The 57,230-nt window shown below is 51.7% G+C and carries 57 protein-coding genes and 2 pseudogenes; 29 read left to right on the top strand and 30 right to left on the bottom strand.

The features are described from left to right. Positions 1-44: 44 nt before the first annotated feature. On the bottom strand, positions 45-878 hold the full coding sequence (locus tag JK231_RS22125) for a sugar phosphate isomerase/epimerase family protein (protein WP_160866805.1): 834 nt from the start codon (positions 876-878) through the stop codon (positions 45-47). A 10-nt stretch (positions 879-888) separates the two neighbouring features. Further along, positions 889-2,040 carry a Gfo/Idh/MocA family oxidoreductase gene (locus JK231_RS22120; RefSeq protein ID WP_034827454.1) on the bottom strand — a complete coding sequence of 384 codons (1,152 nt, stop codon included), beginning with the start codon at positions 2,038-2,040 and terminating at the stop codon, positions 889-891. A 247-nt stretch (positions 2,041-2,287) separates the two neighbouring features. Between JK231_RS22120 and JK231_RS22115 the strand changes: the two genes are divergently transcribed. Next, positions 2,288-2,923 carry a TetR/AcrR family transcriptional regulator gene (locus tag JK231_RS22115; RefSeq protein WP_249221793.1) on the top strand — a complete coding sequence of 212 codons (636 nt, stop codon included), beginning with the start codon at positions 2,288-2,290 and terminating at the stop codon, positions 2,921-2,923. A 4-nt stretch (positions 2,924-2,927) separates the two neighbouring features. On the opposite strand, the gene JK231_RS22110 is transcribed toward JK231_RS22115, so the two are convergent. From JK231_RS22110 to JK231_RS22090, 5 genes are all read right to left on the bottom strand, one after another. Then, complete coding sequence (locus JK231_RS22110; RefSeq protein WP_211729532.1) at positions 2,928-3,698, bottom strand: 3-hydroxybutyrate dehydrogenase; 771 nt, start codon at positions 3,696-3,698, stop codon at positions 2,928-2,930. A gap of 14 nt (positions 3,699-3,712) precedes the next feature. After that, the gene (locus tag JK231_RS22105) at positions 3,713-5,104 is read right to left on the bottom strand and encodes a GntP family permease (protein ID WP_097117778.1); all 1,392 of its coding nucleotides are present in this window, start codon (positions 5,102-5,104) and stop codon (positions 3,713-3,715) included. Between the two features lie 66 nt (positions 5,105-5,170). Continuing rightward, the gene (locus JK231_RS22100; protein ID WP_211729531.1) at positions 5,171-6,355 is read right to left on the bottom strand and encodes an acetyl-CoA C-acetyltransferase; all 1,185 of its coding nucleotides are present in this window, start codon (positions 6,353-6,355) and stop codon (positions 5,171-5,173) included. Beyond that, positions 6,352-7,020, bottom strand: a complete 669-nt coding sequence (locus JK231_RS22095) for a CoA transferase subunit B (RefSeq protein ID WP_211729530.1) — start codon at positions 7,018-7,020, stop codon at positions 6,352-6,354. The genes JK231_RS22100 and JK231_RS22095 overlap by 4 nt, the downstream gene beginning before the upstream one ends. Then, positions 7,007-7,726, bottom strand: coding sequence for a CoA transferase subunit A (locus JK231_RS22090; protein ID WP_034822730.1), 720 nt, complete (start codon positions 7,724-7,726; stop codon positions 7,007-7,009). The genes JK231_RS22095 and JK231_RS22090 overlap by 14 nt, the downstream gene beginning before the upstream one ends. 146 nt (positions 7,727-7,872) lie before the next feature. Here JK231_RS22090 and JK231_RS22085 point away from each other — a divergent pair, with 146 nt between their 5' ends. The 7 genes from JK231_RS22085 to JK231_RS22055 all read left to right on the top strand — a co-directional run bounded on the left by JK231_RS22085 (position 7,873) and on the right by JK231_RS22055 (position 16,022). After that, positions 7,873-8,772, top strand: a complete 900-nt coding sequence (locus tag JK231_RS22085) for a LysR family transcriptional regulator (protein WP_097117774.1) — start codon at positions 7,873-7,875, stop codon at positions 8,770-8,772. A gap of 648 nt (positions 8,773-9,420) precedes the next feature. Next, positions 9,421-10,119, top strand: a complete 699-nt coding sequence (locus JK231_RS25570; RefSeq protein ID WP_237448762.1) for a LuxR family transcriptional regulator — start codon at positions 9,421-9,423, stop codon at positions 10,117-10,119. A gap of 18 nt (positions 10,120-10,137) precedes the next feature. After that, a complete protein-coding gene (locus tag JK231_RS22075) occupies positions 10,138-10,680 on the top strand; it encodes a fimbrial protein (protein WP_211729529.1) in 543 nt (180 codons plus the stop codon). Between the two features lie 60 nt (positions 10,681-10,740). Then, positions 10,741-11,478, top strand: a complete 738-nt coding sequence (locus JK231_RS22070) for a fimbria/pilus periplasmic chaperone (protein ID WP_211729528.1) — start codon at positions 10,741-10,743, stop codon at positions 11,476-11,478. 1 nt (position 11,479) lies between these two features. Continuing rightward, on the top strand, positions 11,480-14,014 hold the full coding sequence (locus tag JK231_RS22065) for a fimbrial outer membrane usher protein (protein WP_211729557.1): 2,535 nt from the start codon (positions 11,480-11,482) through the stop codon (positions 14,012-14,014). A gap of 36 nt (positions 14,015-14,050) precedes the next feature. After that, positions 14,051-15,337 carry a fimbrial usher protein StbD gene (gene stbD / locus JK231_RS22060; RefSeq protein WP_058961285.1) on the top strand — a complete coding sequence of 429 codons (1,287 nt, stop codon included), beginning with the start codon at positions 14,051-14,053 and terminating at the stop codon, positions 15,335-15,337. Further along, positions 15,303-16,022, top strand: a complete 720-nt coding sequence (locus tag JK231_RS22055; RefSeq protein ID WP_211729527.1) for a fimbrial assembly chaperone — start codon at positions 15,303-15,305, stop codon at positions 16,020-16,022. Before stbD ends, JK231_RS22055 begins: the two co-directional genes overlap by 35 nt. Before the next feature lie 244 nt (positions 16,023-16,266). Here JK231_RS22055 and JK231_RS22050 read toward each other — a convergent pair whose 3' ends face one another. Continuing rightward, positions 16,267-16,734 (bottom strand): DUF1203 domain-containing protein, encoded by a 468-nt coding sequence (locus JK231_RS22050; protein WP_160833233.1) that lies wholly within the window; start codon positions 16,732-16,734, stop codon positions 16,267-16,269. Positions 16,735-16,932: 198 nt separating this feature from the next. Here JK231_RS22050 and JK231_RS22045 point away from each other — a divergent pair, with 198 nt between their 5' ends. The 5 genes from JK231_RS22045 (at position 16,933) to glgX (ending at position 25,585) form a co-directional block, all read left to right on the top strand. Then, positions 16,933-17,175, top strand: coding sequence for a hypothetical protein (locus tag JK231_RS22045; RefSeq protein WP_097117768.1), 243 nt, complete (start codon positions 16,933-16,935; stop codon positions 17,173-17,175). Positions 17,176-17,509: 334 nt separating this feature from the next. Beyond that, entirely contained in the window at positions 17,510-18,949 is a 1,440-nt protein-coding gene (gene proP / locus JK231_RS22040; RefSeq protein ID WP_097117767.1) for a glycine betaine/L-proline transporter ProP, read from the top strand. Positions 18,950-19,191: 242 nt separating this feature from the next. After that, positions 19,192-20,976: a malto-oligosyltrehalose trehalohydrolase gene (gene treZ, locus JK231_RS22035; protein WP_211729526.1), complete on the top strand. Its 1,785-nt coding sequence runs from the start codon at positions 19,192-19,194 to the stop codon at positions 20,974-20,976. After that, positions 20,973-23,468: a malto-oligosyltrehalose synthase gene (gene treY, locus JK231_RS22030; RefSeq protein WP_211729525.1), complete on the top strand. Its 2,496-nt coding sequence runs from the start codon at positions 20,973-20,975 to the stop codon at positions 23,466-23,468. Before treZ ends, treY begins: the two co-directional genes overlap by 4 nt. 41 nt (positions 23,469-23,509) lie before the next feature. Next, positions 23,510-25,585, top strand: coding sequence for a glycogen debranching protein GlgX (gene glgX / locus JK231_RS22025; protein ID WP_211729524.1), 2,076 nt, complete (start codon positions 23,510-23,512; stop codon positions 25,583-25,585). A 33-nt stretch (positions 25,586-25,618) separates the two neighbouring features. Here glgX and JK231_RS22020 read toward each other — a convergent pair whose 3' ends face one another. Both JK231_RS22020 and JK231_RS22015 read right to left on the bottom strand, forming a co-directional pair. Continuing rightward, positions 25,619-25,957: a helix-turn-helix domain-containing protein gene (locus tag JK231_RS22020; RefSeq protein ID WP_034822694.1), complete on the bottom strand. Its 339-nt coding sequence runs from the start codon at positions 25,955-25,957 to the stop codon at positions 25,619-25,621. Further along, complete coding sequence (locus JK231_RS22015) at positions 25,929-26,336, bottom strand: type II toxin-antitoxin system RelE/ParE family toxin (protein WP_097117762.1); 408 nt, start codon at positions 26,334-26,336, stop codon at positions 25,929-25,931. Before JK231_RS22015 ends, JK231_RS22020 begins: the two co-directional genes overlap by 29 nt. Positions 26,337-26,626: 290 nt before the next feature. Between JK231_RS22015 and JK231_RS22010 the strand changes: the two genes are divergently transcribed. Continuing rightward, positions 26,627-28,264, top strand: coding sequence for a methyl-accepting chemotaxis protein (locus JK231_RS22010; RefSeq protein WP_211729523.1), 1,638 nt, complete (start codon positions 26,627-26,629; stop codon positions 28,262-28,264). A gap of 71 nt (positions 28,265-28,335) precedes the next feature. Then, entirely contained in the window at positions 28,336-29,538 is a 1,203-nt protein-coding gene (locus JK231_RS22005) for an MFS transporter (protein ID WP_249221792.1), read from the top strand. A gap of 70 nt (positions 29,539-29,608) precedes the next feature. Here JK231_RS22005 and JK231_RS22000 read toward each other — a convergent pair whose 3' ends face one another. The 4 genes from JK231_RS22000 to fliD all read right to left on the bottom strand — a co-directional run bounded on the left by JK231_RS22000 (position 29,609) and on the right by fliD (position 32,454). Beyond that, positions 29,609-29,944 (bottom strand): SRPBCC domain-containing protein, encoded by a 336-nt coding sequence (locus JK231_RS22000; protein WP_211729522.1) that lies wholly within the window; start codon positions 29,942-29,944, stop codon positions 29,609-29,611. Beyond that, the gene (locus tag JK231_RS21995) at positions 29,941-30,255 is read right to left on the bottom strand and encodes a metalloregulator ArsR/SmtB family transcription factor (RefSeq protein WP_034822684.1); all 315 of its coding nucleotides are present in this window, start codon (positions 30,253-30,255) and stop codon (positions 29,941-29,943) included. The genes JK231_RS22000 and JK231_RS21995 overlap by 4 nt, the downstream gene beginning before the upstream one ends. Before the next feature lie 25 nt (positions 30,256-30,280). After that, on the bottom strand, positions 30,281-30,889 hold the full coding sequence (locus JK231_RS21990; protein ID WP_211729521.1) for an ATP-dependent Clp protease proteolytic subunit: 609 nt from the start codon (positions 30,887-30,889) through the stop codon (positions 30,281-30,283). Positions 30,890-31,035: 146 nt separating this feature from the next. Beyond that, a complete protein-coding gene (gene fliD, locus JK231_RS21985) occupies positions 31,036-32,454 on the bottom strand; it encodes a flagellar filament capping protein FliD (protein ID WP_211729520.1) in 1,419 nt (472 codons plus the stop codon). Between the two features lie 340 nt (positions 32,455-32,794). Between fliD and JK231_RS21980 the strand changes: the two genes are divergently transcribed. Then, positions 32,795-33,658, top strand: coding sequence for a BglG family transcription antiterminator LicT (locus JK231_RS21980; protein ID WP_211729519.1), 864 nt, complete (start codon positions 32,795-32,797; stop codon positions 33,656-33,658). Between the two features lie 30 nt (positions 33,659-33,688). On the opposite strand, the gene ascB is transcribed toward JK231_RS21980, so the two are convergent. The 4 genes from ascB to JK231_RS21960 form a co-directional block, all read right to left on the bottom strand. After that, positions 33,689-35,083 carry a 6-phospho-beta-glucosidase gene (gene ascB / locus JK231_RS21975; RefSeq protein WP_211729518.1) on the bottom strand — a complete coding sequence of 465 codons (1,395 nt, stop codon included), beginning with the start codon at positions 35,081-35,083 and terminating at the stop codon, positions 33,689-33,691. Positions 35,084-35,098: 15 nt separating this feature from the next. Beyond that, complete coding sequence (bglF, locus tag JK231_RS21970) at positions 35,099-36,967, bottom strand: PTS beta-glucoside transporter subunit IIABC (protein WP_211729517.1); 1,869 nt, start codon at positions 36,965-36,967, stop codon at positions 35,099-35,101. Between the two features lie 205 nt (positions 36,968-37,172). Continuing rightward, complete coding sequence (locus tag JK231_RS21965) at positions 37,173-37,895, bottom strand: YoaK family protein (protein ID WP_058961215.1); 723 nt, start codon at positions 37,893-37,895, stop codon at positions 37,173-37,175. 134 nt (positions 37,896-38,029) lie between these two features. Further along, positions 38,030-38,632: a LuxR C-terminal-related transcriptional regulator gene (locus JK231_RS21960; RefSeq protein WP_211729516.1), complete on the bottom strand. Its 603-nt coding sequence runs from the start codon at positions 38,630-38,632 to the stop codon at positions 38,030-38,032. 198 nt (positions 38,633-38,830) lie between these two features. On the opposite strand from JK231_RS21960, the gene JK231_RS21955 reads away from it, so the two are divergent. After that, entirely contained in the window at positions 38,831-39,016 is a 186-nt protein-coding gene (locus tag JK231_RS21955) for a KGG domain-containing protein (protein ID WP_072016973.1), read from the top strand. A gap of 41 nt (positions 39,017-39,057) precedes the next feature. Here the strand turns inward: JK231_RS21955 and lepB are convergent, their stop codons facing one another. Beyond that, the gene (gene lepB / locus JK231_RS21950) at positions 39,058-39,993 is read right to left on the bottom strand and encodes a signal peptidase I (protein ID WP_211729515.1); all 936 of its coding nucleotides are present in this window, start codon (positions 39,991-39,993) and stop codon (positions 39,058-39,060) included. Positions 39,994-40,218: 225 nt separating this feature from the next. Between lepB and JK231_RS21945 the strand changes: the two genes are divergently transcribed. Further along, complete coding sequence (locus JK231_RS21945; RefSeq protein ID WP_034822671.1) at positions 40,219-40,470, top strand: hypothetical protein; 252 nt, start codon at positions 40,219-40,221, stop codon at positions 40,468-40,470. Between the two features lie 69 nt (positions 40,471-40,539). Here JK231_RS21945 and JK231_RS25705 read toward each other — a convergent pair whose 3' ends face one another. Continuing rightward, entirely contained in the window at positions 40,540-40,665 is a 126-nt protein-coding gene (locus tag JK231_RS25705; protein WP_255253253.1) for a hypothetical protein, read from the bottom strand. Positions 40,666-40,927: 262 nt separating this feature from the next. After that, a complete protein-coding gene (locus JK231_RS21940; RefSeq protein WP_211729514.1) occupies positions 40,928-41,128 on the bottom strand; it encodes a hypothetical protein in 201 nt (66 codons plus the stop codon). Positions 41,129-41,378: 250 nt separating this feature from the next. On the opposite strand from JK231_RS21940, the gene JK231_RS21935 reads away from it, so the two are divergent. Together JK231_RS21935 and JK231_RS21930 are read left to right on the top strand one after the other, a co-directional pair. Next, complete coding sequence (locus tag JK231_RS21935) at positions 41,379-41,576, top strand: hypothetical protein (RefSeq protein WP_034822666.1); 198 nt, start codon at positions 41,379-41,381, stop codon at positions 41,574-41,576. Further along, positions 41,577-42,365, top strand: coding sequence for a hypothetical protein (locus JK231_RS21930; protein ID WP_160833220.1), 789 nt, complete (start codon positions 41,577-41,579; stop codon positions 42,363-42,365). Here the strand turns inward: JK231_RS21930 and JK231_RS21925 are convergent. After that, positions 42,357-44,123 (bottom strand): sensor domain-containing phosphodiesterase, encoded by a 1,767-nt coding sequence (locus JK231_RS21925; protein ID WP_166936069.1) that lies wholly within the window; start codon positions 44,121-44,123, stop codon positions 42,357-42,359. The two genes, JK231_RS21930 and JK231_RS21925, sit on opposite strands and share 9 nt — an antisense overlap. Before the next feature lie 757 nt (positions 44,124-44,880). Here JK231_RS21925 and JK231_RS21920 point away from each other — a divergent pair. The 3 genes from JK231_RS21920 (at position 44,881) to msrA (ending at position 46,551) form a co-directional block, all read left to right on the top strand. Then, positions 44,881-45,126 (top strand): ParD-like family protein, encoded by a 246-nt coding sequence (locus JK231_RS21920; protein ID WP_034822655.1) that lies wholly within the window; start codon positions 44,881-44,883, stop codon positions 45,124-45,126. After that, positions 45,123-45,911, top strand: a complete 789-nt coding sequence (gene map, locus JK231_RS21915; RefSeq protein ID WP_182058365.1) for a type I methionyl aminopeptidase — start codon at positions 45,123-45,125, stop codon at positions 45,909-45,911. Before JK231_RS21920 ends, map begins: the two co-directional genes overlap by 4 nt. A gap of 103 nt (positions 45,912-46,014) precedes the next feature. Then, complete coding sequence (msrA, locus tag JK231_RS21910) at positions 46,015-46,551, top strand: peptide-methionine (S)-S-oxide reductase MsrA (protein ID WP_082678132.1); 537 nt, start codon at positions 46,015-46,017, stop codon at positions 46,549-46,551. Here the strand turns inward: msrA and JK231_RS21905 are convergent. Next, positions 46,548-47,453: a LysR family transcriptional regulator gene (locus tag JK231_RS21905; RefSeq protein WP_211729513.1), complete on the bottom strand. Its 906-nt coding sequence runs from the start codon at positions 47,451-47,453 to the stop codon at positions 46,548-46,550. The genes msrA and JK231_RS21905 overlap by 4 nt on opposite strands. A gap of 145 nt (positions 47,454-47,598) precedes the next feature. Here JK231_RS21905 and JK231_RS25565 point away from each other — a divergent pair. Further along, positions 47,599-47,694: pseudogene (locus tag JK231_RS25565) on the top strand (hypothetical protein); the annotation flags it as partial. 76 nt (positions 47,695-47,770) lie between these two features. Here the strand turns inward: JK231_RS25565 and JK231_RS21895 are convergent. Together JK231_RS21895 and JK231_RS21890 are read right to left on the bottom strand one after the other, a co-directional pair. Next, positions 47,771-48,178 (bottom strand): hypothetical protein, encoded by a 408-nt coding sequence (locus JK231_RS21895; protein WP_034822646.1) that lies wholly within the window; start codon positions 48,176-48,178, stop codon positions 47,771-47,773. 80 nt (positions 48,179-48,258) lie between these two features. Then, positions 48,259-48,867, bottom strand: coding sequence for a LysE family translocator (locus JK231_RS21890; RefSeq protein ID WP_097117748.1), 609 nt, complete (start codon positions 48,865-48,867; stop codon positions 48,259-48,261). Between the two features lie 113 nt (positions 48,868-48,980). On the opposite strand from JK231_RS21890, the gene JK231_RS21885 reads away from it, so the two are divergent. Further along, positions 48,981-49,877, top strand: a complete 897-nt coding sequence (locus tag JK231_RS21885; RefSeq protein ID WP_160833216.1) for a LysR substrate-binding domain-containing protein — start codon at positions 48,981-48,983, stop codon at positions 49,875-49,877. Positions 49,878-49,906: 29 nt separating this feature from the next. Here the strand turns inward: JK231_RS21885 and JK231_RS21880 are convergent, their stop codons facing one another. Together JK231_RS21880 and JK231_RS21875 are read right to left on the bottom strand one after the other, a co-directional pair. Further along, positions 49,907-51,472: a methyl-accepting chemotaxis protein gene (locus tag JK231_RS21880; RefSeq protein WP_211729512.1), complete on the bottom strand. Its 1,566-nt coding sequence runs from the start codon at positions 51,470-51,472 to the stop codon at positions 49,907-49,909. Between the two features lie 409 nt (positions 51,473-51,881). Continuing rightward, positions 51,882-52,388 carry a DUF892 family protein gene (locus tag JK231_RS21875; RefSeq protein WP_211729511.1) on the bottom strand — a complete coding sequence of 169 codons (507 nt, stop codon included), beginning with the start codon at positions 52,386-52,388 and terminating at the stop codon, positions 51,882-51,884. 453 nt (positions 52,389-52,841) lie between these two features. Here JK231_RS21875 and JK231_RS21870 point away from each other — a divergent pair, with 453 nt between their 5' ends. The 4 genes from JK231_RS21870 (at position 52,842) to JK231_RS21855 (ending at position 55,940) form a co-directional block, all read left to right on the top strand. Continuing rightward, a complete protein-coding gene (locus JK231_RS21870; protein ID WP_034822638.1) occupies positions 52,842-53,045 on the top strand; it encodes a general stress protein in 204 nt (67 codons plus the stop codon). A gap of 551 nt (positions 53,046-53,596) precedes the next feature. Further along, on the top strand, positions 53,597-54,172 hold the full coding sequence (locus tag JK231_RS21865) for a TetR/AcrR family transcriptional regulator (RefSeq protein ID WP_211729510.1): 576 nt from the start codon (positions 53,597-53,599) through the stop codon (positions 54,170-54,172). A 686-nt stretch (positions 54,173-54,858) separates the two neighbouring features. After that, positions 54,859-55,335: a DUF1348 family protein gene (locus JK231_RS21860; RefSeq protein WP_160833213.1), complete on the top strand. Its 477-nt coding sequence runs from the start codon at positions 54,859-54,861 to the stop codon at positions 55,333-55,335. Positions 55,336-55,547: 212 nt separating this feature from the next. Beyond that, entirely contained in the window at positions 55,548-55,940 is a 393-nt protein-coding gene (locus JK231_RS21855) for a NirD/YgiW/YdeI family stress tolerance protein (protein WP_097117742.1), read from the top strand. 436 nt (positions 55,941-56,376) lie between these two features. Here the strand turns inward: JK231_RS21855 and JK231_RS25700 are convergent, their stop codons facing one another. The 3 genes and pseudogenes from JK231_RS25700 to umuD form a co-directional block, all read right to left on the bottom strand. Beyond that, positions 56,377-56,511: a hypothetical protein gene (locus JK231_RS25700; protein WP_255253252.1), complete on the bottom strand. Its 135-nt coding sequence runs from the start codon at positions 56,509-56,511 to the stop codon at positions 56,377-56,379. 107 nt (positions 56,512-56,618) lie between these two features. After that, positions 56,619-56,699: pseudogene (locus tag JK231_RS25770) on the bottom strand (hypothetical protein); the annotation flags it as partial. Then, positions 56,699-57,121, bottom strand: a complete 423-nt coding sequence (umuD, locus tag JK231_RS21850; RefSeq protein ID WP_058961188.1) for a translesion error-prone DNA polymerase V autoproteolytic subunit — start codon at positions 57,119-57,121, stop codon at positions 56,699-56,701. The gene umuD and the pseudogene JK231_RS25770, both read right to left, overlap by 1 nt. Between the last annotated feature and the right edge of the window lie 109 nt (positions 57,122-57,230).

Below are 57,230 nucleotides of genomic sequence, written 5' to 3'. Positions count from 1 at the left end.
GTCTGTGACCGACGAAAACAGCTTTTCAGCTCTGTCAGATACGGTTAACCGTGCGCCAGATGGCGAGCCTTGCAGGTCTTAAGCACCTCATCTGGATCCTGAGTCCACCAGTTCAGGCGGGAGAAAATTTCCACTTCATGTAGTCCGCGATAACCCTGGGCTTCTACCGCTTCCCGCATCGCGCGGATATCGATAACGCCATCGCCCATCATGCCGCGATCCTCCAGCAGATCCCGCGTAGGCGTTAGCCAGTCGCAGATATGAAACGCCAGCAGCCGTTTCAGACCCGCACGGGCGATTTCCTGATAAAACTCAGCATCCCACCAGGTATGATAGACATCGACGGCAATCCCCAGTCCGTCGTCGCCCAGCTCATCGCAGAGGTCGTTAGCCTGTTTCAGCGTGTTGATGCAGGCACGATCCGCCGCGTACATGGGATGCAGCGGTTCAATCGCCAGCGGCATGCCGCCCGCGCGGGCGTACTCCAGCAGAGCGCTGAGTCCATCACGCACTTGCTGTCGCGCCCCCGGCAGATCTTTCGAACCTGGCGGCAAACCGCCGACCACCAGCACAAGGCACTCTGCGCCCAATTCCAGCGCTTCATCCACCGCTCGCTGGTTGTCGGCCAGGGTCGCCTGGCGTGCTTGCTGATCAACGCCGGGAAACATGCCGCCCCGGCAGTAGCCACTCACCCGCAGATCGTGATGACGAATCAGCCGCGCCGCTTCTGCTAAACCGATGTTTGCTACCTGATCGCGCCACGGCGAGATGCCGCGAATCTCATGGCGCGCACAACCTTCAATGATTTGGCGTAAATCCCACTGCTGGCGCACGGTCGCCGTGTTGAGCGAAAGCTGTTCGGAATGGGGACGACTCATGTTCGGCTCCTTAGCGTTCCAGCGATGGCACATCAACCCAGCGACGCTCTTTCCAGCTTTTCAATGCCAGATCGACCAGTTGCAGACCTTTGGCTCCTTCCAACAGATCCCAGCGATATTCCCCTTCGCCCCAGACGTGGCGTAAAAACAGCTCCCACTGCACTTTGAATGCATTGTCGTAGACCTGGGTATCCGGCACGCTGGCCCAGTCATCGAAGAAGTTATGGGTTTGACGGATATCCGGATTCCAGACCGGCTTTGGCGTATTGACGCTAGCCTGCGTAAAGCAATCGCTAAGGCCAGCCACCGCTGAACCGTTGACGCCATCCACCTGGAATGTCACCAGATCATCGCGGCGCACGCGCACGCACCATGAACTGTTGATCTGAACAATCGCGCCGTTGTGCAGTTCGAAGGTGGCGTACACCGCGTCATCCGCCGTGGCGTCATAAGGTTGCTGCTGTTCATCCCAGCGCTGTGGAATGTGGGTTGCGCCGATGCAGCTCAGGCTTTTGATTTCACCGAACAGGTTGTCGATGACGTAGCGCCAGTGGCAAATCATGTCGAGGATAATGCCGCCGCCATCTTCGCTGCGGTAGTTCCAGGATGGACGCTGGGCCGGTTGGCGATCGCCTTCAAATACCCAGTAGCCAAATTCACCGCGCACCGATAACACGCGACCAAAGAAGCCGGATTCATTTAGCAAACGCAGCTTTTGCAAACCCGGCAGCCACAACTTGTCCTGCACCACGCCGTGACACACGCCTTTTTCTTGTGCGAAATGGTATAGATCCAGCGCATCATCCAGCCCCATCGCTACCGGCTTTTCCGAATAAACGTGTTTCCCCTTGCTGATGGCTTTCTTCAGCAAAGCCGGACGTGCCTGGGTGGTGGCTGCATCAAAAAAGATGATGTCATGCGGATTATTCAGTGCTTCATCAATGTTGGTTCCCCAACGTTCGATACCAAATTCCCGCGCCAGCGCAGCCATTTTTTCCGCGTTGCGGCCAATCAGAATCGGATCGGGCATCAATCGGTCGCCATTGGCCAGCGCCACACCGCCCTGCTGCCGAATCTGCACAATCGAACGGATGAGATGTTGATTTTTACCCATTCGCCCGGTCACGCCGTGCATGATGATGCCCACTGGAATCTGCGCCATGTATTCACCTCAAAGTCGTTTGTGATGGAAGTAACACGTTCAACATCTATTTCAACGCTCCGCCGTTCGCTGATTCATAATCAATCAACTAACTGGTTGATGACGTCACTATAATGGGCAGAAAGAGACCTGACTTTGATCGAATTCACACAACCAACTAGTTAGTTGAAAATCTTTTGCCCTTGTTTTATGCGCAAAAAGAGGCACTATAATGCTCAGTAAAACAGTGATATGTGGGGATTCTGCTTTGGTTGATCGTGTTGCGAGTAACATTGAGGATGTCACGGATAAGCAGGTGCGGATACTGATGGCCGCGCGCGCAGAGTTCGCTGAGAAAGGATTCGACGGTGCACGCGTTGATAGCATCGCCGAACGCGCTCATGCCAATAAGCAACTGATTTACTACTACTTCACTAACAAAGACATTCTGTTTACCCGCGTGCTGGAAGAAGCCTATCGTGACATTCGCGAGCAGGAAGCAGCCTTAAAGCTCGATCACCTCCCCGCCGATCAGGCAATTTTGCAGCTGGTGGAGTTTACCTGGCACTATTACCTGAAAAACCCCGAGTTCATTCGCCTGCTCAACAGTGAAAATCAGCTCAAGGCGCGGCATCTCAAAGATTCTGACATCACCGTGCAGATTAATCAGAGCTGGAGCAGTATCACCCAGCAATTGCTGCAACGAGGACGCGCCGAAGGAAACGTGCGCGAGGATATCGATGTGATGCAACTCAACATCAATATCTCCGCGCTGGGCTTTTTCTATCTGATCAATCAGTCAACGCTGTCGATTATCTATCAGCAGGATCTCAGTGCCAAAGCGGCGCTGGATGAGCGCCTGCGCGTGATGAAAGAGTGTATTGCCGCGTGGATAAAGCCGTGATGCATTACTGCGCCAGCCAGCCGCCATCCATGTTCCAGGCCGCGCCGCGCACCTGCGCACCGCCCTCACTGCACAGAAACAGCACCAATGCTCCCAACTGCTCAGGTGTAACAAAAGCCTGAGCAGGTTGTTTTTCTGACAATAACGCCAGGCGCGCGGTTTCGGCATCCTCGCCGGCTGCAATGCGTTTATCGATCTGCTGCTGCACCAGCGGCGTTAGCACCCAGCCCGGACAGATGGCGTTGCAGGTGATCGGTGATTGCGCGTTCTCCAGCGCAATCACTTTTGTCAGCCCTACCACCCCATGCTTCGCAGCGACATAGGCGGCTTTCTCTTTCGATGCCACCAGCCCATGCACGGAGGCGATATTAATGATGCGCCCCCAGTGACGTGCCTGCATGCCGGGTAAAACGGCGCGACTGGTGTGGAACACCGAAGAGAGATTGATGGCAATAATCGCATCCCACTTCTCTACCGGGAAAGATTCCACCGGCGCGGTGTACTGAATACCGGCATTATTTACCAGAATATCTACCGCACCATAGTGTGCCTCTGCCCACTCAATCATCGCGGCGATTTGCTGTGGATCGGACATATCCGCCGCGTGATAATCCACTGTTGCCCCGGTGGCCGCGATAACCGCTTTCGCGTGTTCCACTTCGCCAAAACCGTTGAGTATTACCGTGGCGCCTGCCAGTGCCAGTTGCTCCGCGATACCTAATCCGATACCGCTGGTAGACCCGGTCACCAGTGCCACTTTTCCCGTTAATTGCATCGATTCATCCTCCTTCAGACAATGCCGGTGAGGTAAAACACCCCAATCACAAACAGCACGGCCAGACTTTTGATAATGGTGATGGCGAAGATGCCACCATACGCTTCTTTATGCGTTAACCCGGTGATCGCCAGCAAGGTGATCACCGCGCCATTGTGAGGCAGTGTGTCCATCCCGCCGCTGGCCATCGCCGCCACGCGGTGCAGCACTTCCATCGGAATCCCCGTGGCCTGCGCCGCCTGCACGAAGTGTTCTGCCATCGCTGCCAGCGCAATACTCATCCCGCCCGATGCCGAACCGGTGATCCCCGCAAGCACGGTAATACTGATCGCTTCATTGAGCAGCGGGTTGGGAATCGCCTGCAGCACGCCAGACAGCACGACAAAACCCGGCAACGCAGCGATTACCGCACCAAAACCGTACTCGGAGGCGGTATTCATCGCCGCCAGTAACGCACCGGCGACCGCCGTACGACTGCCTTCTGCCAGACGACCGCGAATGTTGCGCCAGCCAAAAATCAGCACCACCAGAATGCCACTGAGCAGCGCCGCCTGTACTGCCCAAATCGCGGTGGTTTTCTTAATATCGGTGAGGATCGGCGTGGGGTTTCCCGGTAGCGTGACGCTGCTCTGCGCGCCGTACCACGACGGGATCCACCAGGTGAAGCAGAGATTGAGCACCCCGACCAGAATCAGCGGCAGAATGGCGATCAACGGATGCGGCAAACGAACATCTTCCGCCGTTTCTGGCTCATTCTTCAGGTTAGTGCCATAGGGTTCCTGGTTGGCCTGTGCCCGACGGCGTTGCCGATCCAGCCACAGTAAGCCCACCACAATAATGAAGAGTGAACCGATCAACCCCAACCATGGCGCAGCCCAGGCGTTAGTGCCGAAGAAACTACCGGGAATGATGTTCTGGATTTGTGGCGTGCCGGGCAGTGCATCCATGGTGAAGGAGAACGCACCCAGAGCCACCGTTGCCGGAATCAAGCGCTTAGGGATATTGCTCTGACGAAACAGTTCTGCGGCAAACGGATAAACAGCAAAGGCCACTACAAATAGCGACACACCGCCGTACGTCAGCAGTGCGCACACCAGTACAATCACCGGGATGGCATGGCGACGCCCCAGCAGCGCAATGGCCGCCGTGACAATCGAGCGTGAGAAGCCGGATAGCTCAATCAACTTGCCAAAGATGGCACCCAGCAGAAACACCGGGAAGTAGAGCTTCACAAAACCTACCATCTTTTCCATAAACAGACCGCTGAACACCGGCGCGACCGCAGCCGGTTCGGTTAACAGCACCGCTAACAGCGCGGCAATCGGGGCGAACAAAATTACGCTATAGCCGCGATAGGCGGCTAACATCAGCAACCCAAGCGCAGCGAGGGCAATAACGACACTCATGTTGCTTCCTTATTATTTTGTAGGGTTGAAGGTAAAGACATTGCCAAAAATTTTAATCGGTCCGCCTCAATCCGGGCGTTCAACCGCCAGGGCGACGCCCATACCGCCGCCAACACACAGCGTTGCCAGACCGCGCTTTCGCTCACGCTGCTGCAAGGCATGAATGAGCGTCACCAGAATGCGGCAGCCGGAGGCACCAATCGGATGCCCCAGCGCAATGGCACCGCCGTTGGCATTGACCCGTTCCGGCTGCCAGTTAAGCGCTTTGCCTACCGCCAAAGCCTGCGCGGCAAAGGCTTCATTAGCTTCGATCAAATCCACTTGATCCAGCTCCCAACCAGCCTGTTTCAGGGCTTTGTTGGTGGCAGCCACCGGGCCGATACCCATCACCGCCGGATCCACACCGGCCATGCCGCTCCCGGTCAATCGCGCCAGCACCGGCAATCCCAATGCGGCGGCGCGTGATGCTGACATCAACAGCACGGCGGCCGCGCCATCATTCAGGCTGGAAGCATTACCTGCGGTCACGCTGCCGTCCTTTTTAAAGGCGGGATGCAAACGCGCCAGCCGCTCTGCTGAACTGTCCGCGCGTGGCTGTTCATCTTCACCGATCACCAATGTCTCGCCTTTAGCCTGCGCCACCGCGACAGGCGTGATTTCGGCGCGGAATGCGCCCTGTTGCTGTGCCGCCACCGCTTTCTGTTGGGATTGCAAGGCAAACGCATCCTGATCGGCACGGCTGATGTGGAATTCATCGGCCAGATTCTCGGCAGTGATCCCCATGTGGTAGTCGTTAAACGCATCCCATAGACCATCGTGGATCACGCTGTCCATCAGTTGACTGTGCCCCAAACGACAGCCGCCACGCGCCTCCGGCAGCAGATAAGGGGATTGGCTCATACTCTCCTGACCGCCCGCGATAATGATCTCGGCGGCACCGCTTTGAATGGCTTGTGCGGCCTGAATCACCGCTTTCAGCCCTGAGCCACACACCATGTTCAGCGTGCTGGCTGGCACGCTGTAAGGCACGCCCGCCGCCACGGCCGCCTGGCGCGCAGGGTTTTGCCCGCATCCGGCGGTGAGTACCTGCCCCATAATGACCTCATCGATTAGCGCGGGATCGAGCGCGGTTTGTTTCAGCAGTGTGGCAATCACCTGCTGGCCCAGTTCTGCAGCAGTAAGAGACGCCAGCGCACCGTGAAAACGGCCGATGGGCGTGCGGGTGGCTGCCACAATCACACATTCGTTCATGATGCCTCCTTTGAAAAATGCATTTCACGGACATCATCGGCGATGCGTAATTGCCCGGCCGTCTTTGCACGGATCTCATCCAGCGTGACGCCCGGCGCATACTCACGCAGCACAAAAGCGCCCTCTTCAATCTCCAGCCAGCCGAGTTCAGTAATCACTTTACGAATACAGCCGACGCCGGTAAGCGGCAAAATGCATTCGGACAGCAGTTTTGATTCGCCATGCTTTGATGCGTGCGTCATCATCACGATGATGTTTTCCGCACCCGCCACCAAATCCATCGCGCCGCCCATGCCCTTGACCATTTTTCCGGGGATCATCCACGATGCGATGTTGCCGCTAACGTCCACTTCCAGCGCGCCCAGCACGGTAAGATCAACATGGCCGCCGCGGATCATGGCGAAAGACTGTGCCGAATCGAAGATTGCCGCACCCTTTCTTGCGGTCACCGTCTGTTTGCCGGCATTGATCATGTCGGCATCCAGTTCGGCTTCGGTGGGAAACGCCCCCATGCCCAACAAACCGTTTTCCGACTGCATCATCACGTCCATGCCCTCAGGTACGTAGTTGGCCACCAGCGTCGGCATGCCAATGCCAAGATTGACGTAATCGCCATCGCGTAGCTCCTGCGCCACGCGCTGCGCCATCTGTTCACGCGTGAGCATGTGCGCCTCCTTCACTCAGGGTGCGTTTCTCAATGCGTTTCTCGAAGTTGCCCTGTATCAGGCGATCGACATAAATGCCCGGCGTATGAATAGCTGCTGGATCCAGTTCACCTGGCGCCACAATCTCTTCAACTTCAACAACGGTGACACGGGCAGCCATCGCCATCAGTGGGTTAAAATTCTGCGCAGTGTGGCGATAGATCACATTGCCGTACCAGTCCGCTTTCCAGCCTTTGACGATGGCGAAGTCACCGCGGATCGCTTGTTCCAGAATGTAGTGGCGCCCATCGAATTCTCTGACTTCTTTACCTTCTGCCACGGGCGTGCCATAGCCGGTGGCCGTATAAAATGCGGGTATACCCGCGCCGCCTGCGCGCACTTTTTCCGCCAGCGTCCCCTGCGGCGTGAGAATCACTTCCAGCTCACCGCTGAGCATCTGCTGCTCGAACAGCGCGTTCTCACCGACGTAAGAGGCGATCATGGTTTTGATCTGCCGATTCTCCAGCAGCAGCCCGAGGCCAAAGCCATCCACGCCGCAGTTATTCGAGACCACGGTCAGCCCCTTAATGCCCTGCTGACGAATTTCGGCGATGAGATTTTCTGGAATGCCGCACAGGCCAAATCCCCCCGCCAGCAGCGTCATGTCGTCTTGCAATCCAGCCAGCGCCTGCTGATAACTGGTGACGCGTTTGTCTAATCCTGCCATTGCTGTATATCTCCTCAGCTCACCGAATAAAGCCATCCTCGCGTCACAAAAATGATTTGTTAATTTTGTTTTTATTGGCCTTTCATTTACTTTTCTTATTAATATTCTGTTAATCGTTGTTTTACATAAAGTTAACAAAAAGCAAAATGAAAATGACTATCAAGCAGTTACGCGCGTTCTTAGCGGTCGCTCACACTTTGAGTTTTGCCCAGGCCAGCGAACGTCTGGCGATTTCGCAACCGGCGCTGAGCCTGGCGATCAGCGGATTAGAAGAAGCGTTGGGCGGACCGTTGTTTATGCGCACCACTCGCCACGTATCACTGACGCCGGAAGGTGAGATCTTTTTTCCCATGGCGCGACGATTGCTGGCGGATTGGGAAAATGCCGAAGAGGCGATGCATCTGCGTTTTACGCTGCAACTGGGGAAAGTGTCGATTGCCGCCATGCCCTCTTTTGCTGGCAACCTGCTGCCTGCGGTGCTGAAGGCTTTTCGCCAGCGCTATCCCGGCGTCAATATCGCGGTGCATGACGTGATCAATGAAACGGTGCTGGAGATGGTGCAGGAGGGACGCGTGGAGATGGGTGTCGCCTTTGAACCCGAACTGGCCGATGCGCTGCACTTCACCCCGCTGGGTAGCGACCGCTTTGTTGCCGTGGTGCCCGCTGATAGCCCGTTAGCGGAGAAGCCACAGCTGAGCTGGCGAGAACTGCTGCATCTGGATTTCATTACCTTGCAGCGTCCTTCGGCGGTGCGTCTGCTGCTTGAGCAGTCACTGGCACAGGCAGGAAGAAGACTCGACGTCGCTTACGAAAGTCATCAATTGGTCACCGTGGGCAAAATGGTCGCCAGCGGTTTGGGAGCCAGCGCGGTGCCTGCTCTTTGTATTCAGCAGATGCGAGAACTCGGCGCGGTATGCGTGCCGCTGGTCTCACCACAGATTGAGCGGCGAGTGGGCATTTTGCGATTGAAACAGCACCAGCTCTCTCACGCTGCTGCCGCTTTGGCGCAAACCATGAGTGACGAATGTCGCTGGCCCGACTCATAATTCAGCGTTAATTCACAACGTAACCTCAACCAGACAATATTTGTCGCCTGGTCTTCCTAAATGCACAGTCTTTTTTTATCAATTAAATAAACACCAGACATTAACAATTGATTTAGCCAAATAAAATATTTCGTAGATAAATCATAGCCAGTAAGCTGAACCCTCATCCGCTTTGATTAATTGTACTAATCAAAGCGGTCACAAGATTGCTAATGATATGTAAAAATCTTCTCCGCGCGGACATTTTAAGATCAAATCCACCCTGCATTAGGTGTAAGAATAATCCTAAGAGAGATAAATATCCCCTTCCGTAAGGTGAACTTCATTACTCAATTACCTCGCCGCATCACAACCCACAGACCAGAGGCAGTTTTCATTACATCAAATAAAAATTAAAAATCCTGGAATCTCACTTTTAACACCAAAGATAATCAGGCTCAACACTGACGAACATTCAATTATTTAGCAATTAATGCTATCTAAATTTTGATCCCAAAAGCCGATTTTCACCATTAATCCTGGGGGATTTAGAAAGTTCTTAACTCTAAAGGGGTATGAAACGATGACGATCATGCCAAGTTGAGAAAAGACAATGGAATTTTAAAAATCACCATCCCGTACAACCTAAGACTTTTCTGAGGGTAAGAAATGACTAATTTTCTTAACTCGTTGAATAAAAACAACTATCCTGCCAGGATATCCGCAGCTCTTACAGGAGCGGATGAGTTTGTTATGAAAAATACCACACGAGAGGACTTACGCTGTGCCAGTTGCAAATATGGCTGCCAGCTGACGAACCGAAACAACGATATTCTTAATCGCTGTCCAATACAAAAAATTGCGATTTGGCCGGGGAACAATCATTTCCTGATTAAAGGTGTACTTTCATTAGTCGCTGGTCGCTATGAAAGTGTGTTTTGCCGGGGATGTATATTCGTTGATTTTTCGCGAGAAAACTTACGTTATCTCACCAATAAAAACTGGATTGATTATCTGAAATCCACCGGGCTGACCATCGTTTTGGTCTCCGATCGACCGCTGGCCGCTCTGGCTGCACACTGGATAAAGAGTGAGGGAATCCACTCCGTTATTTATTGTGAAGACCGGTTAGAGGATATCAAGAAGGTGATTAACAGTACCTATTATGGTTTAAAAGGAGGCGCAACAAGGAGAGTTAATGCACTGTCGAATGAGGAAGTAACCTTTCTGGATTTAGCCTTAAAAGGGAATTCACTTTCTGCCATTTCGATAGCAATGAACCATGAGATGAAAAAAATTTACAACATCAAAGATTCGATTCGACGAAAGACCGGTACCAGCCTTAATCAGCTGATCTCGGGTCACTAAGTAAAAGGATTACACGAAATGACGCAAACACATAAAACACTGCTTTCACTGGTTATCACCGGTGCCCTTTTCTCGGCCTCTGCCGTTGCAGCGTCCGATAACACCATTAATTTCCAGGGTGAAGTGGCTGATGAAACCTGTTCCATCTCGGTGAATGGCAATGCTGCCTCACCGGTGGTGCTGATGCCCACCGTGAGTAAATCCGATCTGGCTGCCAGTGGTGATGTCGCCGGACAAACCGCCTTTACCGTAGGTTTGACCGGTTGTACCGGCAACTCAGCTTCCTCAACAAAAATTTCAACGGTGTTTGTCGGCAACAACGTGACGGCCAATGGCAACCTGGCGAATACCGGCACCGCAAAAAATGTTGAGGTCCAACTGGTGGACAGTAAAGACGCGGTGATTTACCTGACAGGCGGCTATACCGGTGATGGCGACCTGACGCTTGCCGCCGATGAGACCGAATCCTCGGCCACTTATAAAGCACAATATTATGCCAATGGTGTCGCCGCTGCCGGAACCGTGGCTGCTTCATTACAATACGCTGTGACTTACCAGTAATAATTAATCAGCGTACGTTCGGATATCCGGGCGTGCGCTGCATGCCATGAGATTGTCTGTATGTATTTACGCAATGCCCTGGGCGCGTTATTTATCAGCGTGATGTCAGCCTCGGCAGCAGCAAGCGTCACGCTGCTGGGCAGTCGGATCATTTACCCGGCACCGGTCAGCTCCATCAATATTCAATTTAAAAACGACGATAGCATTCCATATGTTATTCAGACCTGGTTTGATGAGGGTGATATGGATGCCAAACCACAGCAGATTAATCGCGTGCCCTTTATCACTACGCCGCCGGTATTTCGTATTCAGCCGAAATCAGGGCAGGTCGCGCGTATTGTCGTCAGCCAGCCAGACAAACTGCCTCAGGATCGAGAGTCCGTTTACTGGTTTAACATGCTGCAAATTCCGCCCGCATCACAGGCTGCCGCCGATAAGAATGCCATGACGGTCATGCTGCGCAATCGGGTGAAATTGTTTTATCGCCCGGCGGCAATAGGCAAACCGGGCAATATTTTATCGGGTATTAAAGTCCGCACTCTAATCGATCCCCAAAAAGGCAGCGGATTACAGATCGATAATGCGCAGCCCTGGCATGCTTCATTCGTCGCTATTTCCCTGCGTATCGCGGGAAAAAATTATGCGTGTGAACCTGTAATGGTTGCCCCGTTCTCCGTGCATACCTGCTGGTTCAATCATACCAAACAACGCTTACAGGGTGTAGGCAGCGTCAAACTCGACGCGATTAACGATCAGGGAGCCAGAATAAGTGAAAATTACCCCATCAACTCCCAATGAATTGAAATTCCCCTTATTCTTTCTGACCGTTTCATTCTATTTCTCAACAGCCGTGCACAGTGAAGAATATTATTTCGATCCGTCGCTGTTTAAAGGCTCAGCCTTCGGTCAGAACATCGCGCAATTCAACCAAAGCGAGTTGCCCGCGGGGCATTATCTGGTCGATGTTTATGTCAATAATGGCCTCGTGTCATCCAGCGTGAAGCTGGAATTTTTGCCCCCGGCACAAGGAAAAGAGGCCGAGCCATGCTTGCCCTTTTCGCTGGTGAAAATGTTGCCGTTAAAAAAGGTTCCAGCACAGCCAATCGATCGCGAGTGCGCCCCGCTTGTTGACTGGACGCCACAAGGGAGCTGGGCTTTTGATGCCGCCGCGTTACGCCTGAATATCACGCTGCCCCTGTCAGCGCTTAAGCGCACGCCGCATGGTTATATTCCGCCCGAACAGTGGGATGGCGGGATGACCGCGTTATTCCTGCGCCACAACACCAATTACACCTGGACGGAAAACAGCGCGGCCGCCTACCGCTATCAATATCTGTGGAGCGGGATCACCGCAGGCACCAATGTCGCCAACTGGCAGCTGCGTCATCAGGGCAATCTTCGCTATCTCAGCAGCAGTGTGGGTGGTAGCAGCTATCGCTACAACAAGGTACGAACCTGGGTGCAACGGCCACTGACGTCGATCAATAGCCAGCTTTCCCTTGGCGATAGCTACACAGACAGCTCGCTATTTGGCAGCCTGCCGTTTAATGGCGTAAAACTCGCCACTGACGAACGTATGTGGCCGCAAGGCAGACGCGGTTATGCCCCTGAAATTCGAGGCATCGCCTTATCTAATGCCCGTGTGATTGTGAAACAGTTGAACAAGGTCATCTATGAAACCGTGGTGCCGCCTGGCCCGTTTATCATTGATGATCTGAACAACACCCGCAGTCAGGGAGATTTTGAAGTAGAGGTGATTGAAGCCAACGGTAAAATCGCTACCTTCACGGTGCCCTACTCCTCGGTTCCTGATTCGGTTCGTCCGGGCAATTGGCATTACTCGCTGGCGCTGGGCCGTGTGCGCCAATATTACGCTGTGAATAACGCTTTTTTTGAGGGCGTGATGCAGCGCGGCGTCAGTAATAGTTTGACGGCAACCGTCGGTTCACGGCTGGCGGAAGATTACCAGGCGTGGCTTCTGGGAGGTGTCTGGGCAACCGGAATCGGTGCGATGGGTCTGAACACCACATTTTCCCAGGCTAAGGCCGAAAATGACCAGCGCACCTCCGGCTGGCGTGCCGAGTTGAGTTATAGCAAGACCTTTCAGACCGGCACCAACCTGGTCCTGGCCGCTTATCGATATTCGACTCGTGGATTTCGCGACCTTCAGGATGTTTTAGGGGTTCGACGCCAGCATCAAGCGGACATCAACTACTACTCAGACTCGCTCAACCAGCGTAATCGCTTATCGGCGACACTCAGCCAGTCAATGGATGCGTATGGCCTGGTCAGTTTAAGCGCCAGCACCGCCGATTATTACAACAACCAGTCACGCATCACCCAGTTGCAGTTCGGCTATAGCAACAGCTGGCGCAATATCAGTTACGGTATCAATGTGGCGCGTCAACGCACCTGGTGGAATACCCAGCAATTTAACCTGAGCGTCAACGATAACCTCGACAGCAGCCGCCAGCAGCGATACAGCGAAAATACCCTTTCAGTGAATATTTCAGTACCGCTTAACTGGGGTGCGGGTCTTTCATCTGTGGCCTACAACTACAACCAGTCAAAACAGAGCCAGTCTTCGATGGCGACACTAACAGGTTCGGCAGGCGAACAGCGCGATTTCTCCTATTCGCTCTACGGAGGAACTGAGCATTACCGCAATGGCGTCAACGGAGAAGCGAGCTCCTTTGGGGGCAACCTGCAGCAAAACACCCGTTTTGGCGCAGTCCGCGCCAACTACGGCCAGGGAGATCACTATCGCCAGGTCGGTTTAGGCACGTCTGGCACTTTACTGCTGCATCGTGGCGGTCTCACTGCGGGGCCTTACACCAGCGATACGTTCGCGTTGATCCATGCCGAGGGCGCCCAAGGTGCAGCGGTGCAAAACGGACAAGGAGCCGTCATTGACTACAACGGATATGCGCTGCTGCCCTCGCTCACCCCTTATCGTGAAAACACGGTCAGCCTCGATACGTTGCACATGCGCGCCGATGCTGAGTTAAACGGCGGAAGCCAGCGTGTGGTTCCTTATGCCGGTGCCGTGAGTCAGGTGAGTTTTGCCACCTTACGCGGCACCGCGGTATTGATTTCACTGAATACCACCGAGGGGATGGCACCGCCGATGGGCGCCGAAGTGCGTGATGCCTCCAACACCGTGATTGGCGTTGTCGGTCAGGGAAGCCAGCTTTACGCACGCGTTCCGCATGACTCCGGCAGTTTGCAAATCAGCTGGGATGGCAAAACCCAACGCTGCGCCGTCAATTATCAAATCACCGGAAAGACGCAACAGGCGCTTATCCTCCTCAATGGTATTTGCAGGACGCTATAACTCGTGAAAATTAAATATCTCCTCGTAGTGCTGCTGATGCTGCCGCTGACGTTATGGGCAAACTGCATCAAAGTCACCAGCACCTCATCGCTTTCAGCCGCCGCTCTGGCAGCCGGCTATACCGCATCGTCCTGGACGGGTGCCTGTGATACCTGTTCAGGCAACCTGGGTTTGCCATCGGTGATCAGCATCAACAGCGGTACATCCTTTCAGCCCGCAGGATCGTTGCTGGCCAGTTCAGTCGGTTCGTTTCTCACCTCCGCCAGCAACACCGCTTACAGCCCGAATCAGATTCTCTACCGCTGTGCAGTAGCGGATGCGGGCAGTTTGTATGAGATGTACGCCACCAACGGTGACAGCGCCTATGCTGGCATGTATGCCAGCAGCGAGGTTAGCGGCGCTTATTACGATGTGGCGAAAAACGTGGCAGTGCGCATGACCAATCTGACCACCGGTGAGTATTACAGCCGCTACTGGAAGTCACGCCAGTTTACCGCCGACAGTTGGTACTCTGACGGCACCTACCTTTATATTCCGGCCAGCGCGTTTAGCAACGTGTTGTACGAAATGTTCAAAATCAGTTCAACCAGCTATTACGCCAATGGCGATAACCGCTACAGCGATCTTTGGACGCAGCCGCGCGGCTATATTGCTTTTAAAGGCCCAGGTCTGGACACCAACAGTCTGGCGGTAGGTCAGGACAGCGCCAGCTATTGGTACGGGTTTTACGGCAACTGGCCCGCCGCCTGGAGTACGTATCGCAACGTGACCTATGTGCGGGGCGCGTTGTGTGAAGTCCAGAACTACCCATCTGTGGTGCTGCTGCCAACCATCAGCGTGAACGCGCTCAAAGCAGGCGGTAGCAGTCAGGTACCGTTTTCGATCTCGCTGCAGTGCGAATCGGGCGCGCGGTCCAGCACCAGCACATCCACCAGCACTGCCGCCAATGTCGCGATGGGCTTGCTGGTGAATCAGCCCAATGCAGTGTCACAAGCGACACAGTTAGGTTTGACCACCAGCGGCGGCGGATTGACCTGGCTGCTGGATAATCAATATGGCAGCAGCGGCGTGGCCTCGGGTGTGGGCATCAAAATTTATAACGCCAGTGGTTCTGCCATTAACTTATTGCCTAACCTCGCCAGCACCGGCACCGGGAATACGCGCGGCTGGTATGCCTATACGGATCTCACCTCGCTGGTCTCTTCCGGTAGCAGCAATATTTACAGCGGTGATTTTTTGGCTTCGCTCGAAGCCATAAGTGGACAAACAGTAACAGCAGGGACAGTCAATGCGCAGTTGCAAGTGGTGGTCAGTTTTCAGTAACACATTGGCATTGAGCAGCCTGTTATTCGCTGCTCACGCCATGGCCGTGGTGAATGTGGATAGAACACGCATCATTTTTAATGCCGGTGAGAGCAGCCAGGCGCTAAATATAAAGAACGGTGCGGATACCCCCTCCGTGGTACAGATCTGGAGCGATGACGGTGATTTGATGCAGTCCCCGGAATTGAGCAGTGCACCCATTTTTGCCGTGCCGCCGATGATGAAACTCGCACCTGATGAGCAGCGTGCAATTCGTCTGGTGCTCACTTCACGCCAGTCGCTGCCGGAGGATCGTGAGAGCCTTTACTGGCTGAATATTTATCAGATTCCCGCGCTGAGCAGGCAAACAGGCAGCGCCGAACAAAAAATCATGTTGCCGTTGCGATTGCGGCTTAAGGTTTTTATCCGACCGGCGGCGCTGGGCGTGCCTCAGCCTGAAGATGTGCAGAAGCTGCGTTTTATCGTGCACGAACGCCAGCTAACACTAAAGAATCCAACGGCGTGGTATATGAGCTTAAGATTACAGATTGCCAATAAGCTTAAAGTGGATGATGTGCTGGTGGCGCCGTTTGGTTCGTTCACCCTCCCATTAACGCGACCGGTTCAGGTGGGTGAGAGCGTGATTTATGAGGTGTTTGACGACAACGGTAACCCGGTGGGATATCAGAGCCATACCGATACATAAGTTAGATTGCCGCGCCGTGATGGCGCGGTAATCTGGTGTCATTCACGAAGCGTTTTTGTAAGGATCGCGAACCTGAGCCACCGCCAGTGCGCCGAATAGCAATATTACCGATACTGCTAACAGTGCCCACATAAAGCCGCCTGACATCTGTTTAAATCAACCATCTGTTGCGAGACTCACCATGCAAGCGACACATACTCGCCACCTCGCCACCCTCAAAATATCTTACAAACGTGATTTAGCCCTAATGCCTATTAATCGCCGCCAAATAGCAGCCAAATCGCGCACTATGGGCGTGGATATACACAGTTTCAGGGCGCTGTAGCAGATCTAAAACGGTTTGCTCCACTTCATCACCCGTCGCCAGCTCTGCCGCAATAATGCAGTGCTCAAGATTAAAGGCTCGCAGTGAGAGTTGACGCTTAGCGAGGTATTCCGGGATCTCGTTGTAGAAGATGCCGGACTGCATACAACCTTCATGAATGAAAATTGCGTGTTTCCCCTGGTATGGTGATTTCGCGGGTTGATAGGTGTGATTAAGCAAGATTGCATAAGCTCCTGGTGGAACATCCTTCAAGCCAATGCGGTCTGGCAAAGCCGAGGCTTGGCTGGCTAACACTCGGCGTGCGTTGTACTGTGCCAGGTACTCATCATCCTTTCCGTATAAATGTGCAAAATCGCTGCTATTCAATCCGCTAATAATGTAATGCATACTGCCTCCTGCTAATAACATGGGTTCATCAGCAGTAAACGTTATCGAGCCCATCCTTGCTCGCTGGAAACGGACAGAGAATTATTGATCGCAACCGCAATTGCATTCACCTCCTTAGCTCAATCAGCCAGGGTTTGCTAAAGTAGTGGGCATCAGGTATCAAGCGCTGCACTTGCATGTTTACACGGGAATTTGACCATGCCAGATTACATTTTCTATAAAAAAGATCAGGTCATTGCCACTGTTGAAAGAACAGATGTCGAGAGCGCCGTCTTGCTCATTTCACAAAGCTATAAAAAGTTAGATGAAGAAGTTGAAGCGGCAACTCCGGAAGCGGCGTTAAAACGGTTAGCGGATATACAAAATCAAGATAATGTAACGCATCATGCTTTCGTGACGGGTTCGGTATTTAGCTCTATCGTCAGTGCGCTGTTCAAATGATTCTCCCTCGCCTGCTTTGCGCCGCTGAAACCCTTGTGGCGCACATTCTCCCAGCATAATTAACTCTCTGACAAACTGTCACCGCATAATATGATGCAGAATAAAAACGGTCTCCCTCATCACGACACAATCTATTATTTCACCCCTCAAGCACTTTGACAAAATATACCTTCATCGCTACGCTTTAATGCAAGGATATATGTCACAAACTTGCACATCTTAAAGAGATTACCTAAGGTATCCGCCTTTCAGCCTCTTATAGCTTTCATTTCCATAGGTGAATTTTTTGGCTGCGAAAGCTATAAGATCGCTCTAATTTTACTCATGGAGGTTTATGAGCACCGGAACGATTTCTAAACAATCTGACTTAACCGTTGATGATATTACGGTCATCGATAACAAATTATTAAAACGCGCTGTGAGTGCTGCTGCGTTAGGCAACACCATGGAATGGTTTGATTTTGGCGTATATAGCTATCTCGCCGTGATTATCGGCCAGGTCTTTTTTCCTGGTGCCAGTAACACTGCGCAGTTAATCGCCTCCTTCGGCACCTTTGCCGCTGCGTTTTTAGTTCGCCCAATCGGGGGAATGGTATTTGGGCCGTTAGGTGATCGCTTTGGGCGGCAGAAAGTACTCGCCTTCACCATGATCATGATGTCGATTGGCACCTTCTGCATCGGCCTGATTCCCAGTTATGCCAGTATTGGCATTGCCGCCCCGATCCTGTTGCTGGTGGCACGTCTGGTGCAGGGTTTCTCCACCGGCGGCGAATACGGTGGCGCAGCGACCTTTATCGCGGAATACTCCACCGATAAGCGCCGTGGCTTTATGGGTAGCTTCCTGGAATTCGGCACACTGGCGGGTTATCTGCTCGGTGCCAGTCTGGTCACCGGCATGATCGCACTATTACCGCATCAAGCCATGATGGATTGGGGCTGGCGTATTCCCTTTTTCCTGGCCGCACCTCTGGGATTATTTGGTCTCTATATTCGCCTGAAACTGGAAGAGACGCCGGCATTTAAAGAGCACATGGACAAGCGCGAAGAGCTTGAGCACAATAAGCCTCAACTGACCTTGCTGCAGATGCTGCGTGTACAGAGTAAACCGCTGTTGAAATGTATTGGCCTGGTGCTGTTATTTAACGTATCCAATTATATGTTGACTGCTTATATGCCCAGCTATTTAACCGGCGTATTGGGCATGAGTGAATTATCCGGGCTCATGTTAGTCATGGTCATTATGTTTATTATGATGCCATTGACGTTGATGTGGGGACATTTAACCGACCGTATGGGCCGTAAGCCGGTCATTGGCTTAGGGGCTCTGGGCTTAATATTGCTGGCTATTCCCAGCTATATGCTGATTGGTTCTGGCAATATGATGTTGGTATTTGCCGGTCTGGCGGTATTAGGTTTATTGCATACCTGCTTTAGCGGCACCATGCCCGCCACATTACCGGCCCTGTTTGTCACCGATATTCGCTACAGCGCATTAGCGATAGGCTTTAACCTCTCCGTGTCACTGTTCGGCGGCACTACGCCGTTAATCACTGCATGGCTGGTGGACACCACGCACAATGCGATGATGCCCGCTTATTACATGATGGGCGCCGGAATTGTCGGTTTGATTACGGTGCTAACGTTGAGTGAAACCGCGCGTAAACCGCTGAAAGGCTCTTCACCTGCAGTCGCCACCAAAGCGGAGGCGCATAAGCTGATTGATAAATTACGTAAGCAACGCGGCCGCAAGGTCCAGCAACACAAACCAGCATAATCTTCGGGGCGACCATCAGGTCGCCTTTCTTCTATTCACCTCCCTGATTAGCGAAGCGTAAGGCTTCGATAATTTCCTAAACACATCTGTTCGCGCCAGAAAAGCGCAAAATATCGACTATGATCTGTTCTCAGTCTTTCTTGTCGTCCCACTGTATATCGTACTCAGTCAGCATCTTTAAACGGAACGTGTACCGCTTGATGTCGTCCATTGCCCTTGCGAGGGTTAAACGAGGCAATTGAATGGAATTCAGATCATTTAAGAAATCCTGGGGAGCTGAGATTCAGGCGGATGGCAGCGTGCTATTCCGCTTGTGGGCACCGGGTCAGCAACAGATTACCTTGCGTCTCGCCGATGGCGATCATCTTATGTCAGCCTCGGACGATGGCTGGTATCAACGGCAACTGGGCGGCATACAACCTGGTGCGACTTACAACTTTGTACTGGCGGATGGCACGGTGGTGCCCGATCCCGCCGCTCGCGCGCAACAATCCGGGGTCAATGGCCCTTCCGTGGTCGTCGATCCTCGTCATTATGCATGGCAGCACACGGATTGGCGCGGACACGCCTGGCAAGAAACCGTGGTGTACGAACTGCATATCGGGACTTTCACACCCGAAGGCACTTTCGAGGCCGCCATTACCCGCTTGCCCTATTTGCAGGCACTCGGCATTACCATGATTGAGGTGTTGCCGGTGTCGCAGTTTGGGGGCAATCGCGGTTGGGGCTATGACGGCGTATTGCTGTACGCACCGCACTCCGCTTACGGCTCGCCGGATGATTTCAAAGCCTTCGTGGATGCTGCACATGGACACGGCCTGTCGGTGGTGCTCGATATTGTGCTCAATCACTTTGGTCCGGAAGGTAACTATCTGCCGCTGCTGGCCCCTGATTTCTTCCACAAAGAGCGCATGACACCCTGGGGCGCGGGCATCGCATATGATGTTGATGCCGCACGTCGTTACATCGTGGAAGCGCCACTCTACTGGTTGCAGGAATATCACCTCGATGGCCTGCGCTTTGATGCCATCGATCAAATCGAAGATACCTCCAGCAAACATGCGTTGATTGAGATTGCTGAACGTATTCGTCGTGAGATAACGGACCGCCCTATCCACCTCACCACGGAAGATTCACGCAATGTCACCTTCCTGCACCCGCGTGACAAACAGGGCCATGCGCCGCTGTTTACCGGCGAATGGAATGACGATTTCCACAATGCCATTCATGTGTTTGCCACCGGTGAAACCCATGCCTACTACCAGGATTTCGCTGACATACCTGAAAAGCTGATTGCACGCATTCTGACGGAAGGTTTTGCCTATCAGGGGGAAATCTCGCCGCAGAGCGGTCAACGGCGCGGCGTGCCCAGTGCGGCACAGCCTCCGATTGCCTTTGTTGATTTTATCCAGAACCACGATCAGGTCGGCAATCGTGCGCAGGGTGACCGCTTAATCACGCTGGCAGGCACTGACCGCACCAAAGTGCTGCTGGCCACGCTGTTACTGTCACCGCATATCCCGCTGCTGTTTATGGGCGAGGAGTATGGCGAAACCAACCCGTTCCTGTTCTTCACCGATTTTCATGGTGATTTGGCTAAAGCGGTACGTGAAGGACGCGCCCGAGAGTTTACCGGCCATGCGGGGCATGACGACAGCGTGCCCGATCCCAACGCGGCAGAAACTTTCACCCGCTCGAAACTCGACTGGAGCAAGCTGGAAAGTGAGAAAGGCAAAGCCTGGCTGGCGTTCACTCAGCAATTGCTGGCATTGCGTCAGCGCCACATTGTGCCGCTGCTCGCCACGGCGGGCGGTCACAGTGGCAAAGTGCTGAAAACGGCCAAAGGTTTTATCGCGGTGAGCTGGCAGTTCCCGCAGGGTGAACTCTCGCTGGCACTGAATATCAGCAAGCAGGCGCAGCCCTTACCCACTATGGCAGGCAAAACCCTCTTTGCCTGGCCGCAGGAGAATGATGTGTTGCCGCAACATGCCATTGTGGTGCGTCTGGCACAGGGAGAAAAAGCATGACAATTCCTTCAGCAACCTACCGTATTCAGTTCCGCAACGGCATGACTTTTGACCGCGCCATCACCTTGTTACCTTATTTGCAGCGGCTCGGTATCAGCCATCTTTACGCCTCACCTATCTTCACTGCCACCACCGATTCCACGCACGGCTACGATGTCACTGATGCCAATGAAATCGATCCTGCGCTGGGCGGACGTGACGGTTTTAACCGACTGTCGGCGGCATTACAGCAGGCCGGCCTCGGCTTAATTCTGGATATCGTGCCAAACCATATGGCGGCGTCACTGGAAAATGCCTGGTGGCGTGATGTGATCGAACATGGTGAAAGCAGTCAGTATGCACGCTATTTCGATATCGACTGGTCGCGTCCCCTCACATTGCCGTTCCTCGGCGATGATTTTGAACGCGTGCTGCAAAACGACGAATTGAGCATTAAGCCCCATCCGCAAACTGGCCATCCGGCGCTGGCTTACTACGACAGCTTCTATCCGCTGACGCCTGCCAGTTGGCAAGGACGCGCCGATGAGGTGCTGGCCATCAACGATCGCGCAGCGATTGCCGAATTGCATCAGCAGCAGCCCTGGCAGCTGATCAACTGGCGTGACGCACGAAAAGATCTCTCTTACCGACGCTTCTTTGAAATCACTGGGCTAGTCGGCGTGCGGGTCGAGGATGAAGCCGTGTTCAACGCCTCACACGCACTGATTCTGGAACTGGTTCACAGCGGTGCTGTGAGTGGTTTGCGTGTCGATCACGTTGATGGTCTGGCCGATCCGCAGGGTTATCTTCAGCGCTTGCGTCAAGCCGCAGGTGCGGATTGCTACATCACGGTAGAGAAGATTCTGGCAGAAGAAGAGCAGATTCCGGTTGAATGGCCCATTTCCGGCACCACTGGCTATGAGTTTATCGCTGCGCTTTCACATGCGTTGATCGACGATACCCAGATTGATGCGTTGCATCTGGCCTATGAAGCCGTCACCGAAGAGCGGAATGATGTCAGTGCTGGTCTGCGCGCCGCCCGTGAATTGATGGTTGACCGTAACTTCGCCGGTGAATTTTCACGTCTGCTGGCGATAGCGACCGGGGTGGCACATTTAGAACAGCGCAATTTTGGCGAAGCTGAGTTGCATGTCGCCCTGCGCGAGATGCTGATCGCCTTCCCGGTTTACCGCACCTATGGTCGCCCGGCGGGCATGCCTTTGGCGGGTGAAGCGCTGCTGCAACAGGTACTGGAAGCGGTGAAGTTCAGTGCTTTTCCCGCTGCACTCAGCTTCCTGCAGGCCATATTACTCGGTGCGGTCTCGGAACAAAGTGAACCGGATGCCGCTGAATTCCGTACGCGCTTCCAGCAACTCACCGGCCCGTTGATGGCGAAATCGGTGGAAGACACCCTGTTCTTCCGAAATCACGCCATCCTTGCCATCAACGAAGTCGGCGCGGAACCGCTGCCGCACCCCTTCTCTGTGGAACACTTCCACCAGCAGATGCACACCCGGCTGCACAAACAACCCGACGCCCTCTCAACGACATCAACCCACGATACCAAACGCGGGGAAGATGCCCGTGCCCGGCTATATACGTTGAGTGAAGCGCCCGCACGCTGGGCAGAGAACGTCACGCGCTGGCGGGAGCTGAATCAGTCCAAAGTGCTCACCCTGAACGAAGGCCCGGCCCCCGAACCGGCGGTAGAATGGATGCTGTATCAGGCGCTGGCCGGTGCGTGGCCCACGACCTTACGACCAGATGACCACGACGGTTTGCGTATCCTTGAGGCACGCTTTTTACCGTTTGTGGAGAAAGCGCTGCGTGAAGCCAAGCTTCGTACTGACTGGGCGGATGGCGACGAAACTTACGAACAGGCGGTGCTGGAATATGCAAAACATCTACTATCCGCTGAAAACCCAGCATTCCTGACGGACTTCGTCACAGCCATTCAACCTTTCGTTGATGCCGGCCTGGTTAACAGCCTGTCACAGACCGTGATTAAGCTCACCGCACCGGGCGTCCCGGATATTTATCAGGGCAGCGAAGCGCTGGATTTCAGCCTCGTCGATCCCGATAACCGCCGTGAGCCCGATTACGCCGTGCTGGAGGCGCAACTTGTTGATCGCAGCCGTCCTGATTTCACTCAGCCCTCTGACTGGCGCAGCGGCAAACTCAAACAGCAGGTCATCGCATGCTTATTACACCTGCGCCTGGATAAGCCGCAGCTATTCCGTTTCGGCGATTATCAACCGTTGTACGCCACAGGCGCGCATCCAGAGCATCTGATTTCCTATGCCCGACAGGACAGTGAAAACAGCCTCATCGTTGTGGCGCCTCGTTTAATGCTGGAGGGCACTTCCTGGGCTGAAACGTCCATTCCCTTACCTGAGTCACTGGCCCACCGGCACTATCGCAATCTGTTAAGTGGCGCAACCTTAGCGCTTAACGAACAACTTTCTTTAGATAACTTACCGCCTTACGCGCCACTGGTGCTGATTGCCAGTTAATAACAAGCCTGTATTTCTGTTCATCGGATGGAGAGGAATGAATGTCTAACGCAAAGCCTTTAGAAATTATCGCGGGTTCGGGTCAAACGCTTGGCGCAAATTATGATGGCGAGGGCGTCAATTTTGCCCTGTTTTCAGCGTTCGCCGAGCGTGTGGAATTGTGTCTGTACGACGAGAGCGGTCAGCACGAAATCGCGCGTTTTGATCTGCCGGAAAATACCCATGAAGTCTGGCATGGCTACATTCCCGGTCTGCAGCCAGGTGCACTTTACGGCTACCGGGTGCATGGCCCGTTTGAACCAGAAAACGGCCATCGATTCAACGCCAACAAACTGCTGCTCGACCCCTATGCTCGTGAGCTGCGCGGCGATATCCAGTGGAACGATGCGCATTTTGCCTACGACCTGCTGCATGAAGATAAAGATCTGACTTTTGATGAACGCGACAGCGCACCGTTTACGCCAAAATGCCGGGTGATCGATCCCAACGAATTTGACTGGCAGGACCGTAATCGTCCCGTTATCCCATGGTCACAGACCGTTATCTATGAGACACACGTTAAGGGCTTCAGCCAGTTGAACCCGGCAGTACCCCCTGAAATGCGCGGCACTTACGATGGCATGAGCAACAAAGCCACCGTCGAATACATCAAAAGCCTCGGTGTCACGTCGGTTGAGTTGCTACCGGTGCACTGGTTCCCGGACGATCAGCATTTGCTTGATAAAGGGCTGAAAAACTTCTGGGGCTATAACTCAATGGCGTTTTTTGCCCCGGCCTCGCGCTACTTTGGCCCGCGTGGCATTCAGGGCTTTCGTGATATGGTCCGCGCCTTCCACGACGCCGGTATCGAAGTGATCCTCGACGTGGTTTACAACCATACGGCGGAAGGTAACGAATTGGGACCGACGCTGTCGTTCAAAGGCATCGATAACTTCTCCTATTACCGCACCTTGCCGGATCAGCATCGCTACTACATCAACGATACCGGTACTGGCAACACCGTGAACACCTCCCACCCACGCGTGTTGCAGATGGTAATGGATTCTCTGCGCTACTGGGCGGAATCGATGCATATCGACGGTTTTCGCTTTGATTTGGGCACCATTCTCGGGCGCGAACCGGAAGGTTTCGATCAGCGTGGCGGCTTTTTTGATGCCATGACGCAGGACCCGGTACTGTCGAAATTGAAACTGATTGGCGAACCCTGGGATATTGGCCCCGGCGGCTATCAGGTTGGGGGCTTCCCACCAGGCTGGGCAGAATGGAATGATAAATATCGCGACACGGTGCGTGAATACTGGAAAGGCGACAACGTCTCAACCGACTTTGCCGCGCGCCTGCTCGGTTCAGGCGATCTCTACGATCAACGCGGCCGTCGTCCCTGGGCCAGCATCAACTTCCTTACCGCACACGATGGCTTCACGCTCAACGATTTGGTGTCTTACAACGAGAAACATAACGACGCGAACGGTGAAGATAACAATGACGGTCATAACGATAATCGTTCGTACAATTACGGCGCGGAAGGCCCGACCGATGACGAAGGCATCAACGCGGTGCGTGAGCGGCAAAAGCGTAACTTCCTCGCGACGCTGCTGTTCTCACACGGCACGCCGATGCTGCTGGCGGGCGACGAGTTTGGCCGCAGCCAAATGGGCAACAACAACGGATATTGTCAGGACAGTGAAATCTCCTGGCTGCATTGGGAAAACTTGCCGGAGTCCGCGGATGCCTTACGCGAATTCACTCGCCATTTGCTGGCGTTAAGGGCGAAACAGCCGTTGCTGCGCCGTGAAAACTGGCGCGACGGTATGGACATAAAATGGTTTAACGCTGGCGGCGGCTTCCAGCAGGCAGACCAATGGGATGAGGGCAGCACGCTTGGCGTCTACATTGGCCGTCCGGACCTGCAAACCGAAGAAGGCATCTGGCACGATGTGTTGATGTTGTTCAATCCGTTTGAAGGCAACGTGCCCTTCCGCATCCCACAATTTGGCGAAGGCGGTTGGGTACTGGAACTCACCACCTCCGATACCGCTAAAAAAGGGCTGGTGATTACCAAAGAGAAGGATTTTGAACTGGAAGGCCGCAGCATGGCGCTGTTTAGAAGGCCATAATTTTAAAGGGGAAACTGGAGTCCAGTTTCCCCTTTAAACAACAAATGCATCAGGGCCTTTAGCAGCCAGTGTATTTAAGATACGCAGTGCCGGGCCACTCGGCTTGATTTCTCCTCGCTCCCACTTTGAAACGCTATCCACTGTCATACCTAAGGTATAAGCCAGTAATGCCTGACTCAGGCCATACTGTTTACGCATGAGTTTAATTTCCAGACCGGTCATATCATGTACAGCTGCAACACGCTTGCGATACTCACTTGCAGAGATTCGCGTGGCAATCTGAGAGACATCTTCATCAGAAAGTAGGCCTAATCCTCGCAACTCTTCCGCATCTTCAATCATCTCATCCAATGTTGCTGGTGTAGTTTTCATCGCAGTTTACCTCTCTGAATGTCCCACGATTTTTAAGCTGTAGCAGGTCTGCCGCACTCGCTTGTAAGTAGCCTTTCGCAAGGATTTTATACGTTGCCAACACGTCATCCTCGATCTCTTTGGCATTTTTCTTATGCAACTCGCCTTTAGTCCAGCCATCATAAAAAAATAGTGTGTTTCCTCTTTTGAAGAAAATCACCGACCGGGCACCACCACTTTTCCCCTTACTCAGTGCTATACGCTTTTTAATCACGCCTCCCCCCAGGTCAGCTTCAAACTCGCCCCTTTTGACTTCCGCAGCAGCATGGCAAAGGTCAGCATCATGAAGACTGGCCTTTTTGAAATTCCGATCAAAACGTTTATGTACATAAATCGCCATTCCTTAGCCCTTAACCTTTACCCGTAATGATTATTATAATAACGATTACGACCTCGCGACAATATCGGCTTGTTAGGATTTCTGAATCTGTCGCACAACATATTTCACTGGATCTATTTAAGATCGTGAGAATGGCTAAAAATGTTGCGCCTTCGCTACGTATGATTTGATCTCCATCACCGTGCAATAAAAAATAATTAACTAAATCTCGCATTCTGCCGATGGTTATTAATCTGCCCTATTCCCTGATTTTCCTGAACCAGGGGTGCTTTTAGATTAAGGATAATTAGATGACCATCTCCCAGCGTCTCTTGCTGACCCTTTCCATGTTGTTTGGCGCCATCATCCTGCAGGCGATTCTTGCGCTCTCGCTACTGTCAGGATTTCAGGACCGTTTTGAATTTGTGCAAACTAACGCCATTCCTTCGATTAAGGACATCGGCAAACTGATCGATCAAAGTAACCAGCTGGCCATTACGCTTTACAAACACCAGAGCCAGATTCACGACAGCAACATGCCTGCCGTAGAAAAACAGATCGATGAGCAAATCAATGGACTGAAAGCGCTGACCGATTACTACATGGCAAACGATATTTCGAATGAGGAAGACAAACGCCTGACTAACATCGCTTTTGATAACATCCAGCGCGTTGCATCGCAGTTACCTGCATTTCTTACAGCGTCACGTGCTCACCAGAATGAAGTGAGCCTGAGTTTGCTGGAAGGAGATAGTGGTGTGGGTGCCGCCATTCGTCAGATGATCGCTGATTATCAAACTCAACAGGCACTCAACATTACTGCGGGCGACGCATTGCGCGCCACCAATCAAAGCACCTTCCATTTTGTCTTTTGGGCCACCGTTGCAGGTGTTGCGGCGACAGTGGTGATCTTCGGCCTATTCTCGCTGTTTACGGTGATGCGTATTCGCCGCAGTTTGGGCGCGGTAGGTAAGGTCATGCTGGCGGCCAGCGAGAACCTCGATCTGACTTTAAGCGCCGATGAAAGCCGGCGAGATGAAGTGGGCAATATGGCACACTCCTTCAATATTTTGATGCAGCGCGTCTCTGAAGCCCTCTCTTCAGTGCGTAAAGCGTCTCAGTCCGTGAGCAGCGCTTCAGTGCAGATTTCAGCGGGCAATGAAGATCTCTCTTCACGCACCGAACAGCAAGCGGCATCGCTGGAGCAAACGGCTGCCAGCATGACGGAACTCAGTGAGACGGTGCGCCAAACGGCGGACAACACCCGGCAGGCGAGCCAGCTGGCAGCCAATGCCCGCGCGCTGTCAGAGAAAAATGGAACCTCGCTCACCACCATGCTGTCGACCATGGACGAGATTCGTGGCAGCTCGCGCAAAGTGACTGAGATTGTCTCGATCATTGAAGGTATCGCTTTCCAGACCAACATTCTGGCCTTGAACGCGGCGGTTGAAGCGGCGCGCGCCGGTGAACACGGCAAAGGCTTTGCGGTGGTTGCCGGTGAAGTGCGCAGCCTGTCTCAGCGCTCAAGCAACGCAGCACGCGAGATCAAAGTGCTGATTGAGGAATCTCATCGTTTAACCGAATCGGGTGCCACGCAAGCCAGTGATGTGGGCCGCAATATGGACGTGATGAATGATGCCATTTACCAGGTGAGTCAGTTGGTGAGTGAGATCGCTGCGGCTGCCGTGGAGCAGAGCCAGGGCATCGTTCAGGTGCAGCAAGCGGTTAATCAGATGGATGATGTTACCCAGCAGAACGCCGCCTTAGTGGAACAAGCCGCGGCCGCTTCGCAATCGCTGCAAGAGCAGGCGGGTAACCTGAATCAGTTGGTCGGTAAATTCCATGTCAGCGATGTCATTGACGTTCCACAAACCATCATCCGTACGCCATCGCACCCCAAGCCACAGCGTTTAGCGGTGGTTAATGACGCCGACTGGCAGAGTTTTTAATCACTGTTTCTCCCCGCGTCGCGCACGCGGGGAGCCTTTCTGTTACCCTTTCCGCTAATTTATGGATGGGGATGAATATGGATTTACAGCAACAGCTACGCGGTAAATGGGCGATCTACGGCCTAATGTTTTTACCCGGTTTCACCTGGGCTTCGTGGGTGAGTCGTACACCTTACATGCGCGATATTCTGCATGCTTCCACGGAAATGATGGGCATGATCCTGTTCGGCTTTTCCTGTGGCTCAATGCTGTGCGTTCTGCTGGCAGGCAAACTCATCACCCACTTTGGCACTAGCCGTGTCATGCGTTATGGCTTTGTGCTGCTGTTGAGTGGCGTCGCAGTCATGTTAGCTGCCCTTCAACTGCACAGCGCGTACGGTGTCTTCGCCAGCCTGGTGTTGCTGGGCGGCGGTACCGCATTGATTGATGTGGTAATAAATGTCGAAGGCGCTGCCTTTGAGCGTCTGATTGGCAAATCGATCATGACCACCATTCACGGCTTCTTTAGCTTTGGCACGCTGATTGGCGCGCTGTCAGGACTTGCCATGACGGCAGTTGATGTCAGCATCACCTGGCACTTTGCCTTCGTGGTGCTGGTGAACCTGCTGATTGTCTCCGCAGCCCTGCGTCATTTACCCGCCACCAGCGACAGCGAACGACATGAACAGGCGCACAGCGGCGGTTTCCTCGCTCAGGTCGGACGCGAGCTGCGCGATCGCCAACTGCTGATCCTTGGGGTGGTGATTTTGGCGATGGCGCTGGCAGAAGGCTCTGCCAATGACTGGCTACCGTTACTGATGATCGATGGTCATAATCTTAATCACACGCAAAGCACGCTGGTGTACGCGGGTTTCACTGCGGGCATGACCGTGGGACGTTTCCTTGGCGGATATGTGGTGGATCGCCTGGGCCGTGTACTGGTATTACGCGCCAGCGCATTCTCAGCCGCCCTGGGTCTGGCGATGGTGATTTTCTCCAACAACCAATGGCTGGCGGCAGCGGCAGTGTTGTTCTGGGGAATTGGCGCTTCGCTTGGCTTCCCACTGACCGTCTCCGCTGCGGGCGATGGCAAAAACAGCGCGATTCGCGTGACCATCGCCGCAACGCTTGGTTATCTGGCCTTTCTGGTGGGACCGCCAGGACTGGGGTTTATTGGTGAACACGCGGGTCTGCGCATGGCGATGTTGCCGGTGCTGGTGATGGTGCTGCTGGCGTTAGTTTGTGCGGGCGCGGCAGGATCTCGTGATGCGAATAAGGCTGATCAACCCGTGTAAAGCTGGCGGCCTTCGGGCCGCCAGAAATGTACGTTTGGGAATAAGGCGCGCTAAAAAAATTAGCCCGAGGCTATGCCGCCAGCATCAATCCACCATTTTCATCATTTGCGGCCTGCAAGTACAGATCAGCAAGGCGATGGACGATAGTCAATCGGGTGCCACCCGCGTCATCGGGCGCGATTAGAAACGTCACGTCACTCTTCAGGTAAGGTGGTGCGTCATCACGTAACCGGTAACGGATCGATTTTCCAGGTTCGCAGTCAACAGGTTCAGCCTCCGCTAATACAGCGTTGGGTAGCCAGGCTTCCCGGTACTCCGCAATACTGATAGCGCGCCACACTTTCTCCGGCGTCGCATCCAGTTGATACTCTTGTACCAGTTCGTTGGATTTTTCGGCTTCACTCATTGGTCCATATCCTTCAGCAAACTTTTCAGGGCATCAATGCGTGTCGGCCAAAACGCGCGATATTTGGCTAGCCAGTTGACCAGAAACGTCATGCCCACCGGGTCAACTTCATAGTTCACAAAGCGCCCTTGCCGCTCTTCACGCACCAGCCCCGCACCCCGTAACACCGCGAGATGTTGAGACATCGCCGATTGGCTGATCTCCATCCCGTCGCGCAACGCCGTGGCATTCATGCGCCCCACCGACAGCTTTTCAAATATGGCACGGCGGGTCGGATCCGCCAGTGCTTTGAATATCGCATTTTCAATCATGTTGATGACATTAGCACTGACTTATTTAAGCGGCAAGATAATGCGCGGCGATCTCTTGCTCGGTGACGATCACTTTCGACACCAAACCGTATTCTACCGCCTGCTCCGCACTCAACCAGAAATCGCGCTGAGTATCTTGTTCAATCCTCTCAATCGCCTGCCCGGTGGCATCCGCGAAAATATGATTGAGGCGATTTTTCATGCGCACGATTTCATTACTGTAAATCTGCATATTGCTGGCGGGGCCTTGCATGCCGCCGGAAGGCTGATGCAGAAGGAAACGGGTGTTGGGTAACGCATAGCGATTTGCTTTGTTGGCGGCGACATAAATCAACGCACCTGCGCTGGCCACACAACCAGAACCAATCATGATCACTTCGGGAGTGATAAAGCGTATGGCATCAAAAATCATATCGCCCGATTCAGCATGACCGCCGGGAGAGTTGATAAAGATCGTGATCGGTCGATCGCTGATGGCGGCGAGGATGTGCAGATGCTGAACCACCTCTTTGGCCATTTTTTCATCCACGGTGCCGGTAATGAAAATCTTGCGTGCGTTGATCAGATGTTCCATCAGCGATGGGTTAAGTGGCGGTGCTGCCGGTTCAGAAGGTTCGGTGTTACTGTCGCGCATGGAATCACTCCGCAAAAAATGGGGACACCAAACACATTAGCAATTACTTATCCATTAGGCGAATATGATGCAACGTCAATCGATGACGATGTTAATCAGTAGGGCACCGAAAAGTGCCCTGACACGCCGCTATTGGGGGGGAATAATTATTTTTTGCTGTTGCTGCTGGTCATATTATCAAACTGCTGTGTGAGATAGTTGCTGGTGCTATTCAGTACGCTGACCACTTTATCCAGATTGGTGAACTGAGTTTTGTAGCGTGCGATTTTGTCATCAATGCGTTTACTGGTGGTGTTGTACTGATCGGTCAGCTGGTTCAGTTTTTTACTGATGCTGTCCGTCGCCCCCTGAATCACGCCTTTACTGCTCAAAAACGCGGTAAAAGTGGTATCCAGTACCGTGGTGACGCCGGTTTTCTTACCATCACCGGTGTACATATCACGGATGGCGTCAGGCCTGACTTTCAGTGCACTGGAAAGTTTGTCCGCATCCAGCTTCAATTTCCCATCGGTAGGATCGGTGGTAATACCCGCCTGGCTGAGCGTTTTGTAAACTCCCGAACCGGAGGCGTTGGCAAGAATGCTCTTTAACTGGGTCTGGATGTTACGCAGCGTGCCGTCACCCAGCAGTGCACCGTTTTTGCTGTCCGGTTCTTTACCCGCATCCACCGCTGTGTAGCGGGTAAGATTGCCCATCGTATCTTGCAGCGAATTGTAGGCATTCACCCAATCGGTGATGGCGCTTTTCGCCTTGCTGGTATCAGCGCTGACGGTCAACGTCTGAGTGCCGGTCGTCTGATCGTTCAGCTTGAGCGTAATACCTTCCACGGCGTCTTCAATGGTGTTGCTGCTGCTTTGAATTGCCACATTGTTGACGGTCAGGCTGGCATTTTGCGCTTCCACACTCTGAACCATGTGACTGTTAGCTTGATCGGATTTATCAAATCCAACAAAACCGTGCAGCGTATCATCACCCGTTACGCTTAAAGAGGTCACTGCGTGGTCGGTTCCCGTCGCCTTCGAGGTTAATGACAGACGGTATTCTGTTCCTGACACTTTGATCAAACTGGCGCTGATCCCCACATCGGACTTGTTAATGGTGTCACGCAGCGCTGTCAGGGATGTTTGATCTTTGGATAACGAAATGCTCTTCTCTTTGCCATCCGCAGTGACAAATTTCAGGGTACGCGATGCCGCATCGCTGCCTAGAGCCGCTTTGACATCGGTTTTCGCATCGCTGGTCAGCGTTTGCGATTGCGCCAGATGATCTACGCTGATGATGTATTTCCCTGCCAGCGCGCTGCCATTGGTATCCGCGCTAAATGCACTCGAACTGGAAGTGGTACTGGTCGCCGTATAGAGACTCGCATCTTTTAATTTGGTGTTAGCCGTCTGAAAAGCCTGAATCGCGGTTTTAAGTGTGCCATAAGCAGAAAGCTTCGCCGTGGCGGCAGACTGCTGTTTGGAAATCGGTGTCAGTGACTGTTTTTCAGCGGCGGTCAGCTTGTCCAAAATGGTACTTAAACCCAGTCCTGAACCCACACCTAAAGTTGAAATCCCGGCCATGTACGTAACTCCTGTTATTTTGACGTTACGGTACTATCGGCGACTTAACGCAAACCTTTAAGAAAACCTGATCATTTCTTTACTATTTCCTTACAAATATCCTTACAGTTTGCACAGCATCAGTGCAGACGCGGCTTCAGGGGCCATTGCCCTGTTTTTCCTCCATCGCTTCGCGGCGCAATAAAACATGACGTGTCTCACATTTAACGGTCAGTATGCTTGTCGGAATCACAGAGCGGCTTATGATCTCGCCAGATTGTTACTGCGCGCAAACGCAGGCAAAACCTGACACGCCGCCCTCCCGGTGGGTCAGGTTTTTTCTTTTTCAGGGCTGATAAAAATGAAAATCGCGAAGATCCTCAATAACAATGTCGTGGTCGTACTGGGCGAGAACGGCAAAGAACAGGTCGTGATGGGTCGCGGGCTGGCTTTTCAGAAGCGTGTGGGTGATGCGCTGGATGCGCAGCAGATTGAAAAAGTCTTCGCACTGCAGAGTGACACCCTGACAGGAAGGCTAAGCGAGTTGCTTTCTGATATCCCACTGGAAGTCATCACCACCAGCGAGTTAATCATCGCCAGCGCACGTCAACAGTTGGGTCAGCCGCTGCATGAGAGCCTCTCGATTGCGCTGTGCGATCACTGCCATTTCGCGATTGAACGCCATCAGCAAGGCATTCCGATTCGTAATGTATTGAAGTGGGAGATCAAAACGCTCTACCCCAAAGAGTTCGCGATTGGCATGGAAGCACTGGCCCTGATCAACAAACGCCTCGGGGTGGCGTTGCCTGACGATGAAGCAGGCTTTATCGCCCTGCACTTAGTCAACGCGCAACTGGGCAGCAACTTTGCCGATGTCTCTCACGTGACGCAATTTATGCAGAAGATTTTGCATATCGTGAAGTATCGGTTGCAGCTGGATTACCGCACCGACAGCCTGAGCTATAACCGCTTCGTTAACCATTTGAAGTTTTTTGCCCAGCGCATGCTGGGAAAACGCGGCGTGTGCAGCGAAGATGAGTCATTGCATGATGTGGTGCGCGACAAATATCCGATTGCTTATCAATGCGCGGTGAAGATCGACAGCCACATCCAGCAAAAATATCTCTATGCCCTCTCGGCGGAAGAGCGCATGTTTCTCACCATCCATATTGAGCGAGTTCGCAAAGAGACATTAGCGTTGCAGGAAGATGCCGACGAGGCGTAAAAACGGGCGACAGCACGCCCGTTAGCGGGTTTATTTCAATGCCGCGCCGTGGCTACGGATCACATCCTGATACCAGAAGAAGCTCTTTTTACGCGAGCGTTCCAGCGTGCCGTTGCCCGCATCATCACGATCAACGTGGATGAAACCGTAACGCTTCGAGAACTCGGCTTTAGAGGCGCTGACCAGGTCAATCGGTCCCCAGCAGGTGTAGCCCATCACTTCCACACCATCCTCAATCGCTTCCCGCACCTGCACTAAGTGATCATTGAGATACTGGATGCGGTAATCGTCATTGATGCTGCCATCGGCCTCAACCACATCTTTGGCACCCAGGCCATTTTCCACAATAAATAGCGGCTTCTGATAACGGTCGTACAAGATGTTAAGCAGAATACGCAGACCTTCCGGATCTATCTGCCATCCCCACTCTGAGCTGGCGAGATGCGGATTCGGCACCATCGACAAGATATTGCCCTGCGCTTTCTGGTTCTCTTCTTCATTGGTGGTGACGCAACCGGTCATGTAATAACTGAAGGAGATGTAATCCACAGTGTTGCGCAGGTCGCGTTTGTCCTCATCCGTGATGCTGACGGTGATTCCGCGATCGGCGAAGAAGCGTTTCATGTAAGCCGGATAGGCACCGCGCACCTGTACATCACCAAAGAATAACCACTCGCGATTCTGTTGCAGCGTTTCCAACACATCGGCCGGACGGCAGCTGAGCGGATAGAGCAACGCACCCAGCAGCATGTTGCCGATCTTACCGTCCTTAACAATCTCATGGCAGGCTTGTACGGCGCGGCCGCTCGCCACCAGCTGATGATGAATTGCCTGATAGATCGCCTGTTGATCGCTCTCCTCCGGTAATCCAACGCCAGTAAAGGGCGCATGCAATGACATGTTGATTTCATTGAACGTCAGCCACAGCTTCACTTTATGCTGGAAGCGAGTGAATACCGCGCGCGCATAGCGTTCAAAACAATCAATGGTGATGCGATTGCCCCAGCCGCCGTATTTTTTGATCAAACCGTATGGCATTTCGTAATGTGACAACGTCACTAGCGGAGTGATGTTGTACTTTGCCATCTCATCAAACAAACGATCGTAAAAGGCCAACCCCTCCTCGTTTGGCTGAGCTTCATCGCCCTGCGGGAAAATACGCGTCCAGGCAATCGAGGTACGCAGAACGGTAAAGCCCATCTCTGCGAACAGCTTGATGTCTTCCGGGAAGCGATGATAGAAATCAATCGCCGTGTCTTTGATGCCAAAATCATTGCCGCTGCGTTCAACGCGCGCGCCAAAAATACCTTTAGGTTGCAGATCCGAGGTCGATAGCCCTTTACCGCCCTCCTGCCAGGCACCTTCCACCTGATTGGCGGCAACGGCGCCACCCCATAAAAATGCATCCGGGAAACGTGTAGTCATTTACTTGCTCCTTGGTTATTTCAGCACGGCCAGCAGCGGCGAGCCTTCACTCACTGCGCTGTTGTTCAGGGTTAATACATCAATAAATTCATCGCTGTTGCTCACCAGCACCGGTGTGGTGAGGTCGAATCCAGCTTTTTTGATCGCCTCAATATCAAACTCCAATAGCACATCGCCCACTTTCACTGGCTGATCGTTTTGTACCTGAGGACGGAAATATTGCCCGTCGAGTTTGACGGTATCGAGTCCAACATGGATCAGCACTTCCGCGCCTTGATCTGACGTCAGGCCAATCGCATGTCCGGTGCGGAACATGGAGGAAACTACGCCATTGACCGGCGATACTACGCGGCCCACGTGCGGCAGAATAGCCGCGCCCTTGCCGAGTAAACCGCTGGCGAAAGTTTCATCTTTGACTTTCTCCAGCGGCAATACGTCACCCGCAATCGGGCTCACCACGCTTTCACGGCGCGTTAATGTCGCAGGCGCGGGATCGGCGACGGGTTCAGCCACAACAGGTTGTGCCGCAGACTCTCGTAAACCAAACACATAGGTCATGGCACAGGCGAAAACTAGCGCGACCGCTGCACCGGCAAAGGACGCCAGCACGCTGGCATCAATACCCGTGCTGGGCACGACCTGAATAAACGTGAAAATACTGGGGAAGCCAAAGGAGTAAATGGTGGTGTGCCAGAAGCCCAGAATGGCGGCACCCAGCGCGCCACCGATACAGCCGAAGATAAACGGACGACGACGCGGCAGCGTAACGCCATACACTGCGGGTTCAGTGATACCAAAAATGCTGGCAGTGAATGCCGATCCCGCCATCGCTTTGAGTTTGATATCACGCGTGCGCAGGAAGATCCCCAATGTCGCGCCCGCCTGTCCTAATACCGCCGGCATCAGTAATGGCAGTAGGGTGTCGTGACCGAAGTTGGCCAGATTATTGAGCATGATCGGCACCAGACCCCAGTGCAGACCGAATATCACACAGATTTGCCAGATCGCGCCCATCACCGCTCCTGCAACCATGGGGCTGAGGCTGTAAATCCACAGATAGCCTTCCGCCAGCAAGCGGCTGAGCCAGGTGGCTGCCGGGCCAATCGCCAGAAAAGTGAGCGGCACGGTGATTAGCAAGCACACCAGCGGCGTAGTGAAGTTACGCACCGCACCGGGTGAACGCGGATGTACCCAACGCTCAATCAGGCTTGAGACCCACGCAGCAAAGATAATTGGGATCACCGAGGAGCTGTAATTGAGTATTTCCAGCGGGATACCGACAAAGGTCAGTGGCTTTCCTGCCTGCTGCTGTTGCATCGCTTCAAGTATCAACGGATGCACCAGCGCTGCGGCAATCGCCATGCTGACAAAGGGGTTACCGCCAAATTTTTTCCCGGCGCTGTAGCCGAGCAGAATCGGCAAGAAGTAAAAGAGTCCATCACTGGCAACAAACAGCACTTTGTAGCTGCCGCTGCTCGCGTCCATCACACCGAGCACCAGTGCCAACGCCAGCAGTCCCTTGATGATGCCTGTCGCAATCATCACACCAATAAAGGGTGTAAAAATGCCGGAAACCAGATCGATAAAACGGGCAAACAGGTTTTGTGGCGTAGTGTCCTCCACGTTATCGGCATGGTCGAGGGCATAGCGTGCCGTTAACGCGCGGTAGACCTCCGCAACCTGGTTGCCTATCACCACCTGATACTGTCCCCCGCTCTCCACCACCATGATCACGCCAGGATTATTTTTCAACTCGGCGGTATGCGCTTTTTGGCTCTCTTTTAACTTGAAGCGCAGGCGCGTTGCGCAGTGCATCACGCTGATGATGTTATCTTTTCCCCCCACGCCAGCCACAATGTCATCTGCCAGTTCCTGATATTGCATCTTCCTTTCTCCTGCAAAACGCCTCGAATTTCGCGCAAAAAAAAACCTGAGGCGCGCCCTCTGCTATCGAGAAAGGGCTCGCCTCAGGTTTTGCCTGCCGAACAGTAACAATCCTTAATGACGGTTATCTTGCTGAGCATTGCCAAAAAGTAGCAAGCAGTTTTCAAAAATCGCGCTGAAATATGTGAAGCGCATCAATTATTGTTCAGGAGTGCAGCGCATGCCCGGCACGTTGTAATGCTGACAAAGCGAGGGCAGATAGCATCACACCAATCAAAATTAACAGTTTATAGCTCAGCGCGTTCAGCAGCAGAATACCCAGCACGCCGCCGAACAGGAATGCCATCACCGTGAAGAAGTGCAGTTTTAAACGCTCGATATAGAGCGGCGCATCTTTCGGGGATTCTTTACGGCGTAGCACATCAAACAACATGGCCAACTCAATGCCAATGTCGGTAGCGGTACCGGAGACATGGGTGGTGCGCACGCGTGCGTTGGAAATCCGGGTCACCACGGCGTTTTGTAATCCCATCAAAAAACTCAAACTGAGCACCAGCAATACGCCCGATTCACTAAAGCTGAACCAACTCTCAATGACGCCCAGCGCGAATAATGCCACGCCTTCCAGCAGGATGTTGATGGCATAAATCCCGCGAATTTGTCGCCTGCGTCCGGAGTTGATAATCAGGGTCGAGACAGAAGAACCCGCTATAAAGAGCAGCACGATGAGCAGGAAGAACAATCCGACATGCAGATTTGCTTTCGCCAGATGATCGGAAAGTGACGAGACGTTGCCCGTCATGTTGGCAGAGAAAAAACCGACGGTTTCAAATGCAGCTGTGTTCAGCGCGCCCGCCACAGCCGCCAGCGTGCAGGCGAGTCGGGTATCCGTATTAAAAGTGCGCGTGTTTTCGGAGGTGATCAGCATGGCTATTCCCGACCCTGGCAAAGGGGAATATCTTCCTCCTGCGGGCCGGAATTCTCAAGCCTCAGGCAAAAGACACCCTTTACTAACCGGGCATAACAGGGAGTTATGAGCGAGGGATACAGTCAGTGTAGATATTAATCGACATGGGTTCGATTAAACCCGTATTGCGTAAGCCGATGATGAAACTGAACATTATTCTCACAATTCAGTTTCGCGTAAATCGATCGCTTATAGTGACTGATGGTTTTGTTATTCAGTCTGACACGCAAGGCTATGTCCTGCTGACTGCTGTATCGGGCAAGCCATTTCAGCATGTGAAATTCTTGCAGCGAGAGCGAAGGAACACGGCTGCGTGTTGATGTATGCGGTCTCTTCTCAGCAAGTGTATTGACGTTTTGAACAATGCTGGCTAATGAGGATTTTTTTGTCAGAAATAAAACCGAGTGAAATTCATGGGCAAGAAAATTAAGCAGCGCAGCATCATTAATGTCTGTCAGTACCAACACGCGGATACAAGGATAAAGTGCCTGCAACAGGCGTAAAAACGCATAGGAAGATTCAATATCATCCGCTTCGGTTTTTAACTCAATAATCATTACTTCGATAGATTGATCGATTAATATTTTTTTTGCATCACTTAAAGATGAGCAGGATAAGAATTGATAACCTGCAGATATTAATAGCTTTTCTAAGCCAAGTGCGGCCCATAAATTGGCTTCAACATTTAATATTTTCATGTTTATTACTTAAACAATTAAAAAACCATTTAATCGTGATTAGTGGCTATTTTAAATCGGACAACATTTCTTTTTTTGTGCGATAAAGACTACAAAATATTAATTATCCCGTGCTGGCGAAGCCGCAATCGCGCACTAAAATTATGGAGTGACTAGCTAGTCCTTATCTCTCACGGAACATTGATATGAGGTCTTCCTATGAAACAACAGAGCTACAGAGGCGGTGCAGGGAATTTTGCTAACGATCCGGCACGCGCAAGAGAAGCTGGTAAAGCGGGAGGCAAAGCCAGTGGAGGCAACTTCAGAAACGATCCTGAACGCGCCGTTGAAGCGGGTCGGAAAGGAGGCAAGATAAGTCGCCGTCCTCCAACAAAGTCTGAGTAAAGCGCTTTAGGATTTGTTCTGCCAGGGACTGGCATCTTCTCTTAATGGATCCACCCGATACGACCTGGCCTCAGCCCTGTCGGCCACTGCCCTTCCTGTTTTTCCATACTAAATCCAATCGCCACCGCTTTGCCTACCAGATTACGCTCAGGGACAAAACCCCAATAGCGGCTGTCATAGCTGTTGTTACGATTATCCCCCATCATAAAATAGCTATCCGCCGGCACCACCCACTCTCCAGTCTGCTGACCTGGTTGATGGAAAAACGCCGATGCTGAAACAGTCAATTCAGGCTTCTGCAAAAGGCGATGCGTCACCCCCGCTAGCGTTTCAGTGCCCATCAATAGACGCTGTTCATCAGGCTTTTCCTCGCCAATTGGTCTGGCATAAAAGCCCGGATGCATTCCGGCAGTCTCGACGAACTCGCCCGCTTTGAGCGCACTGTAATGAATGGCTAGCGCTGGTGCACAAGATTGATGGTCCTGGCAAAAAGAGAAAACAGTGAGCTGTTGTGAGGCTGGATTGAAGATGACTTTGTCACCGGGCAAACCGATCACTCTTTTAATGAACAACTGCGTTTCGTCCTGAGGAAACGTAAATATCGCAATATCACCACGTTTAGGGTGTCCGGTGGCAAGCAACGTTTTCTGATTGAATGGATTTCGCAGCCCGTATGAATATTTATCTGCCAGCACCCAGTCGCCGGTGAGTAGAGTTGGCATCATGGATCCAGAAGGAATGCGAAAAGGCTCCCAGCCAAAGGCCCGAACCAGTAACACGATGACCAGTAACGGAAAGAGCGATGCGGGCGTATCCAGCCAACTCGGGAGGCGCTGACTTTTACCCTGCTGTATGAGCGAAGATTCTGCCTGGTTTTTCTCAACGGTGATGCGCGTCAAAGCCCAAAGCCTGTATGTCCAACTCAGGCCGCTAAAAACCACAGCAATGGCCAGTATCAGGGCGAAGATGTTCATCATAAGAGGGTTCCAGCGCTGCCGCGTTATTCATCCGCATCAATCATTGCGGCTCGTTAATTTGCGCCGTCAATATAAACCAAATGTTAGGTTATCGCTCTCCTATCTGTGCTTTACGGCTCGCTTAATATGATGCGAATGGTGAGGCTTGAGTTATAGGCTTTTCAATGCCATATTCTTTTCAATAATGTGGCTTGCTTAATCTACATAACTTAATAGGGAGTGATAATGTCCACCGAAGAGAGAATAAAGGAACTTGAAGAAACGGTTCAGCGTTTAAAAATCGAAACTGAGGTGTTACGTGAACTGATGATTAAACAGGTCGCGGTGAATAACATCACCTTCAAAGGGAAATATGATGAAGTCATTATTAACATGGCTAAAGAGTATGAAGAGCGCGGACTGGAAGTTGACCGTAACCGAGCCATGCATGAAGCGATACGGCAATACATCAAAGATGATGCATCATCCAATGATTGAAATGCTGTACCGCAATAATACCCTTGCAAATTACGCAAAAGAGCCGCTTACGCGGCTCTGAATTGAGAATCAGATCATCGGTTTTTGATCATCAGGTAGATCACGATCGTCAGTCTCATCACCCTCTTCATCGGGTAAGGGTAAATCGTCGCCAGGCAGCGGCTTAACATCATCTGGATCTGGACGTTCTGACATATATACCTCCATTCACCCTGATTGGGTATAAGTAGTTTAGTGGGGTGATGATTGATACGGTGTAGAAAATACGCGATTTTGTGAATCAAGCGTAGGATATTTTATAAAATATTTTAACCACTAGAAAATCTTACTTTATAAACTACATGCTTCGTTTATTTCGAAATTACAGGGTAATTAATCAAAAATTTCAATTGATTAACACACTCTATAATTAGAGAGATGTTTTTTAAATGTCGGGTGCGATTAATTGTCAGCGAGGCTATTTATCCTGATAAGGATCCTGCTTGTGATCTTTACTATCATCGCGCGTGCGCGGAATCTCTCCATGATCTTCAGGGTTTTCTTTTGCTGGATGGTCATCCTCTTCATACGCATTGCCGACATTTGGGGCGACTTCGGGAAGTCCCTTATGCACATCCCCTTCTTTATTACGTTGTTCATTCGTATGATGTTCTTTCAAAATTAACCTCATATTTAATGTCTTTCTTATTGTAGTCTAATTTTAACGACAGGAAATGAATACTGAACCCCTAAGCCATTCATTATTAAAACTGGTAAATTTTTCCGTTCACCTACGGTTTCGCTTACTTCAGCTTTTTAGACAGATTAATCCGTAATTTCGAAAACACGCCTCTTATTCAAGTCACTAACCCAAATTCACATCGGATAGTGTGCCATACTCTCACTACCCAAATTAATTGGAAAATAACATGTTTCACTTTGTTATCGCCCTCTTCAAGAGCCCTGAGTCATTGCTACAAGTGATGAGCCAGCAAGATATGAAAGAATCCATTCAGGAGGGTGACAGGATCATTATTGATGAAGACGGCAACGCTTCGGTTAATCCGTTAAGTCCCAAAGTTCAGCGCGATTTTGCCCATCATGTCAAAACCTTGAAGGATATCTAAATGGGAACGGCAATATTTATGGTGCTGATGGTGTGTGGCTATTGGTACACCAGCCGGGACATGTCGAGTCGCTTAAAAATAAAGCGTTCCTTTGGCTGGGATGTTTACTTTTTAATTGCCCTTTATGGTTGTATTTTTGTCTTACAGGGCGTGTTTGCCACCGGGATTGTCTGGCTGATATTACTCGCCGCTTCCGCGATCAATAATACTTTTGCACTTACCCGCCTGGTGCATGCTCGTTGGCATGTGGATTTTATGACCTGGAGCTTCCTGGGTATTCAGGCACCGGTCGTGATTATGCTCGCCTTTGCCGTGCTGTTTTGTGTGTATCGCTCAAACTGGGCTGGCAGCGCGCGATTAACCGCCAGCAGCCGCCGCGACCTCTATCAGCGATTGTCACGTTCGAACGGTATTGAACAGATTTTGTTGCAGTGTATGGAAGAAGGTGAGTTAGCCTGGATAACGCTAAAATCCCGACGCATCTACATCGGCATGATTCATGCCGCCACCTTCGAATATGCCAGCACGGCTAATATTGTATTAATACCGATGCTCAGCGGTTATCGCGATTCACGTACGCTAAATCTCGCCGTTGAGCACAATTACAGCCGTTGGTATCATCAGCACCGGATTGATTTCATGTCGAAACCCAAAACAGCTTTAGCGTTTCGTAAAGTGATTATGGTGGAACAAATCGAGAGTCTGTCACTATTTGATCCCGCCAGCGCCAGTGCTCTGGCAATGGGTGAGGCAGGAACCGATGAAGTCAGGACAGACGCATCACCCTAACTTCCAGCGTAACCAATTATCCAGTTCGCTTTCAGGTAATGGGCGGGAATGAAAGAACCCCTGCGCCTGATCGCAACCGAACTCTTTTAACGCTTCGAGCGTCTCAATATTTTCCACGCCTTCCGCTAACACCACATAATCCAGTTCTTTGAGCATAGCGATAATGCTGCGGGTGATGATGCGTGACGCGGTATCTGTGGCAAGTCCACCGACAATCGAACGGTCGAGTTTGACCACATCCAGAGGCATTTTTCGCAGATAACTGATATTGCTGTAACCGGTGCCGAAATCATCCAGCGCAATACCAAAACCGCGCAGTTTCAACATTTCCAGTCCCTTAATGGCCGCCGCGCTTTCGATGATGCGCTCAGTTTCCAGGCACTCAATGCCGAGCAGATTCGTCGGCAGACGTGCCTTGATCATCTTATTCTCGAGCCTGTCAGCAAAACTTTCCTGGCTAAAGTCGCGCACGCTAACGTTCACCGTGACAGGCAACTGGATACCTTGCCCGTTGAGCCGTTTCAATCGCTCAATGGTTTTATCAATGACCCATTCGGTGATCTCTTGCAGCAACGTGGTTTGTTCCGCGAGCGGGATGAAAACTGAAGGAGAAAGTTCACCTCGGGTGGGATGGCGCCATCGGATCAGCGCTTCGAGCCCAATCGGTAAACCGCTGCTCAGACAGATTTTCGGCTGGAACACCAGATACAAGCCATGATTGTGCCGTACAGCAGTGGCCAGGTCGTTGACGAGAGTAAAGTCATCCGTACGCCGCTCATCGTTTTCCTCACTGAAGTTCATACACGGGATCCCGCGACAAATGGCTTCATGCAAGGCACTAACGGCTCGACGCAGCGCTTCCTGAGCGGAAATTTCTGACGGCGAAAAGAGGGTTTCACCGGTATGTGTCGCTAAATCGACCGATAAACCTTCGCCAATCTCGGCGCGTACGCCTTCCATGCGTCGCGCAACCCACTCGGCGCACAATGGACTTTCTTGTTGAGTTAATAGCGCAAACCGCCCGGTTGCCACGGTATAGAGCAGTTCATTTTTGCCGGGACGCAGACGTAGCGGCAGTAACGTTGCCATATCTTTGAGGAGCCCTTCGACAGGTGCCATGCCCAACGAACGCGCCAGCTCATAGGCTCGCGGCATATCGATGCAGTCGATCAACACCAGTCGATACCGCGTGTTATCACCCGCATTACGCAAGGCTTGCAGGTCTCTAATCAGTTGCTGTCGGTTAGGCAATCCTGTAACCAAATCGGTAAAACCGACAGAATGCCAGGCTTCAAGAAAGGAAATTACCAGCTGTGATAGCAACGTCATCGTCGCCAGCTTTTCAGCGCTAAAGGTATGTGGTTTGCTATCCACCACGCACAGCGTGCCTAAGACCAGCCCTTCCTGGCTCTTTAGTGGCACGCCCGCATAAAAGCGAACAAAAGGTTCACCTATAACAAAAGGATTGACGGAAAAACAGGCGTCCAGTTGAGTATCGGGCACCACCAGCGGTTGATCCCCCTCGACCACGTACTGACACAATGAATCGGCACGCAACGTTTCACCGACGTTAAAGTTGTGCGCAGCTTTGATGTATTGGAAATCATCGTCAAGGACAGAGATGAAACTGCTGGGAACATCCAGCGTTTTACTGACCAAATCAGTGAATTTGCTCAGTACATCGTCACGGCAGATATCCGGATTCCGAAGTGCCTGGAGCGTGATGCAGCCTGGCTTCAATTCGTTAGTTATGCTCATTTGCACACGCCCATTCCATTGGCACGGATAGCAATGCTGAACTCAAAAGAATAACTTCATTATCATTAAGGAGAATATCCGCCATTTTGCGTCTATTTTGCTCATTATTAACCGGTGAATATCACCATATTATGCCCGCCATCACGGTTTGTCATGCTGAAATATCTTTACAAAAAGCTTACATGAAAACTGAGTAAAGGGATCCTTCACCCCATTCAAGCGAAGCGTAAATTGATAACAAGGATTACGGCTGCCCAGAGATCTTATCAATAACGCACACATTAATAGGATTTAATGATTACCGCATAAAATTCAGTCTGTTGTCCGTAATTCAACAAGCACAGAAAACAATCAAATAAGCGATGCATCACGGCATATATATTCCTGTCATATCGCTAAGTCGGTCCAGGTTTTCTCTTGATGATGCGTTTCGCTTATTAGCTTCATCTCTCAATCGAGGGATTATTTTATTTTAGCTGAGCTTTCAAATGCCGAACTTTCAACACCCTGCTCTGGGGAAATCCAGAAATATTACTCTGCAACGATTATTAAGCCGCTTCGCAGGGTATTTTTTCTTTAGTCTATCTTTTCCTCAACACATCACGCCACCCTGTCACGCTGTCGCAGGCTTAAACGGCTAAGAGGTGGAGATGCTGTACAGGGTCACGGCAAACTTCCCAACATTTCCCCTTCCATCTTATCCGGACGCAGCGTAATCTATATGCAAAACGACTACGTTTCATATACGGATCGCATAATGGGTATCGTAAAAATTTCTGATCTGATGCATGAGAATCTGCGTATCGCGAGCACGGCGTTAAGCCGTTCCATCAATGCGCAGGCAGAACACTGGATGAAGATTGGCATGCTGGCTGAGCTTTATCCTGACCTCAACCTTCAGGAACTGACGCGCCTGTTGATGCGTGTCGAACGTGACGGCGGCGCAGATTTAGCGCAGCTGCTTGACCAGCCTACATTAACCTCGCAGGGAATCGCGCAATGACCATCAAACTACATTCCGCTGAAGAAATCGAACTGGCACGCGCTGCCGGACACGCCGCGGCAAAAGTGCTGGAAATCATCACCCCTTACGTCAAACCCGGCGTGACCACAGATGAACTGGACGCCATTTGCCATGACTATATTGTCAATGAACTGAAGGTTGTTCCCGCGAATATTGGTTATCACGGCTATACACGCACCACCTGTACCTCGGTAAATCACGTGGTGTGCCATGGCATTCCAGGTGAGAAGAAGCTCAAGAATGGCGATATCGTCAACATCGACGTCGGCATCATCAAAGATGGCTGGTACGGTGATACCAGCCGCATGTATTACGTGGGTGAGCCATCGGTGCGCGCTAAACGTCTGGTCGATATCACCTACGAATCGATGGTGGCGGGCATTAAAGTCGTCAAACCCGGTGCGACATTGGGTGATATCGGCGCCGCGATCCAACAGGTGGCGGAGAAAGCCGGATTTTCAGTGGTGCGTGAATATTGCGGTCACGGTGTTGGTGAGATTTATCACGACGAGCCTCAGATTCTGCACTACGGTACGCCGGGCACAGGGATTGAGCTGCAGGCAGGCATGATCTTTACCATCGAGCCAATGATCAATGCCGGCAAAGCAGGCACCAGTGTTTTATCTGATGGCTGGACGGTGGTGACAAAAGATCGCTCGCTGTCGGCGCAGTGGGAACACACTCTTGCTGTGACCGAGACCGGCTTCGATTTGCTTACGCCATGGCCTGAAGGCACAGGCGATTACGCAGCAATAGAAGGCTGAGTGCGGCTTAGCGCGCTGACAGGCATTCAGGATGCGCCAATGCAGTGGCGTTACTTTTCACCGCCGTGTAAGGTAACGTCACTTTTTTTATCCGGAACTTAGACTGATGCGTGAACAAGCCATTTTTGCCGGCGGCTGCTTTTGGTGTACTGAAGCGATTTTCCAATCCATCCATGGTGTATTGAGCGTGGAAAGTGGTTATATCGGCGGCCATGTCTCGTCACCCACTTACGATCAAGTTTACAGCGACACCACCGGTCACGCCGAGGCGGTGAAAATCGAGTTCGATCCCGATCTCGTCAGTTACGACGATTTGCTCGACATCCACTTCGCGACACATGATGCCACGCAGGAAAACATCAAAGACGGCGTGGTGCGTTCACGTTATCGCTCCGCACTGTTTCCGACCAGCGATGCACAACGCATTGCCGCTGAACAAGGGATAGCGCGTGCCGCTGCCGAACTCAGCAAGCCGCTGGTGACAAAGCTGGAACCGTTAGCCGAGTGGTACGCAGCCGAAGACTATCATCAAAACTTCTGGGAGAAAGAAGGACAAGAAAACGCCTTCTGTATGATGAATATCCCGGCAAAACTGCAGAAACTGCGCAATAAATTTCCGAAACAGGCATCGGACGCTTAACGCGCCATCTCATCGATAACCTGTGTGATGCGCTGAATCACCCTCTGCGCCGCCCGCGATAACTGTCGGGATGGCGCAGTACAAAGTGCCAACGTCAGCGGACGCATCACGCTGTTTTTCAGCGGCACAAAGCACAGTTGCTGCTCCTGCACTTCAGTCATCACATCCAGCAAACTCAGCACGCATACGCCAGTGCCCTGAGCAACCAAACTGCGTATCAGGCGAATATCGTTACAGGCAATAATGTTATCCGGCGCCATGCCCTGCTTGCGGTATAGCGCATCGACCCGTTCATGGACCACCAGCGAATCACCAGGAATGATATGCCGCTCCTGGCTCAATTGACTGAGCGATAGCGCATCGCACTGGCTCAATGGATGATCGGGCGCCATGACTATACCCATATCCAGTTCAGCAAACGCCAACACATCCAGTCCAATCTGACCCGCCGGATCCAGGATTAAGCCAAAATCAATCGCAGACTGTCGAATCAATTGGCTGATGGCGTGGCTGTTGTCGACGGTAAGTTCCAGCCGCAGCCACTGATGTTCACGTGCAATATCCGCAATCGCATCAGCCACCGGTCCCTTAGTCAGTGATTGCACCAGACCCGCGCTGACGTTGCCGCGCTTCAAGCCCTGTATATCGTCGAAACGCTGGCACGTAACGCGAAACTCGCGCTGCCAGCGCATCACATCGTCGTACAACAACTCACCGGCGGTGGTCATCCGCAACCCATCCGGCAAACGCTCAAACAGCGGCGTACCAAAGCTCTCTTCCGCCTGCAGGATCTGCCGGTTAATGGCGGACGCGGAGACGTGCAGTTTCTCGGCGGCTTTACGTAAGCTGCCGCTGCGAGCCACTTCTGCAAAGTAAACGGAAAAGCGGGAAAACGGACTCATGCATCACCTGTACTGTTTTTTGCAACACTTGATTGAATTCTGTCGGATGGATTTATACAGAGCTAATTATTCACAATGTCCTGATAGAAATGAAGTCTTTCAATCGCCCTCGTGAGCCAATGGCAGGAACATCACCATGAATACCCGCAACGTCGAACTGCGGGTCCAGGTAGAAGATGTGCACGCTTTCAATCTGCGGGTATTTGAAGAGGATTGCCTGAGGGTGGAAACAAAAAAACCAGCGCCAGCCGCTGAACAGTTTATCGCGCTGTGCTGCTCACGCATTAAATCACGCAATCGGGTGATCGACCTGTAACTTATTTAGTGCGCCACATGCGGTACTGTCCCCAGAAGCCTACTTCTGTGGCGTACTCCTGTGGCGTGCCGTCAGCCACAATATCCAGCGACTTGCGCATCCCCAGACTCATCACTGAACAGTCATTACTGACGCGCAACTTGTGCAGACCATTTTCCAGATAAGCAGTGACAAACTGGTTTTGACGCAACATCGCGACATCCTGACCATCCACGTTCACCACGAATTTGCAGGTTCCACCGCTGGCACTTCCTATAAACTGCTTGAGGCGCGTAACAGTCACCGGTGTCTGCTTCTTGCTGGCATCCGGTGTCACCATTTGCTGATTGATGATGGTATCGGCTGATCCATAAGGTCTGGCGCACCCTGCCAGGGTTAAAACCGCTAACGCTATCAATGCTTTTTTCATTATTTTCCCTTTAGTCTGCTGCTCCATGCAGCCATTCGCTATGCGTTATCGGCGTTATGGGTGAAATCTTCAATACCACGCTATAACAACAATTGCCTCAGGTTGTAGAACGCTCCCGCCAGCGCGATCAGCAACAACATCAGCATTGATATCCGCTCCAGGCGCTGCTGATGTGCTCCCGGCAGCCAGCGCTTTACGGTGATGATATAAAACGCCAGCACCGCAAAATCGAAGGCCATCCACACCAGCGCCAGGGTGATCAGGCTGCTGCTCAGATCGGGCGTGATGGCGATAAACTGTGGAAACAGCGCGGCAAAAAACAGAATATCTTTTGGATTAGAGATGCCCACCACAAAGCCTTTCAGCAATCCCCCCTGTGCTGCAGGCCGGTGGGCGGTTGCACTTGTCGCAGCACGTAAGCCTCGCCATGCAATCACGCCAATAAACAGGGAACCCAGCAACCCGGCGACTTGCAAACTCAAGGGATCGAGAGAGACCAATCCCGTCAACATCAGTGCAGCCAGCGCAATCAACACCAGTGATGCCGCGTTAGTGCCCACCGCTGTGGCAAAAGCGCGGCGATAACCGTGTCGCGCGGCCGTGCCCGTGATCAGCGCCACCACCGGGCCTGGCGTCATTAACAGCAATAAAATCGCCAGCATATACGCCAGCAGCAGTGAGAGGTTCATGGTAACGACCTGAAACGTATTAGAAGGTGGCCAGTATGGTTTTTCGTTTCCACATTGAAAAACGCTTTAAAATGCCGTTTAATGTGAGTTTTACTCAATATTGAGTTTACCTTATGACGCTTCCTCCACTTTATGCGTTGCGCGCCTTTGCCAGTGCGGCGCAATTAGGGTCTTTTAGCCAGGCCGCTGCGGCACTCAACGTCACCCCTGGGGCGATTAGCCGCCACATCCGCACCCTTGAAGCGTGGTTCAATTGCCAACTGTTTATCCGTAAAGGCCCCAGGGTCGAAATCAGCGCTGCCGGTAGCGTATTAGCGGCACAATTACAGGCCGGATTTGCCTCTTTAGAGCAAGCTTGCGCCGCCTTCACGCAGCATGGTCATCAACTCCGTCTCAAGGCCCCATCGACACTGACCATGCGGTGGCTGCTGGATGCACTTCAACTCTATCGCGAGCAAAACTCAACACCTGAAGTGCAGATTACCAGCGTTTGGATGGACACCGACAACGTCGATTTTGCCCGTGAACCTTTTGACTGCGCCATCTTGTTGGGCGACGGTCATTTTGGTGCAGACACTGAGTGCCATTTGCTGTTTCAGGAGTGGTTAATTCCGATTTGCGCCCCCGCACTGGAACGACAGGCACAAAAGCAACTGGCAAGTTGTGAATTGATTCACCCCTCACACGATCGCCGCGACTGGCTGAGGTGGTCACAGGGGGCAGCTGATGCACCGGCTATCAATCTGTGGCAAGGCAAACTGTTCGATACGCTGGAACAGGGCACGATGGCGGCGATCAGTGGACACGGCGTTTCAATTGGTGACTTGCTGCTCAGCCAGGAGGCGATCAACAACGGCTTACTGGTGCTGCCATTTAACCAGCCGGTGGCGACAGGGGACGGTTATTATCTGGTGTGGCCGAAAACCCGGCCGGAAGCGCCCAACATCAAGCTATTGCTTCAATGGTTGCTTGATCAGGTGCCCGTGTTAAATAGCAAGAATTTAGAGTAATGGCGGCCTTGACGCCGCCTGTCATCTGGTTATGCGCTCTGACGCAGGGTAAACACGCTGACGCTGTTCACCATGTTTGCCGCTTGCTCGCTGAGCATGGCGGAAGCAGCCAGGGATTGCTCCACCAGCGAGGCATTTTGTTGCGTCGTGATGTCAATTTGGCTGATAGCAGTGTTGATCTGACTGATCCCATCGGCCTGTTCGGTGCTGGCCTGATTAATCTGTGACAGCACCTCCTTCATGTTCACCACGTTGTTCATCATTTCCGACATCAGTTTGTTGGCATCCGCTACCATGTCACGGCCATCAACGATGCGCGTGGAAGACTCCTCAATCAGATGGCGAATCTCATGCGATGAGGTGGCGGTTTTTTGCGCCAGCGCGCGCACTTCCTGCGCGACTACCGCAAAACCGCGACCGTGCTCCCCTGCTCGTGCCGCCTCAACAGCCGCATTGAGCGCCAGGATATTGGTCTGGAAAGCAATCGAATCAATCAGATTGATAATGTCTGCCATGCGACCGGCTGAATCATGGATCTCAGCCATTTTGGTCGACACGTTGTTCATCATGGTGGCGTTCTGCCCCACGGCGCTTTCCGCCTTTTCAGACAGATCGGCAGCAAAGTGGGTGTTATTGCGCGTGTTGCTAATGGTGGCGGTGAATTCTTCAACCGATGCTGCTGTTTGTTCAACCGAACTGGCTTGTTCTTCAGTACGCGCGGCCAAATCATGTGTACCCGACATAATTTCGCTGGCACCTCCTGAGATTTGCTCTGCGCTGATACGAATATGACTGACAATGGTCGACATTTTATCCTGCATCTGCTGAATGGCGTTTATTAACTGGCCCATTTCGTCTTTACGTTTTTCATAGAAGCTCGTACTAAGATCGCCATCAGCAACACGGCCAAGAAACGCAATAACGTTTTTTAATGGCACAGTAATGGATTGGATAATAATCCAGCCAATCAACGCAGAGAGAATAACCGCCGCAATAAATATCACCACCATTGAAATTTTAGTGGTGTGATAGGAATCCATAAAGTGTGTGTAGGAACCATTCATCTGCTGCTCTTGCAGTGCAATAAAACGCTGCACTTCAACCGTATAATCCTTTTGTTTACTCGCCAATGCTGTCAGATAATAATCCAGCGCTTTATTAGGATCCTGACTAGTGAGTTGCAAAAATTCATTACGGCCTTCTAAATAAGCTTTGCGTTTATCATCCAAAATTTTGAGATAAGCAATGGAATCGTCATCTGTTGACAGTGCATGGAGTTGACGATAAATCTCCGTAATTTGCCCGGTTGCCCCCTGAAGCTCATTCATGATGGCGCTGCGGCGCTCCGCATTGATTGGGCTGAGCAGCAAAGCCTGTCGCTGAATGGTAGTGTTAATCTCATTGATTAACTGATTGCCCAACGCAATGGTTGGGTAATCATCTTTCATCATGCCGTTGACGCCGGTTTGTGCCATAAACAGCGAATTTAAACCCAGTACCGCGACCAAAAGCAGCATACCGATATTGATGAGCGAAGAAATAATGAGTTTGCTGCGTAATTTAATATTACGTGAAAATCCTTGAACTATGTCCATTTAGAAACCTCAATGATTTTATTAGTGAGTCATGAAATCCAGGTGTTATTAAAACAAAGAAATGGAGACGCTCCGCGTTCTCATCGGCAGCATCCCTGCTGTTATCGTCAGCATGCTCACTAACCTTAATGCTTTTACTTAAATATAACTTACTCGTGCAAAACAATTCACTTCCTGTGGAATTGCGCAATTAAACAATTTGATCAGTTATATTAAATTGTTGGCAATAATAGTCACCTGAGTGATCAGTGCGCTTTACTTATTAAACTGAGTTTGTAGCGCTTGATCCTCCGTTTAGATAAACGTAGCGGCTTTTTACTGCAGTTTATGCAATTGCCGTTAACGAGCAATCATTAATAATGTTGGCTATTTTCTCTGCGGGCAGCCAGCAAGCTGCCCGCTGAAAACACTACACCGCGCTTGATGCTTCACTTTCAGCCAGCGAGTCTATCGATTGATTCGCTGCTTCAGGCAAGTCCGCAAGCAGTTTGGCCGCCATTTGCGCTTCCTGTTGCAAGATCCGCTGAAAAATGTCCGCGCCTTCACTGTCATCAGCCTGTCTGGCGGCGGCAATTAACGTGGTGTAAGTCGCAACTTTATAACTACAAAAGACATAGACGCTGACGGCCATCCGTGCGTCCTGCTCAACACGCAGCATATCGCTTGCTGCCTGCCCCACCACAGACAGGCGGCCTAATGCCTCTTTCAATGCCGACCAACTATCGTCATGGCATTTCAGAACCTCTTTCACCTGCAACTGCTGTGCGCGTGATTGCGCAAGATAATGCGCGATGTGACTCCCGATGGAAGAATCACTGTCGAGACGCTCCATCGCTTGTTTTAATAACGTTTCACCGTGCTTCTCCATCGCATGTGCATCACGTAGCCAATCCAGATAAACAGATTCCCTCGTCATTCATTCACTCCTGGTTGATGTGCTTTTAATGAACTACCTTTGGGGATGGTATGCAGTTGCTTAGCAAGCTAACCGCCTCAACGCCGTCGCTAATGGAATTATCTGGAAATAAGCGAAGCGTTAATTAACGGACTGACAATCATCTTAATTAAACGTAGCAAGTAAGCCCTTCTGCGCAAGCCAATCAACGCAGAACTGAGAGGGAGGATTAATATCACCACTTTGCCGCTTCGCTTATATTTAGCCTCACAACACTCTTTACTCAACATCTAAAGTGCGCTAACAATCATCATTCAAGTGAGTTTCATCCGCTTATAAACAAAAATCGACTTATCCTTAAACAAACAGTCCGCAAAATAATAAAACTTAAGATTAATCCTGACTTGATTATGGTAAAAACAACGCTACATTTATTTTTGCTTTATGTTGGTACAAATATAATGAGGAGAACGCATGACGGACCCTAACAAGCATCCTGAAGAGGAAGAGAAAAAGACGCAACGTCGTGGGGGCACAGGGAACTTCGCCGAGGACAAGGAGCGTGCAGCTGAAGCAGGCCGCAAAGGCGGTCAGGTAAGTGGCGGCAATTTTAAAAACGATCCGAACCGCGCCGTTGAAGCTGGCCGGAAGGGAGGAAAGATCAGCCGCCGGAAATAACACTATCAATAATTCAACATTGGGTTACGTTCGCTAGCCTTTATCACAACACTCTCCTGACGTGCATTAGCGCTTCGCTTAAATGCGAAATTCGCTACGTTAGGAGGGTTATTCCCATCGCTAACAATAAAAAATCGATCATTTCTTGATCAATCGTTCGTCATTTGCCGCTTCGCTTATCCAGAACTTTTCCTATATATATTAATGATCAATTTAGATCCCAGAATAAATAACCAAACACGAATTAACCAACATATTTGTACACGGAGATTCAAGTTGTACACCTTAGTCAAAATTAAGGTTGGTGATGATTAACTTAATTACAAAAGTGGAGGGGAACTGACCTTCTTGTCGGTGAGGGGATGAAATAACTATTCACTATAAAGACTTTTCCCTCCCCCCTCATTCATACTGACTGGTGTCTGCAAAGCCTTCCGATCAACGTCCTTTCCTTCGGGTCCTTCCAGCTATCGCAAGAATCGAATGACTTTTTTACAGGCTCTTTGATAAAAAGCGTTGACGTGGTAGAACGATAATTCTACTTTTAACCCATGATCAAAAAAACAACTGATACACGGGATAAAATCCTGAAAACCGCCGAAGAGCTCATCTACCAGAACGGTATCCACGCTATGGGCATGGACCTTTTGGTCAAGACCTCTGGTGTCGCCAGAAAGAGTATTTACCGTCATTTCGCGAACAAGGAAGACGTGGCATCCGCCGCGTTAACAGAGCGCGACGAACGGTGGATGCAATGGTTCAGAACAGAGTCTGACAAAGGCAAGACTCCTCAGGAGCGTATCCTGAACATGTTCACTGTTCTGAAGAGCTGGTTCGAGTCCGACGGATTCCGGGGTTGCGCGTTTATCAACACGGCGGGTGAGGTTGGCGATCCTGAAGACCCTGTGCGCCAGATAGCCAAGATGCATAAACAGAAGTTGCTGGATTACGCTCTGGAGCTTACCGAACAGCTGAACGTTGAGCATCCGGAGGATTTGGCTCGACAGTTACTGATCCTGCTGGAAGGCGCGATCAGCATGTCATACGTCATGGGCGACGGGAGTGCTGCCGACAACGCTCAGGACATCGCGAAACTCATGCTGGAACGAGCCTCCTCCGGACCCTGAGGTTCGCGAACGCTTTTCCCTGCATGAAGATTTAAATGCGTTTTTGAATTCGATTTATCTTCAGACAGGCGGGACCGATAAACGGTCTCGCCTTCAATCTGTGCGCATACCCGCAGCCATCATCATACACAACAGCGATGTCACCACACCGCCTGCCCGAACGTTCGCGCCGCACATACAGTCAACAGTCAAAGTCATCTTCTGCAACGGGATAGTTAATTTTCTACGGATAACCCACAGCTCGATGGTATTTCTTCTTATCGCCGTTTGAGTATATCGGGCACTTCCCTGGCGCATTCATAAGCGACATTTTATTCCCTTACCCTTCCCTGTTCAGACCTGAAACGGGCGAATCTCAGTTAATTTAAAACCAATTAAAAACAATATCTTATTTCGATTTTAATGCCGAATATTCTCTGCTCCCGGCATTCATTTCAGAAAAAATCATTGACTAGGTAGAACGATCGTTCTACCTTTAAATCACAGACAGGACGCCGCGCGATATCAAAGGGGAATCCCTGAATTTGTTGAAAGGTCTCCTATCAGAACGGTATTGATGCCACCGATGTGAGCCTTCTGGTCAAGGCATCAAAAGTAGCGAAGTTTTTGCTGGAACAGGTCTTTCACTGAGTCCTAAGTCACGAGAACGATCTTTAGACTGAAACTAAATTTACAGGAGTTTTACCATGACTGATTCACAAGTTCGTCCACCGCTCCCGCCTTTCACATTGGAAACGGCCATCGAGAAAGTCCGTCTGGCTGAAGACGGCTGGAATAGCCGCGATGCTGCAAAAGTAGCTCTGGCTTACTCACTGGACACCAAATGGCGTAACCGCGCCGAGTTCGCCAACAATCGTGAAGAAGCGCAGAGCTTCCTCGACCGTAAATGGAAGAAAGAGCACGAATACCGCCTGATTAAGGAACTATGGGCATTTGGCGGTAACCGCATCGCCGTCCGCTACGCTTACGAATGGCACGATGACTCCGGCAATTGGTTCCGCTCCTACGGAAACGAAAACTGGGAGTTTGGCGCTGATGGCCTGATGGAGCGTCGTTTCGCCTGCATCAACGACATGCCGATTAAAGAGAGCGACCGTAAATATTTCTGGCCGCTGGGCCGTCGTCCGGACGATCATCCTGGCCTGTCAGATCTGGGGCTGTAAGTCATTTCGAGAAAACGCTCCCGCTTGGATTAAGCGGGATATCGTCGCCAAAAACGCCGATCCTGTGTTCATTCCTTACCAGAAATTTTGAGATAAGAGTTCTTATAACCAGATGCACCACGCTCAGGTTTAGATTTATTTCACACCCGTTCCGTTTACTTCCCAGGCGCTGTGCCAGGCTTACACCTGAAGACACATCAATGGAGAATGAAATGAATAAGGTCGCCTGGATTGCGGTGATGTTACCTCTGAGCGTCGGTGCATATGCCGAAACGGGAGGATATGAAGCCGGTAAGACGCCCCCACCTCAGAATAAGGAAGATGCCGGGTATAAGGGGTCGGAAGATACGGCAGAAACACCGGTTACGCTGATCAAAGATTTTCGTCAGGGGGGCTATGTCACGCTTGAGGGCTATATCGTCAAAAAGATCAAAGGCGACACTTATCAGTTCCGTGACAGCTCAGGCACGGTCAACATCGATGCTCCGGCCAGCACTTTCAAAGGCAAAACGTACAGTGCAGAAGACAAGGTCCGCGTAAGCGGGAAAGTCTACGGTAAAGGCGAAAGCGCGCATCTCAAAGTTTCCCGTATCGACGAACCTTAAGGTGCTGTTCAGGGCCCCCGCTAAAGTCACTGCAGGGGGCCGGAATGCTTTATCTTCAAAATCCAAAGGCTAAGCGTTAACTTCATCTCCTCCCGCCCTTAGCAACTTTGCGGCATCTAATGCAAACGCCTTTACCTGCAGGTCTGATGACCCCGCAGCGATGCGTTCAAGTTCAATGATGATACTCACCCTGCTAAGCGGTACTCCTTTTGCGGCCAGTTCGACTACAGCCGATCCGATGGCACATCCAATCATTCCTGCGCGATTTGAATTCATGTCGTTCATATCAAGTAAAGAAAACGCCGGTTTGGTTTAAGTACAAAGTTAGTCGGAAAATATGAACCTTCAAATATACCTAACGTCATAACTTATATGGAGATTATCCCATGTAACGAATTTCGCCCGCCGATGCGGGCCTTTTTTTGCCCGATGAAGTTCAAACGGGTGAAGAATCCGACACGTTCAAAGCGCTCACTTCATGCGTCACCAGCCCCACAACGATCACATCCTCAAGCAAATCATCCTCAAGAAGCAGCCCGTCTTCAGTTAGGATACGGTTTGGATGAAACATCGTCACTCCATTCCAGCCTCCCCGCCACCTTTAGAAGCACGGTGCTATCGTTACCCGGCCGCCGGAGTTCATCCACAATGCAGCATCGCCCTCTTAACTCGACCAGATACCGGCTTACCACGCAGATCAGGCCTGAACACTGTCTCGCAACTGGCGTAAAAAGAGTTCACATCCACCAGGGCAAACATTAACGGCCCATCGTCTTAATGGAGTGCCGGACCACGCCGAAGATTTCAAACTGATCGGCATCGGGGATCGGGATAATGGCGTGCGCGGCGTTCATCGGTTTTAGGTGCAGGAAAGGCCGGGTCATCAGTTGCTTCACGGTGAACTCGCCGGAAATCGCGGCCACGATGATATCCCCATGCTCCGCGGTGACGGAGCTGTCCACCACCAGCATGTCGCCATCATTAATACCACCCTCAATCATCGAATCTCCGCTGACCCGGATGAAGTAGGTTGAGCTGGGATGACTGACCAGCAGATTATTAAGATCCAGCCGCTGTTCGACATAGTCCTGAGCCGGAGACGGAAAGCCACACGGAACTCTGGCAATGAAAAGCGGTAACTCCAGAATGGCGCGGATTTCCGCAGGTCTGAAAAACTCCATGATGATAGCCCTGACAAATACTGTATATATAAGGGTCTTCCCCGATCATGGTGGGAGACTCAGAACGCCATATTCAGTTTCCCGTAGTGGAACATCACTCCCAGCTTAA

The organism is Pantoea sp. JGM49 (assembly GCF_018257655.1).
Classification (GTDB): Bacteria; Pseudomonadota; Gammaproteobacteria; order Enterobacterales; family Enterobacteriaceae; genus Pantoea; species Pantoea communis.
This window is presented reverse-complemented; position numbering and strand designations above follow the sequence as displayed.

Coding starts and splice junctions, on each gene's coding strand:
- JK231_RS21875 (WP_211729511.1), bottom strand. CDS start 52,388: ATGACGAGGGAATCTGTTTATCTGGATTGGCTACGTGATGCACATGCG.
- JK231_RS21880 (WP_211729512.1), bottom strand. CDS start 51,472: ATGGACATAGTTCAAGGATTTTCACGTAATATTAAATTACGCAGCAAA.
- stbD (WP_058961285.1), top strand. CDS start 14,051: ATGCTGCCGCTGACGTTATGGGCAAACTGCATCAAAGTCACCAGCACC.
- JK231_RS22020 (WP_034822694.1), bottom strand. CDS start 25,957: ATGAAAACTACACCAGCAACATTGGATGAGATGATTGAAGATGCGGAA.
- JK231_RS25700 (WP_255253252.1), bottom strand. CDS start 56,511: ATGTTTCATCCAAACCGTATCCTAACTGAAGACGGGCTGCTTCTTGAG.
- JK231_RS21860 (WP_160833213.1), top strand. CDS start 54,859: ATGACTGATTCACAAGTTCGTCCACCGCTCCCGCCTTTCACATTGGAA.
- JK231_RS22095 (WP_211729530.1), bottom strand. CDS start 7,020: ATGCTCACGCGTGAACAGATGGCGCAGCGCGTGGCGCAGGAGCTACGC.
- JK231_RS22045 (WP_097117768.1), top strand. CDS start 16,933: ATGCCAGATTACATTTTCTATAAAAAAGATCAGGTCATTGCCACTGTT.
- JK231_RS21885 (WP_160833216.1), top strand. CDS start 48,981: ATGACGCTTCCTCCACTTTATGCGTTGCGCGCCTTTGCCAGTGCGGCG.
- JK231_RS21895 (WP_034822646.1), bottom strand. CDS start 48,178: ATGAAAAAAGCATTGATAGCGTTAGCGGTTTTAACCCTGGCAGGGTGC.
- treY (WP_211729525.1), top strand. CDS start 20,973: ATGACAATTCCTTCAGCAACCTACCGTATTCAGTTCCGCAACGGCATG.
- JK231_RS21930 (WP_160833220.1), top strand. CDS start 41,577: ATGGGAACGGCAATATTTATGGTGCTGATGGTGTGTGGCTATTGGTAC.
- JK231_RS22125 (WP_160866805.1), bottom strand. CDS start 878: ATGAGTCGTCCCCATTCCGAACAGCTTTCGCTCAACACGGCGACCGTG.
- JK231_RS22110 (WP_211729532.1), bottom strand. CDS start 3,698: ATGCAATTAACGGGAAAAGTGGCACTGGTGACCGGGTCTACCAGCGGT.
- JK231_RS21980 (WP_211729519.1), top strand. CDS start 32,795: ATGAAAATCGCGAAGATCCTCAATAACAATGTCGTGGTCGTACTGGGC.
- JK231_RS25570 (WP_237448762.1), top strand. CDS start 9,421: ATGACTAATTTTCTTAACTCGTTGAATAAAAACAACTATCCTGCCAGG.
- JK231_RS22000 (WP_211729522.1), bottom strand. CDS start 29,944: ATGAGTGAAGCCGAAAAATCCAACGAACTGGTACAAGAGTATCAACTG.
- JK231_RS22050 (WP_160833233.1), bottom strand. CDS start 16,734: ATGCATTACATTATTAGCGGATTGAATAGCAGCGATTTTGCACATTTA.
- JK231_RS21855 (WP_097117742.1), top strand. CDS start 55,548: ATGAATAAGGTCGCCTGGATTGCGGTGATGTTACCTCTGAGCGTCGGT.
- JK231_RS21905 (WP_211729513.1), bottom strand. CDS start 47,453: ATGAGTCCGTTTTCCCGCTTTTCCGTTTACTTTGCAGAAGTGGCTCGC.
- JK231_RS22100 (WP_211729531.1), bottom strand. CDS start 6,355: ATGAACGAATGTGTGATTGTGGCAGCCACCCGCACGCCCATCGGCCGT.
- proP (WP_097117767.1), top strand. CDS start 17,510: ATGAGCACCGGAACGATTTCTAAACAATCTGACTTAACCGTTGATGAT.
- JK231_RS21890 (WP_097117748.1), bottom strand. CDS start 48,867: ATGAACCTCTCACTGCTGCTGGCGTATATGCTGGCGATTTTATTGCTG.
- lepB (WP_211729515.1), bottom strand. CDS start 39,993: ATGATGAACATCTTCGCCCTGATACTGGCCATTGCTGTGGTTTTTAGC.
- ascB (WP_211729518.1), bottom strand. CDS start 35,083: ATGACTACACGTTTCCCGGATGCATTTTTATGGGGTGGCGCCGTTGCC.
- map (WP_182058365.1), top strand. CDS start 45,123: ATGACCATCAAACTACATTCCGCTGAAGAAATCGAACTGGCACGCGCT.
- fliD (WP_211729520.1), bottom strand. CDS start 32,454: ATGGCCGGGATTTCAACTTTAGGTGTGGGTTCAGGACTGGGTTTAAGT.
- JK231_RS21995 (WP_034822684.1), bottom strand. CDS start 30,255: ATGATTGAAAATGCGATATTCAAAGCACTGGCGGATCCGACCCGCCGT.
- glgX (WP_211729524.1), top strand. CDS start 23,510: ATGTCTAACGCAAAGCCTTTAGAAATTATCGCGGGTTCGGGTCAAACG.
- JK231_RS21955 (WP_072016973.1), top strand. CDS start 38,831: ATGAAACAACAGAGCTACAGAGGCGGTGCAGGGAATTTTGCTAACGAT.
- JK231_RS22075 (WP_211729529.1), top strand. CDS start 10,138: ATGACGCAAACACATAAAACACTGCTTTCACTGGTTATCACCGGTGCC.
- JK231_RS21965 (WP_058961215.1), bottom strand. CDS start 37,895: ATGCTGATCACCTCCGAAAACACGCGCACTTTTAATACGGATACCCGA.
- JK231_RS22070 (WP_211729528.1), top strand. CDS start 10,741: ATGTATTTACGCAATGCCCTGGGCGCGTTATTTATCAGCGTGATGTCA.
- JK231_RS22015 (WP_097117762.1), bottom strand. CDS start 26,336: ATGGCGATTTATGTACATAAACGTTTTGATCGGAATTTCAAAAAGGCC.
- JK231_RS22085 (WP_097117774.1), top strand. CDS start 7,873: ATGAAAATGACTATCAAGCAGTTACGCGCGTTCTTAGCGGTCGCTCAC.
- JK231_RS22010 (WP_211729523.1), top strand. CDS start 26,627: ATGACCATCTCCCAGCGTCTCTTGCTGACCCTTTCCATGTTGTTTGGC.
- JK231_RS22055 (WP_211729527.1), top strand. CDS start 15,303: ATGCGCAGTTGCAAGTGGTGGTCAGTTTTCAGTAACACATTGGCATTG.
- JK231_RS21935 (WP_034822666.1), top strand. CDS start 41,379: ATGTTTCACTTTGTTATCGCCCTCTTCAAGAGCCCTGAGTCATTGCTA.
- JK231_RS21960 (WP_211729516.1), bottom strand. CDS start 38,632: ATGAAAATATTAAATGTTGAAGCCAATTTATGGGCCGCACTTGGCTTA.
- JK231_RS21920 (WP_034822655.1), top strand. CDS start 44,881: ATGGGTATCGTAAAAATTTCTGATCTGATGCATGAGAATCTGCGTATC.
- JK231_RS21925 (WP_166936069.1), bottom strand. CDS start 44,123: ATGAGCATAACTAACGAATTGAAGCCAGGCTGCATCACGCTCCAGGCA.
- JK231_RS25705 (WP_255253253.1), bottom strand. CDS start 40,665: ATGTCAGAACGTCCAGATCCAGATGATGTTAAGCCGCTGCCTGGCGAC.
- JK231_RS22105 (WP_097117778.1), bottom strand. CDS start 5,104: ATGAGTGTCGTTATTGCCCTCGCTGCGCTTGGGTTGCTGATGTTAGCC.
- JK231_RS21865 (WP_211729510.1), top strand. CDS start 53,597: ATGATCAAAAAAACAACTGATACACGGGATAAAATCCTGAAAACCGCC.
- JK231_RS22005 (WP_249221792.1), top strand. CDS start 28,336: ATGAATATGGATTTACAGCAACAGCTACGCGGTAAATGGGCGATCTAC.
- JK231_RS22090 (WP_034822730.1), bottom strand. CDS start 7,726: ATGGCAGGATTAGACAAACGCGTCACCAGTTATCAGCAGGCGCTGGCT.
- JK231_RS22120 (WP_034827454.1), bottom strand. CDS start 2,040: ATGGCGCAGATTCCAGTGGGCATCATCATGCACGGCGTGACCGGGCGA.
- bglF (WP_211729517.1), bottom strand. CDS start 36,967: ATGCAATATCAGGAACTGGCAGATGACATTGTGGCTGGCGTGGGGGGA.
- treZ (WP_211729526.1), top strand. CDS start 19,192: ATGGAATTCAGATCATTTAAGAAATCCTGGGGAGCTGAGATTCAGGCG.
- umuD (WP_058961188.1), bottom strand. CDS start 57,121: ATGGAGTTTTTCAGACCTGCGGAAATCCGCGCCATTCTGGAGTTACCG.
- JK231_RS21945 (WP_034822671.1), top strand. CDS start 40,219: ATGTCCACCGAAGAGAGAATAAAGGAACTTGAAGAAACGGTTCAGCGT.
- JK231_RS21990 (WP_211729521.1), bottom strand. CDS start 30,889: ATGCGCGACAGTAACACCGAACCTTCTGAACCGGCAGCACCGCCACTT.
- JK231_RS21870 (WP_034822638.1), top strand. CDS start 52,842: ATGACGGACCCTAACAAGCATCCTGAAGAGGAAGAGAAAAAGACGCAA.